53 protein-coding genes are annotated in these 40,844 nt (G+C 27.8%); 46 read left to right on the forward strand and 7 right to left on the reverse strand.

Translation table 11 applies throughout. From position 1 onward, the window contains the following. Window positions 1-1,242 precede the first annotated feature (1,242 nt). Window positions 1,243-1,650, reverse strand: coding sequence for a tyrosine-type recombinase/integrase (locus NNC19_RS18590; protein ID WP_310940186.1), 408 nt, complete (start codon window positions 1,648-1,650; stop codon window positions 1,243-1,245). Between the two features lie 1,450 nt (window positions 1,651-3,100). On the opposite strand from NNC19_RS18590, the gene NNC19_RS18595 reads away from it, so the two are divergent. The 16 genes from NNC19_RS18595 to NNC19_RS23540 all read left to right on the forward strand — a co-directional run bounded on the left by NNC19_RS18595 (window position 3,101) and on the right by NNC19_RS23540 (window position 12,462). Then, window positions 3,101-3,406: a hypothetical protein gene (locus NNC19_RS18595; RefSeq protein ID WP_310940187.1), complete on the forward strand. Its 306-nt coding sequence runs from the start codon at window positions 3,101-3,103 to the stop codon at window positions 3,404-3,406. Window positions 3,407-3,418: 12 nt separating this feature from the next. After that, window positions 3,419-3,631 (forward strand): hypothetical protein, encoded by a 213-nt coding sequence (locus tag NNC19_RS18600; protein WP_310940188.1) that lies wholly within the window; start codon window positions 3,419-3,421, stop codon window positions 3,629-3,631. A gap of 12 nt (window positions 3,632-3,643) precedes the next feature. Continuing rightward, entirely contained in the window at window positions 3,644-5,758 is a 2,115-nt protein-coding gene (locus tag NNC19_RS18605; RefSeq protein ID WP_310940189.1) for a polymorphic toxin-type HINT domain-containing protein, read from the forward strand. A gap of 60 nt (window positions 5,759-5,818) precedes the next feature. Continuing rightward, window positions 5,819-6,394: a barstar family protein gene (locus tag NNC19_RS18610; RefSeq protein WP_310940190.1), complete on the forward strand. Its 576-nt coding sequence runs from the start codon at window positions 5,819-5,821 to the stop codon at window positions 6,392-6,394. 32 nt (window positions 6,395-6,426) lie between these two features. Next, window positions 6,427-6,978 carry a pentapeptide repeat-containing protein gene (locus NNC19_RS18615; RefSeq protein ID WP_310940191.1) on the forward strand — a complete coding sequence of 184 codons (552 nt, stop codon included), beginning with the start codon at window positions 6,427-6,429 and terminating at the stop codon, window positions 6,976-6,978. 111 nt (window positions 6,979-7,089) lie between these two features. After that, entirely contained in the window at window positions 7,090-7,227 is a 138-nt protein-coding gene (locus NNC19_RS18620; protein ID WP_310940192.1) for a hypothetical protein, read from the forward strand. A gap of 25 nt (window positions 7,228-7,252) precedes the next feature. Beyond that, entirely contained in the window at window positions 7,253-8,188 is a 936-nt protein-coding gene (locus NNC19_RS18625) for a WG repeat-containing protein (protein WP_310940193.1), read from the forward strand. Continuing rightward, the gene (locus NNC19_RS18630) at window positions 8,182-8,718 is read left to right on the forward strand and encodes an SMI1/KNR4 family protein (protein WP_310940194.1); all 537 of its coding nucleotides are present in this window, start codon (window positions 8,182-8,184) and stop codon (window positions 8,716-8,718) included. The genes NNC19_RS18625 and NNC19_RS18630 overlap by 7 nt, the downstream gene beginning before the upstream one ends. A 24-nt stretch (window positions 8,719-8,742) precedes the next feature. Then, window positions 8,743-9,285, forward strand: coding sequence for an imm11 family protein (locus NNC19_RS18635; RefSeq protein WP_310940195.1), 543 nt, complete (start codon window positions 8,743-8,745; stop codon window positions 9,283-9,285). Between the two features lie 146 nt (window positions 9,286-9,431). Then, window positions 9,432-9,620 (forward strand): hypothetical protein, encoded by a 189-nt coding sequence (locus NNC19_RS18640; protein WP_310940196.1) that lies wholly within the window; start codon window positions 9,432-9,434, stop codon window positions 9,618-9,620. 134 nt (window positions 9,621-9,754) lie between these two features. Beyond that, on the forward strand, window positions 9,755-10,120 hold the full coding sequence (locus tag NNC19_RS18645; RefSeq protein ID WP_310940197.1) for a hypothetical protein: 366 nt from the start codon (window positions 9,755-9,757) through the stop codon (window positions 10,118-10,120). A gap of 15 nt (window positions 10,121-10,135) precedes the next feature. After that, window positions 10,136-10,744, forward strand: a complete 609-nt coding sequence (locus tag NNC19_RS18650) for a hypothetical protein (protein ID WP_310940198.1) — start codon at window positions 10,136-10,138, stop codon at window positions 10,742-10,744. 190 nt (window positions 10,745-10,934) lie between these two features. Next, the gene (locus tag NNC19_RS18655; RefSeq protein WP_310940199.1) at window positions 10,935-11,342 is read left to right on the forward strand and encodes a hypothetical protein; all 408 of its coding nucleotides are present in this window, start codon (window positions 10,935-10,937) and stop codon (window positions 11,340-11,342) included. A gap of 618 nt (window positions 11,343-11,960) precedes the next feature. Beyond that, window positions 11,961-12,095: a hypothetical protein gene (locus NNC19_RS18660; protein WP_310940200.1), complete on the forward strand. Its 135-nt coding sequence runs from the start codon at window positions 11,961-11,963 to the stop codon at window positions 12,093-12,095. Between the two features lie 6 nt (window positions 12,096-12,101). Continuing rightward, on the forward strand, window positions 12,102-12,323 hold the full coding sequence (locus NNC19_RS18665; RefSeq protein WP_310940201.1) for a recombinase family protein: 222 nt from the start codon (window positions 12,102-12,104) through the stop codon (window positions 12,321-12,323). A gap of 49 nt (window positions 12,324-12,372) precedes the next feature. After that, complete coding sequence (locus NNC19_RS23540) at window positions 12,373-12,462, forward strand: hypothetical protein (protein WP_396136457.1); 90 nt, start codon at window positions 12,373-12,375, stop codon at window positions 12,460-12,462. Between the two features lie 144 nt (window positions 12,463-12,606). On the opposite strand, the gene NNC19_RS18670 is transcribed toward NNC19_RS23540, so the two are convergent. Further along, a complete protein-coding gene (locus NNC19_RS18670; protein ID WP_310940202.1) occupies window positions 12,607-12,903 on the reverse strand; it encodes a hypothetical protein in 297 nt (98 codons plus the stop codon). A 46-nt stretch (window positions 12,904-12,949) separates the two neighbouring features. Here NNC19_RS18670 and NNC19_RS18675 point away from each other — a divergent pair, with 46 nt between their 5' ends. The 10 genes from NNC19_RS18675 to NNC19_RS18720 all read left to right on the forward strand — a co-directional run bounded on the left by NNC19_RS18675 (window position 12,950) and on the right by NNC19_RS18720 (window position 16,260). Beyond that, entirely contained in the window at window positions 12,950-13,090 is a 141-nt protein-coding gene (locus NNC19_RS18675; protein ID WP_310940203.1) for a hypothetical protein, read from the forward strand. Next, complete coding sequence (locus tag NNC19_RS18680) at window positions 13,077-13,223, forward strand: hypothetical protein (RefSeq protein WP_310940204.1); 147 nt, start codon at window positions 13,077-13,079, stop codon at window positions 13,221-13,223. Before NNC19_RS18675 ends, NNC19_RS18680 begins: the two co-directional genes overlap by 14 nt. Then, on the forward strand, window positions 13,195-13,407 hold the full coding sequence (locus tag NNC19_RS18685) for a hypothetical protein (protein WP_310940205.1): 213 nt from the start codon (window positions 13,195-13,197) through the stop codon (window positions 13,405-13,407). The genes NNC19_RS18680 and NNC19_RS18685 overlap by 29 nt, the downstream gene beginning before the upstream one ends. Before the next feature lie 94 nt (window positions 13,408-13,501). After that, complete coding sequence (locus tag NNC19_RS18690; RefSeq protein ID WP_310940206.1) at window positions 13,502-13,720, forward strand: hypothetical protein; 219 nt, start codon at window positions 13,502-13,504, stop codon at window positions 13,718-13,720. Between the two features lie 18 nt (window positions 13,721-13,738). Beyond that, complete coding sequence (locus NNC19_RS18695) at window positions 13,739-14,392, forward strand: polymorphic toxin-type HINT domain-containing protein (RefSeq protein ID WP_310940237.1); 654 nt, start codon at window positions 13,739-13,741, stop codon at window positions 14,390-14,392. Window positions 14,393-14,541: 149 nt separating this feature from the next. Further along, entirely contained in the window at window positions 14,542-14,817 is a 276-nt protein-coding gene (locus NNC19_RS18700; RefSeq protein WP_310940207.1) for a hypothetical protein, read from the forward strand. A 408-nt stretch (window positions 14,818-15,225) separates the two neighbouring features. Beyond that, window positions 15,226-15,363, forward strand: coding sequence for a hypothetical protein (locus NNC19_RS18705; protein ID WP_310940208.1), 138 nt, complete (start codon window positions 15,226-15,228; stop codon window positions 15,361-15,363). Further along, window positions 15,338-15,508, forward strand: a complete 171-nt coding sequence (locus NNC19_RS18710) for a hypothetical protein (protein ID WP_310940209.1) — start codon at window positions 15,338-15,340, stop codon at window positions 15,506-15,508. The genes NNC19_RS18705 and NNC19_RS18710 overlap by 26 nt, the downstream gene beginning before the upstream one ends. Beyond that, the gene (locus NNC19_RS18715) at window positions 15,509-16,018 is read left to right on the forward strand and encodes a hypothetical protein (RefSeq protein ID WP_310940210.1); all 510 of its coding nucleotides are present in this window, start codon (window positions 15,509-15,511) and stop codon (window positions 16,016-16,018) included. Window positions 16,019-16,029: 11 nt separating this feature from the next. Next, entirely contained in the window at window positions 16,030-16,260 is a 231-nt protein-coding gene (locus tag NNC19_RS18720) for a hypothetical protein (protein ID WP_310940211.1), read from the forward strand. A 362-nt stretch (window positions 16,261-16,622) separates the two neighbouring features. On the opposite strand, the gene NNC19_RS18725 is transcribed toward NNC19_RS18720, so the two are convergent. Together NNC19_RS18725 and NNC19_RS18730 are read right to left on the reverse strand one after the other, a co-directional pair. Beyond that, window positions 16,623-17,291 (reverse strand): hypothetical protein, encoded by a 669-nt coding sequence (locus NNC19_RS18725; RefSeq protein WP_310940212.1) that lies wholly within the window; start codon window positions 17,289-17,291, stop codon window positions 16,623-16,625. 152 nt (window positions 17,292-17,443) lie between these two features. Then, window positions 17,444-18,115: a hypothetical protein gene (locus NNC19_RS18730; RefSeq protein WP_310940213.1), complete on the reverse strand. Its 672-nt coding sequence runs from the start codon at window positions 18,113-18,115 to the stop codon at window positions 17,444-17,446. A 553-nt stretch (window positions 18,116-18,668) separates the two neighbouring features. Here NNC19_RS18730 and NNC19_RS18735 point away from each other — a divergent pair. The 4 genes from NNC19_RS18735 (at window position 18,669) to NNC19_RS18750 (ending at window position 21,269) form a co-directional block, all read left to right on the forward strand. Next, entirely contained in the window at window positions 18,669-18,800 is a 132-nt protein-coding gene (locus NNC19_RS18735; protein ID WP_310940214.1) for a hypothetical protein, read from the forward strand. 81 nt (window positions 18,801-18,881) lie between these two features. Further along, window positions 18,882-19,733, forward strand: a complete 852-nt coding sequence (locus tag NNC19_RS18740; RefSeq protein WP_310940215.1) for a transporter substrate-binding domain-containing protein — start codon at window positions 18,882-18,884, stop codon at window positions 19,731-19,733. 357 nt (window positions 19,734-20,090) lie between these two features. After that, window positions 20,091-20,597 carry a hypothetical protein gene (locus NNC19_RS18745; protein WP_310940216.1) on the forward strand — a complete coding sequence of 169 codons (507 nt, stop codon included), beginning with the start codon at window positions 20,091-20,093 and terminating at the stop codon, window positions 20,595-20,597. A gap of 54 nt (window positions 20,598-20,651) precedes the next feature. Then, the gene (locus tag NNC19_RS18750; RefSeq protein ID WP_310940217.1) at window positions 20,652-21,269 is read left to right on the forward strand and encodes a hypothetical protein; all 618 of its coding nucleotides are present in this window, start codon (window positions 20,652-20,654) and stop codon (window positions 21,267-21,269) included. 55 nt (window positions 21,270-21,324) lie between these two features. On the opposite strand, the gene NNC19_RS18755 is transcribed toward NNC19_RS18750, so the two are convergent. Beyond that, the gene (locus tag NNC19_RS18755) at window positions 21,325-21,645 is read right to left on the reverse strand and encodes a hypothetical protein (RefSeq protein WP_310940218.1); all 321 of its coding nucleotides are present in this window, start codon (window positions 21,643-21,645) and stop codon (window positions 21,325-21,327) included. A gap of 545 nt (window positions 21,646-22,190) precedes the next feature. Here NNC19_RS18755 and NNC19_RS18760 point away from each other — a divergent pair. The 12 genes from NNC19_RS18760 to lacG all read left to right on the forward strand — a co-directional run bounded on the left by NNC19_RS18760 (window position 22,191) and on the right by lacG (window position 35,072). Then, window positions 22,191-22,850, forward strand: coding sequence for a hypothetical protein (locus NNC19_RS18760; protein ID WP_310940219.1), 660 nt, complete (start codon window positions 22,191-22,193; stop codon window positions 22,848-22,850). 183 nt (window positions 22,851-23,033) lie between these two features. After that, window positions 23,034-23,237, forward strand: a complete 204-nt coding sequence (locus tag NNC19_RS18765; RefSeq protein ID WP_310940220.1) for a hypothetical protein — start codon at window positions 23,034-23,036, stop codon at window positions 23,235-23,237. Between the two features lie 97 nt (window positions 23,238-23,334). Beyond that, the gene (locus NNC19_RS18770) at window positions 23,335-24,327 is read left to right on the forward strand and encodes a metallophosphoesterase (protein ID WP_310940221.1); all 993 of its coding nucleotides are present in this window, start codon (window positions 23,335-23,337) and stop codon (window positions 24,325-24,327) included. A gap of 260 nt (window positions 24,328-24,587) precedes the next feature. Next, window positions 24,588-26,117: a family 43 glycosylhydrolase gene (locus NNC19_RS18775; RefSeq protein ID WP_310940222.1), complete on the forward strand. Its 1,530-nt coding sequence runs from the start codon at window positions 24,588-24,590 to the stop codon at window positions 26,115-26,117. A gap of 258 nt (window positions 26,118-26,375) precedes the next feature. Continuing rightward, on the forward strand, window positions 26,376-26,594 hold the full coding sequence (locus NNC19_RS18780; RefSeq protein ID WP_310940223.1) for a hypothetical protein: 219 nt from the start codon (window positions 26,376-26,378) through the stop codon (window positions 26,592-26,594). Between the two features lies 1 nt (window position 26,595). Further along, window positions 26,596-26,898, forward strand: a complete 303-nt coding sequence (locus NNC19_RS18785) for a spore coat protein (RefSeq protein ID WP_310940224.1) — start codon at window positions 26,596-26,598, stop codon at window positions 26,896-26,898. A 238-nt stretch (window positions 26,899-27,136) separates the two neighbouring features. After that, the gene (locus NNC19_RS18790) at window positions 27,137-27,811 is read left to right on the forward strand and encodes a GntR family transcriptional regulator (RefSeq protein WP_310940225.1); all 675 of its coding nucleotides are present in this window, start codon (window positions 27,137-27,139) and stop codon (window positions 27,809-27,811) included. A gap of 115 nt (window positions 27,812-27,926) precedes the next feature. After that, the gene (uxuA, locus tag NNC19_RS18795; RefSeq protein WP_310940226.1) at window positions 27,927-28,988 is read left to right on the forward strand and encodes a mannonate dehydratase; all 1,062 of its coding nucleotides are present in this window, start codon (window positions 27,927-27,929) and stop codon (window positions 28,986-28,988) included. 24 nt (window positions 28,989-29,012) lie between these two features. Beyond that, the gene (locus NNC19_RS18800; RefSeq protein WP_310940227.1) at window positions 29,013-30,614 is read left to right on the forward strand and encodes a mannitol dehydrogenase family protein; all 1,602 of its coding nucleotides are present in this window, start codon (window positions 29,013-29,015) and stop codon (window positions 30,612-30,614) included. Between the two features lie 328 nt (window positions 30,615-30,942). Continuing rightward, window positions 30,943-32,451 carry an MFS transporter gene (locus NNC19_RS18805; protein ID WP_310940228.1) on the forward strand — a complete coding sequence of 503 codons (1,509 nt, stop codon included), beginning with the start codon at window positions 30,943-30,945 and terminating at the stop codon, window positions 32,449-32,451. Window positions 32,452-32,687: 236 nt separating this feature from the next. Continuing rightward, window positions 32,688-33,365, forward strand: a complete 678-nt coding sequence (locus NNC19_RS18810) for an alpha/beta fold hydrolase (RefSeq protein WP_310940229.1) — start codon at window positions 32,688-32,690, stop codon at window positions 33,363-33,365. A gap of 306 nt (window positions 33,366-33,671) precedes the next feature. After that, a complete protein-coding gene (gene lacG / locus NNC19_RS18815; RefSeq protein ID WP_310940230.1) occupies window positions 33,672-35,072 on the forward strand; it encodes a 6-phospho-beta-galactosidase in 1,401 nt (466 codons plus the stop codon). A 401-nt stretch (window positions 35,073-35,473) separates the two neighbouring features. Here the strand turns inward: lacG and NNC19_RS18820 are convergent, their stop codons facing one another. Both NNC19_RS18820 and NNC19_RS18825 read right to left on the reverse strand, forming a co-directional pair. Beyond that, on the reverse strand, window positions 35,474-35,746 hold the full coding sequence (locus NNC19_RS18820) for a hypothetical protein (RefSeq protein ID WP_310940231.1): 273 nt from the start codon (window positions 35,744-35,746) through the stop codon (window positions 35,474-35,476). A 289-nt stretch (window positions 35,747-36,035) separates the two neighbouring features. Next, complete coding sequence (locus tag NNC19_RS18825) at window positions 36,036-36,467, reverse strand: CBS domain-containing protein (RefSeq protein ID WP_310940232.1); 432 nt, start codon at window positions 36,465-36,467, stop codon at window positions 36,036-36,038. Window positions 36,468-36,880: 413 nt separating this feature from the next. On the opposite strand from NNC19_RS18825, the gene NNC19_RS18830 reads away from it, so the two are divergent. From NNC19_RS18830 to NNC19_RS18845, 4 genes are read left to right on the forward strand one after another with little or no spacing between them, the layout of a single operon-like run. Continuing rightward, window positions 36,881-37,744, forward strand: coding sequence for a carbohydrate ABC transporter permease (locus tag NNC19_RS18830; protein ID WP_396136458.1), 864 nt, complete (start codon window positions 36,881-36,883; stop codon window positions 37,742-37,744). After that, complete coding sequence (locus NNC19_RS18835; protein ID WP_310940234.1) at window positions 37,744-38,565, forward strand: carbohydrate ABC transporter permease; 822 nt, start codon at window positions 37,744-37,746, stop codon at window positions 38,563-38,565. Before NNC19_RS18830 ends, NNC19_RS18835 begins: the two co-directional genes overlap by 1 nt. Before the next feature lie 25 nt (window positions 38,566-38,590). Then, window positions 38,591-39,940 carry an ABC transporter substrate-binding protein gene (locus tag NNC19_RS18840; protein WP_310940235.1) on the forward strand — a complete coding sequence of 450 codons (1,350 nt, stop codon included), beginning with the start codon at window positions 38,591-38,593 and terminating at the stop codon, window positions 39,938-39,940. A 56-nt stretch (window positions 39,941-39,996) separates the two neighbouring features. Then, on the forward strand, window positions 39,997-40,719 hold the full coding sequence (locus NNC19_RS18845; RefSeq protein ID WP_310940236.1) for a glycerophosphodiester phosphodiesterase: 723 nt from the start codon (window positions 39,997-39,999) through the stop codon (window positions 40,717-40,719). Window positions 40,720-40,844: the final 125 nt, after the last annotated feature.

Consider the following 40,844-nt stretch of genomic DNA (forward strand, 5'->3'; position numbering starts at 1 on the left):
GGAAGGTGGTGTTAGGGTAGTGGTGGTGAGGGTTTGGATGGGGTTGGGGTGGTTCAGGACTTTGTTATAAAGGAACAATTTCAATGCTTTCTGTTGTTGTAAAACAAACTTCAGAACATAAAAACAAAGTTCTGAACCAAACACCAATACGGTTCAATTAATGGACAAGTATTGGGATAAAAGAAAAAGCCTTGTGCTTAGGTAAAAACCTAGGTACAGGGCATTTTTTTATACGATAAAAACCCAGTAAAACCAACGGTTGTAGGTAGGTAAGGTAGCTCCTTTTTGTAATACTAAATAAAAACCAAAAAAAGCACCGCAGGTACCAATAAAGGTAGCAGCAAAGCTGCTTAAGGTAGTAATATCTGTATATTAACGAAAAACATCCCTAGATATTATTCAAAATTCCCAAGCAAAAAATCAAATGAAATTTCCAATTATAAAGCATTAAAAAGTTGTAGGATTTATGCCTGTATCTATTCATGCTTTTATTTTTGTCCCTCTTCAATATTAGATTAAAGAGCCTGAGCCTTGAAAGGAAAAACCGAAGCGAAGCCTTGAAATAAATAGGTTTTAAGATGGTGAGATGATGGAACTTATAATGGAAAAGAGAAGGTGAAAGATAGAATCAGCAGGAGAAATAATGCAATAAATTGGACGGCTGGTTATGCATCAGAACCATATTTTTGAGCTGAAATTGGAAAAAGAAAAGAGGGTAGGATGGAGAGTTGATGGAAGAGGTTGGATGGTTTGTGGGAAGTTTTTTATTAGAAAAAAGTGGGTAAGGTAGTAGCTCTTAAGGAGCTCCTTTTTCTATAGCAAAATAAAAACCAAAAAAAGCACCGCAGGTACCAAAAAGGGTAGCAGCAAAGCTGCTTAAGGTAGTAGTATCAAGGGTTTTGTAAGGTTAAACCCAAAAGAAATTCCATTCAGGACTTTATTATGATTTTTAGTAGAAAAAGCTGTGGATAAGTGGCTAAAAATAGGCTAAAAAACGTTCAGAACTTTTTTATCAGTTAAGAAATGGAAGGTGGTGTTAGGGTAGTGGTGGTGAGGGTTTGGATGGGTTTGGGTTGGTTCAGTACTTTGTTATAAAGGAACACTTTCAGAGATTTATATTGATTTTAAATTAATATAAATTATACACAAAAAAGTATAGAAAAACATCAAATGTCAACGATTTGTCAACGGTATTTTATATGCGTTGACAACTCATGTTGACAGATAACAAAGAGTGACTTTTTAGTTGCTCTTTTTGTTTAATATTTCTAGAGCTTCTTTCCTCATGTCTTCTGTAACATGTGTATATATTTGAAGTGTGATATCTGCTTTTTTATGTCCTAATCTCTCTTGGACTGCTTTAATATTAGCTCCAGCATTTAATAGCATAGTAGCATGTGTGTGTCTTAAACTATGATAATCAAAATGTTTATAGTTTAACTTATAATGTATAATGTATGAACAATGTTGCAATACTCTTGGTTGTATATAAGAACCATTTTCCCTGGTATTAATCAAATTAATATCATCACCTTCATCAATATTAATTTGATCCTTTAAATTAACTTTTAATTGAATATAGTTTTCTTCATAAAATTTTTTAGATTTATCTTGTGTCGTTGTAAAACAAACATCTGAACGAAATAACAAAGTTCTGAACAAAACCCCAAATACGCCTCTTCAAGTGGACAAGTATTGGGATAAAAGAAATAGCCTTGTGCTTAGGTGAAAACCTAGGTACAGGGCATTTTTTTATACGGTAAAAACCCAGTAAAATCAACGGTTGTAGGTAGGTAAGGTAGCTCTTAATATTAACGAAAAACATTCCCAAGCAAAAAATCAAATGAAATTTCCAATTATAAAGCATGAAAAAGTTGCAGGATTTATGCCTGTATCTATTTATGCTTTTATTTTTGTCCCTCTTCAATATTAGATTAAAGAGCCTGAGACTTGAAAGGGAAAATCGGAGCGAAGCCTTGAAATGAAAAGGTTTAAAGGTGGTGAGATGATGGAACTTATAATGGAAAAGAGAAGGTAAAAGATAGAATCGGAAGGAGAAATAACGCAATAAATTGGACGGATGGTTATGCATCAGAACCATATTTTTTTAGATGAAATTGGAAAAAGAAAAAAGGGTAGGATGGAAAGGTGATAGAAGATATTGGATGGTTTTGGGAAGTTTTTTATTAGGGAAAAGTGGGTAAGGTAGCAGCTCTTAAGGAGCTCCTTTTTCTAAACCAAAATAAAACCGAAAAAAAGCACCGCAGGTACCAAAAAGGGTAGCAGCAAAGCTGCTTAAGGTAGTAGTATCAAGGGTTTTGTAAGGTTAAACCCAAAATAGAAGTCATTCAGGACTTTGTTATTATTTTTAGTAGAAAAAGCTGTGGATAAGTGGCTAAAAATAGGCTAAAAAACCTTCAGAACTTTTTTATAAGTTAAGAAATGGAAGGTGGTGTTAGGGTAGTGGTGGTGAGGGTTTGGAGGGGGTTGGGTTGGTTCAGGACTTTGTTATAAAGGAACATAGATAATAAGAATATAAGAGCTATTAGTTTTAATCTTGTTTTCAAGTTTATTACTTTGATTGAATTAATACCACCATTATAAATAAGTAAGCCTGAGATTATTAATATTGGAAAAGTGAAAGTACCTGATAGGTTATAAGTAAAAGCTAAGTATACATATATAATATTAATTAATGTAGTTATTGTTACTGCTTGCCAAATCTTTAAATTCATTAATATCAACTCCTCTTTCGTTTATAAAATTATATCATGTTTCTGTTTTTAAGAACTTAATAAAAGTTTGATTTGATAATAATATTAGTTATAAAACCCATTTTTAAGGGGGCTTTTTGTCATTTACAAGTTAAAATAATCAATGTACAATTATATGTGTGGAAACAATAAATACATTAAGCAAACGATAGAAAAAATTTTATATTAAATGGAGATATAAGATGGATGGATTGCTTAATGTAAAAAATGGACAAATAAGAGAAAATTTAATTAATGAAGTAATTAGGGTAACTTTTTTAGGTTGCTCTTATTGTGCTACTTAAAATTAGAAAATTTAAAAATGGAGGGTGAACAAAAGATAAAATATGGAAGATGAAATACAAGTAAAAGTAAAAAAATTAAGAACTGACTTAAAGATGTTAGATATAGCAATAACCCAATTTGAACCATACTCCAAGGATTTTACCCAAAAAGCATTAGAGAAACTAGAGGGCGGACAAAATGCTGATTTTATAGAAAATATGAAATATATATTATGCAATATGACAGATACAAAAGCACCAGAGCTATTAAAAGAAATTAAAGAGTTTCATGATGATGCAATAAAGTTAGTGGATACCTTTGAGACAACAGATAATAATCTAGCAAAGCAACAAACTTTAGGAAAGTAGGTAAATTGAATTATGACAAGAAAGATAAAAAAGGAAGATGCAGAAACATTAATTTCTGGATGGATAAGAGATATAGAAGAACAAAAAGAAAAGATATTAAAACATTTTGAGGACATGGATTTAAAAAATGCAGATATTAGGGAGGTGTATGAAGAAAGAATTGAAGCAATTACAACAAATTGTGATGATTTAATAGCTGAAATGAGGTCATATAACTTTAACTAAGGAGGATTATATTTGAAAAGGGACATTAGAATAAATTACTCGTTGATATATGAAATAACTAATCAGATATATCAATATAAAGCAGCTATAGGAATTATGGAAAATTCTTTAAATGGTATTAAAGTTATTTTAGAAAATGAAAATAAAGGAGAATCTATAACTGCATTAATAGGGAGATATGAAAGTTTACAAAAGAAAATCAATTCCTGCAAAGAGGAGTTAGAGGATTTATACAACCTTTTTGGAGGGTATTATAATGACATGAAAACTCTTATAAGACCAATTAAGGAAACAGATTTAGTACAAGTTGATGGAGATGATATTTGGTGGAATCTTCAAGATATAAAAGATGTGATTGATGAGATAGATAGTAAGAGGAGAGAATCTTCTACTATAAATGTTTATACAGAAAGCTACATAACTCCATACACAGACATGAAAGTTCAATATCAATGGGGAGGAACAAGTGGGTCAAGCACACATAGCAAAGAAGATGAACAGAATCAGCAAGAAAATGTTAGAAAGATAGATGATATAAAGGATGTAATAGGACAATATACAAAATCAATGAGGACTCAAATTGAGTTTATGGAACAGGATTTTAATAAATATATAGCTCCATTTAGAAATCTTGATGATGATTACGCTAGTAGAACTAATCCAATATACAATAAGTATACAAGTAAGGAAGAGTCTAAACAAAATGAAAGGAACTTTGAAAAGAAAGAATCTAAGATGTTGGCTGAAGCTCTTTTTAATAGGGGTAAAGGATTAGGTGAATTTATTGGAGGAGCTTTTAATTATGGAGTAGGAGGATTCGCATTAGCTATATCAGAACTTAATGGAACTAAACTATCAGAAGAAGACAAGGCATATATAAACTCATTTATGCAAGGTAATCAAACTATTAAAGAGTTAATTAAGGACCCATATTTGATAGTTGAAGGAATAGCACAGCAGACATCTGATGATTTAGATGAAAAAGGGATATCATATGTTGTTGGTGGTGCTATTGGGGATTACTTCCTTTTTAAGATTGGTAAAGGTATTAAGGTAAAGGTATCGAATATTACCAATCTTGAGAAGGCACTTGAGCAAGCTTCAGGTATTATAAATAAATTAAAAACAAAATATGATGATATATTTAGTATAGTTGAAGAAACAGTTGATGAAGGAGATTCCATACGCTTTATAAATAAAGGCTCTGAAACAACAATAACAAAAGAAACCCTTGAAGCTAATGGAGTATCAAAATCTGCAATACAATATTGTAAAGATGGTTGTTTTGTAGGAGAAACCCTTGTATTAACAGAAAGTGGATTAAGAAGAATTGATGAAATTGAAGTAGGAGATTTTGTTTATGCAACTGATGTAAAAACAGGTAATAAGAAATATAAAGAAGTTTTACAAGTTCATATAAGAAATACTAATCAATTTGTTAAGCTTAATGTTGAAGGAGAAGAAATAACAACAACTCCAGGACATTTATTTTATACATATGAAGGTATGTGGATAATAGCAGGAGAGCTAAAATCAGGAGATGAGATATTATCTTCTGATGGACAAGCTAAAAAAGTTATTTCTGTAAAAGAAGTGTTGCTAGAACAAACAGAAAGAATATATAATTTAAGTGTTGAGGGTTATAGTACATATTATGTTTCAGCGATGGGACTTTTAGTACATAATGATGGATGCCCTCCTATTGAAGGGATAGATAACCCTAAAATACTTGATGAAACACATAATGTAGTTAATTATGCAAAACTTAAAGAGCAATATAGAGTAATGGAATTAGGTAAAGATGTGATTGAAAAACTAAAAACAACTGGCAAATTACCTAGTGAATATATAACTGAGCAAGAAGCACTGAATGCAGGGTGGAAAAGAGGTAAGGCATTAAATAATTATGCACCTGGGAAAAAATATGGAGGGGATATTTTTAAAAACGATACTAATATATTACCAAATGAACAAGGTAGAGTTTGGTATGAGGCTGATGTGGGAATTGATTATACTAGGGGAAGAAATAATAATCCTGGATATAGAATCTTATATTCAAGTGATGGATTAATATATGGAACATATGACCATTATCAAACAGTGTTTAAAATTGGCACATATAGATAGAAAAATTCAATGTAGAGATTTATTCTGTTACATTATGTTAAATATTTAGGAGGTAATACTATGACAGTAATAGATATTTTAAGTTTATATGCAAAAGATTATTTAACCAACAATATATTTGAACAATGGGTATATCAAAATGAACAGGAAGTAAGTGAATCATTTGATGATAGTTTATATTATGAAATTATATCAACTGATTATAATAATAAGAGCGAAGTAATTAATTTAAAAACTAAATTAGAAAAGTATTTAGAGTGTAATTATGCCAATGAATTTAATAATATTAATGATTGTTATATTGAAAAAATTATTGATGACAATGAAATAAAAAATCCAATTATAAAATTATTAAAAGAAAGATATGGTAGAAAAAAGCAAGTTGAATTTAAATGTATTAACATAAGTTCTTTAAAAGAGTTGCATGAAAAAATAAAAGATAAATTTGAATTTTCACAATATTATGGAATGAATTGGAATGCATTAAGAGATTTTCTAAGAGAAACTGAATTACCTGAAAAAATAATTTTTGATGGATGGAGTCATCTAGTTAAAATAATGCCTGAGGATTCAAATATTCTCAAAAATATATTAGAGGAATACAGTACTAATGATACTCACATAATATATAAGTAATTATTTTCAAGGAAAGATTCTTAAGAATACAAGTGAGGAGAAGAAATAATAACTACTCCAGGACATTTGTTTTAATTAATTTTACAGAATATGATTTAAATAATAGTACTTTTGTAGGAGTTATATTCAAACAATGCGATTTCACTAGAGTATATCTAAGTGGTTCATTTTTTGGAGGAAGTATTTTTGAAAAATGCATATTAGAAGAGAATATATTACGTAAAGCTCACTGGGATAATTGTAGATTTGAACAATGTAATATTAGAAAAATAGATGCTTTCCGTACAACATTTTTAGAGGCTGAATTTGTGGATGTCAATATCATAGGTGGGAAATTAATCAAGTGTGAGATAATGGCAGCAGAATTAAACAATGTGAAATTTATAAACTGTGATTTAAGTGATACAAGTTTTAGCGAAGCAAAAATGGAAAATGTTATATTTGAAAATTGTATATTTAATAATAATACAGATTTCTCAGAAGTATCATTAGATAAAAATGTAACTTTTAATAATACAACAGTTATTAAGGATGATGATAAAAAGTTTTATACAGGAAATGATGTTATACAAGTGATAATTTAAATTAAACTAGCTATGGGAAACCATAGCTAGTCTTACGTTAGAAGGGCCTAAATTAGAAAAAGTAATGCAAGTTGAATTAGGTGATACTGAAAAGGAATGGATTAGGCAACTTTGGTCAATGGTTATGTTAGAGTTATGATTCCTAGAAAAAACATTGATGTAACATACAATCCATTATCAACTAATACTAAACGTTGGCCAAGCGATTGGTATATTTCTGAAAACCATCCTGGTAAGGTTTGGAATTAATTTATTAGAAGAAAGGTGATAATAAATGGAAAAAGAGTTATATAGGTTAAAGGTAGGAGAATTTTATGGGTATATAGATTGTACTGGAGAAATAGTGATTGAACCAATATATGAAGATGCTTATGATTTTAGTGATGATGTCGCTCTAGTTACAACAATAGATGGGAAAAAGAAATTTATAAATGAAAAAAATGAAGAATTGTTTACAGTTGATTTTGAAGGAATTTCAAGTTTCAATAATGGTTATGCTTTTTTTAGGAAGGATGGAAAAACTGGATTTATAAATAAAAATGGGGAAGTAGAAATTCAACCAGAAATTGATTGGGTTATAAAAAACTTTGATGATAATGGTTTATCAATTGTTGAAGTGAAAGAAAAATGGGGAGTAATTGATAAGTGTGGTAATTTTGTAATTGAGCCTATTTATGATGGTATAGGTGATTTTTCAGAAGGATTAGCAGATGTACGATTAGGTGATAAAGAAGGATTTATTGATATAAATGGAAATGTAAAAATTGATTTTAAGTTTAATAGTGTTGGTACTTTTTCAGAAGGGCTAGCTATAGCATCAATGGATGGAGATAAATATGGTTATATTGATAAATCAGGAGAATTTGTTATAGAGCCACAATATTGTAATGCATTTATGTTTACGGATGGACTTGCAGCAATTACTTTAAAGCTTGGGGGTAGATGGGGATTCATAAATAAAAAAGGAGAAGCTGTTACTAAAATTAAATATATAAGAGTAGATAATTTTAGTGAGGGGTTAGCAGCAACAGAATATGGAAAGGGATTGGGGTACATTAATACAAATGGGAAAGTTGTATTAAAACATGTTTTTCATACAGCAGGTAATTTTAAAAATGGACTTGGTTTGGTAACATATAATGGTGAATGGGGTTATGTTAATAAAGAAGGCGAGTTTGTGTATAAGCCAAAGAGTTTTGATTTATGGTAAGAGAAATTAAATGGCGTATTGGTGATAAAATAGAGGAAAAAGTGATAATAGAAATAGAATCACAATGGAGTATAAAATTTCCAAAGGAATATGTAGATATTGTAATGGCAAATGATAGTAGCAGACCTAAAGTAAAAGATGTAAATGAAGAATGGCAAACTGGTCTTATTGATATTCCAGGCTGGGAAACAATATCGTTTATATTTATAAGTTTTATGGAAGGTGAAAAAACAAAAGAGCCTATGATTAAATTTATGTATGATATCTACAAAGATTGTTTTCCAGAACCAGATAAAATATTTCCGTTTGCTGAAGATGGGGGAGGAAATTTATTGCTTTTAGATTATAGAAAAGATGAAAAAGAACCAGCAATTTTATTTTTAGACCATGGGGATGCTTATACCGAAGAAGATTTTGCAGAGGAAGATTTAAAGAAAAGGTCTTTGTATGAATTGTTAGATGAAAATTTCTATCGTGTCGCTGATTCTTTTGAAGAATTTTTGGATATGATTTATCCTGATAAAGAGTAATTTTATAATATGAAGATATGGAAAATGAACAAAAATGTAAATGATTTTCTTACTTTCTTTTTGAAAGATGAGGACAAAGAAAATTTTATAGAAGAAAAATTATCAAGAGGTAACTTAATTAATGAATGGGAGGGATTAGAGTTAATAAAGAATGATGCAGATAAACCTATAGGTGATTGTTCACATAGTTGGACAAATGGAAGTAATTTTTTATTTAGTGAAAGAGCTAAAGAAATTATTAATGAAAATTTCGGAGAATATATTCAATTATTACCTATGATATATGAGGATAAAAATTTTTATATAGATAATATATTAAACACAGTTGATTGTGTGGATTTAGATAAATCTGATTTAAAAATTATAATGGGAAAGTATATTGTTGATGTTTATAAATACGTTTTAAAAGAAAATGCTAAAGAGTTTCCAATATTTAAAATATATTTAGATGGGGTGAAGGTAACTGTAGATACTTTTGTTAATGATGAATTTAAAAAAGTCATAGAAGATAATAATTTAGAAGGATTTAAATTTACAGAAGTATTCGATTTTGAATCAGTAGAGTAAAATAAAAGAATAAAATATAAATTAAAAGAGAGATTAATGTGTGACATTAGTCTTTTTTTATTGCTAAAAATATTAAAATACTTGATTACTAAAAGGTATCTGGAATATATAAAATCATAATTTAAAGATAAAAGAAGGAGATATTTATGAATTTAAAAGAAACATTACAATCAATAGGAGTAAGTATAGTAGTAGGAATTATTTGTGTAGTAGTATTATCAATAATTAGAAGTAAAACTAACATTGAATTTTCTAGTGGATGGTTAGCTTTTATTTTAGGAAGTATCATAGGAATAGTCTCTAATATAATAAATAAAAGGTTTCCAAAAAAGTAATTAAGTAGTTAGTTAAAGTCCATTTGGACTTTTCCTTTTTTTCTTTAAGAAATTATACAAAAATACTTGATTTTTAATACAAACATTAACTATATACAAGTATAAAAACTTAAAGATAAAAAGGAGAGGGTATTTTGGGTACAATTTTTAATAAAGATACTATAAGATTTATGGAGGCATTTGGTTTTGATAAGATAGCTTTAAGAAGTTTTCCAGATATTAAAAGTGATTTAAAAAGCGTTGAAAAAAGGGGGAATAAAGTAAGATGTAATATTTGTGGTAAGTTTCATGAAGAAACAGATATGTTACTATATCTAAAAGATAGACCAATATGTAAAAGATGTTCCTTTGTAAAACTTGAAGTAACTTTAAATGATATGGAAAAATGGGGAAGATTACTATGGTTTAAAAATAAATATTGTAGACATGGTGTTCATTTAGCTATTAATGGAGCTCATAAGGATTCAGATGTAGAAAAGGTTCATGCACATTTCTTTTAAATAGATGATAAATCTATGGAAGAACAATGGGCTTTGATTCAAAAACTACCTCTAGAACCTAGTATTATAGCTAAAACTAGAAAGAGCTATCATGTTTATTTTTTAATTAAAGATGGGGAAGTAAAGAAGTTTAGAGAAATACAACAAAGATTAGCTTATACTTTTGGTGGAGATATGCAAAAGAAAAATGAGTCAACCTGTATGAGATTACCTGGGTTTTATCATAACAAGAAAGAACCTATACAAGTTAAACTAATTAAATGTAATCCAGAACTTGTTTATACTCAGCCTCAACTAATAACTGGACTTAAGCTTTTAAGACTACCCCCACAAGAAAAGAAAATAGGTAAGTTTTTTGATTTAACTAACTGCAAAGATGAATTAGAAAGTATGGTATATAACCATATAAGCCATTTAGTTGTTGCAGATACAGGAAGTAAGTTATTAATGAGTTGTTTAAATAGCTCACATAAGGATACTAATCCTTCTGCTGTATTCTTTAAGGATTCATTATATTTCTATTGTAGTGGTTGTGGTTACAGTAAAGGGTTATATGAAACTGCATTGGAGCAAGGTTGGACGGATATAATTAATTACATAGAAAACAGAAGAAAAACAGCTTAAAGATAACGAATGATAAGTATAAGGAGGGGATTCCCTCTTTTGGTATTTTTGGACAAAATATGAAGTTTATATAGAAAGAAAGTCCTAAATAATACAAATGAATATAAAACTATTTTATACATTTATTGTATGAGAGCTTAATCTATTGTAAAATATTTATGTTATTTAATAATAATTTCGAGGTGATTTAATGAATAGAGATGAAAATTATGAATTATTAAAATACCAGATAAAATTACTTCAGATAATGATTTGTAGTGTAACAGATGATGATAAATACATGTTTTACAATTTTGTAATAGACCATAATATTTCAGAGCGAAAAACTAATGTAATCTTGAAAAGTTTAGGTGTATTGAAAGATAGAATTTTAGAAAATGAAGTATCAAGTGAAATAAAAGAACTTTGTGAGGGCATTGAGCCTTTAAATGATTTATTTATTAATAAAGAGCCATCTTTTAATGAGTATAATGATTTTATAAGAAAATATATATCAAAAGAATTTGAAGCAAGATATTTATTATTGGCTTTAAAGAGGCAAGGAATTTACATTGAGGTTTGCAATTATTTACTTAAGGATATGGAAAGTAATATATAAATAATATTAATCCATTAACAAGATAAATATTTATAACTATGTAGTAACTAAATAAATCTATTCAAATATAAATAAACCTCTTCTTTTTGAAAAAAGGTTCTGCAGGAAATAACGAAAAAGAAACCAAAATAGAACTAAAATAAATCTAATGATATAGGGTAGGAGCTCCAGAAAGAGCTCCTTTTTCAGCGCCCAAAGAACTCCTAAAAGAAAATCAAAAAGACTCCAAACCAAAGCCCCCTAGGGGCTTACAACCGGTAGTAGCTTTGCTGCTTGAGGTACCCATAAATGGGTTATCAGATGGTATTTCTAATAGAAATTCTATAAAGAAACCAATAGATTTCTGCACGACTGTTTTTTAAATTTGAAAAAACCTTTGCCTCGTAAAGGTTATTTATTACTGTGTTTTTATGGGGATTTTTCTGAAAGACTTTTTTTAAAATAGATGGGGGAATTGCAAGACTTTTTTTATACTAGACAAAAATAGTCAAATATTCTTCAGAATATATATGGGAATATTCTTTACCATATATATGGTAATATTCTTATATTCTCAGAATATGCTGGTAAAATGAGGGCTTGGAGCGTTTTGTTAGGAAAACACATGGTTTTATAGGTTTGAAAAAAGAAAATATAAATATATTATCAGGGGACAGTGAGTTGATGCTTACTGTCCTTGCTTCTTTTGCACAAGAAGAAAGTAAAAATGCAAGTGACAATCTTAAATGGAGAGTTAAAAAGAAGTTTGAATAAGGTGAATTGATAATTAACACAACAAGGTTTTTAGGATATGACAAGAATGAATTCGGAGATTTAGTTATAAATCTTGAAGCAGCTAAGATTGTAAAAAGAATTTCTGAAGAATACCTAAGTAGCAAAGGAACTTTTATCATTGCAAAAGGACTTAATGAAGAAGGTATTCCTACAGTTGCAGGAGCAAGGTGGCATGATTCTACAATTCTTGGAGTTTTAAAAAAATGAGAAATACAAAGGAGATGCTATATTTCACAAGTATTATACATCAGATCATTTGAAAAAATCATTCAAAAGAAATAAAAGGAAACTTGATAGTTATTATATAGAAGATAATCATGCAGCTATTATAACAAGAGAGATGTGATGAAGAGTTATTTAGAGAGTAACAGTATTTTTTATATTTGAGGTGAAATTTCAGTTTAAGTCTGGATTGAATGATATAGGGCAAATAATAGAATGATGTTAAAATTTGAAGTGTAATAAATATAGACAATCTAGGAGAAGGGCATTATTTACTTTTGAATGATACATGATAATTTGTATAGTTAGGAAATAAATGTGAATAAGGAAGAAGAAATTCTAATGAAAACTTACCAATATTAGAAATACTAGATAAATCTATTTCTGCGCTAGGTATTAAATCAATTATTTCAGGAACTGAATATGTATCTAAAGGAAGAGAACATATTTTTAATACACGTATAGGACATTTTGATAATCGTTTAAATCCTAATAAGTATGGAATACCAATTACAATTAGTAATGGGGATATACATAGTTTTATATAGGAAATGATGTTATACAAGTTATAATTTAAATTAAACTAGCTATGGGAAACCATAGCTAGTCTTGTGTTAAAAAGTCCTAAATTAGAAAAAGCAAAACATAATGGGGGACAACCTGATGTTATGAATGAAGATAGTAAGTGGGTACAAGGAGTTATAGATATTCCTAAATGGGGTGGTAGAAAGTACATCCATGGCGTTTCTTGAGTATACAGATGAGGATTATGTAGAAGAAACAGATATTTTTACAACATATGATTGTTTTGAGGAATGTTTACCTGAATCAAATAAAATTTTTCCTTTTGCAACAAATGGAGGAGGAGATATATTCTTTTTTTGATTATAGAAAAAATGAAAATGAGCCATCAATTTCATTTTTAGACCATGAGGAGGCTTATACTGAAGATATTGCAGAGGAAGACTTAGAGAAAAGGTCTTTGTATGAATTGTTAGATGAAAATTTCTATCGTGTTGCTGATTCTTTTGAAGAGTTTTTAAATATGATTTATCCTGAAGAGGATTAATTTTATAAACTAAAAGAATAAAATATAAACTAAAAGAGAGATTAATGTATAAACGCATTAGTCTTTTTGCTTATTGAAATAGTAAAATACTTGATTGATTATAGTTAGCAAATTAAAAACAAAATATGATGATATATTTAATATAGTTGAAGAAACAGTTGATGAAGGGGATTCCATACGCTTTATAAATAAAGGCTCTGAAACAACAATAACAAAAGAAACACTTGAAGCTAATGGAGTATCAAAATCTGCAATACAATATTGTAAAGATGGTTGTTTTGTAGGAGAAACTCTTGTATTAACAGAAAAATGATTAAGAAGGATTGATGAAATTCAAGTAGGAGATTTTGTTTATGCAACTGATGTAAAAACAGGAAATAAGAAGTATAAGGAAGTTTTACAAGTTCATATAAGAAATACTAATGAATTTGTTAAGCTTAATGTTGAAGGAAAAGAAATAATAACTACTCCAGGACATTTATTCTATACATCTGAAAGTATATGGATAATAGCTAGAGAGTTAAAACCAGGAGATGAAATAATATCTTCTGATGGACAAGTTAGAAAAGTTATTTCTATAAAAGAAGCGTTGCTAGAAGAAACAGAAAGAATATATAATTTAAGTGTTGAAGGATATAATACATATTATGTTTCAGAGATAGGACTTTTAGTTCATAATGATGGATGTCCTGTTAAGATAGTAATTAATCCTAAGACAATACATAATGTAGGTGATGATGTTCTTGATATAATGGAAAGTAAAGGTGGTCATACATTAGAGAGATATGTGTCTAAATCTAATGAAGATTTAATAAAAAGAGCTATAAAGGAAGATGTTGAGGCTGCAACTTGTTATACAAATAAAATCAATGCAATAAAAGCAGTACAAGAAAATTTAAGAAAGAATGCAGATAAAATTTCAAAATGGTTAAATGAAGAAAGTGGGGGGAAAAAAATTTTGATGTTGAACATGACTATAGCATAGGAAAAGGTGTATTGGAAGATAAGAAACAAGTTATGTATAATTTAAATAAATCAAGAGTAGTTTTAATAAGAGACAACTCATCAGAATTAGGATTTAGGGTATTAACATCATTTTCTTTGCCATAAAATAAGATAAGATGGAGGATTAAAATGATTGATGAAAAACAATTAAATAAGTTTAGATATTTTCTTGAATGTTATCTCAATGTAAGTGCTGATTATTCAGAATTAGATACTCTTATTAAGGAATATAAGGAAATTGAAAATGAAGAATATATTAAAGAGTTAAAAGAAGAAATTAAATTACTGTTATCTGTAAACAATATAGAATTTGTTAGATGTTTTATAAGGAAGTATGGTATGAGAAATATAAAAAATGATGATAAAATTATATGGATTTTAAGTTATATAAGAGACAATCTTTAAATTCATACAGTAAATAAATCTTATATTAAAACTTCAATGGATGTTGGTATCTGTTGGAGTTTTAATTTTACATAGAAAAAATACCTGATATAATAAACAAATTAAAAGCAATATTAGAAAATATAGATAGATTAAATAATGAGAATAGTGAAGATTTATTAAGTGAATTTATAAAACTTCATTTAGCCATAGGAGATATAGAATGGCAGTATGACCAATTACATGAAGTAGTTCGAAAGGCTATAGAGAATATGGAGTATAAGGTTGATAATAAATAGTGTTAATAAATTTAAGATAAAAGAATTATTAAAGGACAAAGATGTTATTAATGCTATAAATAGAGGAGTGAAATTCTTAGGTTGAGAAACATCATCGAAAGTAAATGCATTTGGACAACAGGTTAAAAATATGATTACTAACAAAACTGCAGGAGATATTGATATTGGAACTAGTGAATATATTATAGAGGTAAAAAAATCTACTAAGGCTATTCATATGGAGCAAATTGATAAATACACAAATGTTAATAATTCTAAATTATCTTAACTATGATGGGAAAAAAATTATATTATATATAGATGAAAAGATAGATATGAGTAATAAATATACTGCTAAAATGATAGATGAGATAAAAGAAACAGGGATAACAATAGTTAACAGTTTAGAAGAGTTAAAAGGAGTGTTAGAATAGATGGCAACATCAGGATGTATATTAAAGAAAAAAGATGAATATATAGTTGAAAATATGGTGAATGATATCAAGGAAGCTATCTCTAAAGCCAAACTCCATATACGTGGGGAGAGTAGATTTAATCATCAAAATGGTAGTTTTAATTATTTAAATTTAGGGATTTTTGATGATATTGCATTTAATCTTGATTCTGATGATTTTGGAAATGAAGAAGTAGAACAAGGGCAATGTTTAAATTTTTACATAAGTTCTATAGATAAAGAATATATAGATTATGAGGAATTTGATTGGGTAGCAAAAGGAAATAAATTGTGTAAAGTGGCATTTATCGAAAATGTAATAGATAATGAGAAAATTGTATTTAAGTTTGTATATGAGTATTTGAAGTTAAATCCACAAGATTTTTTTTGGGTTGAAGATGATTGGGTATATACATTAAAGGATATGGAGCAATTAAGTAAACTACCTTTTAATGAGAATTGGTGCTACAAAAACCCCAGCATTAAGTAAAGAATATTAATTTGAAAAATAATAATACTGAAAAACTAGAATCAATAGAAACTAAAGATAACATATATTATAGTAAATATTACTGGTATATAAAATATAAGGAAAGATACTTTCAAGTGTTTGGATATGGTGCAGGTATAGACCAAGAAGAATTTAAATTAATAGAAGAAATTGAGAATGAGTTAGAAGGTGGAGTGGATTGGGATATAATACAAGTAATTGAAGAGAGCAATGAGTTATAAAATATGAAGATATGGAAGATGAACAAAAATGTAAATGATTTTCTTACTTTCTTTTTGAAAAATGAGGACAAAGAAAGTAAGAAAATTTATCAGGGGGAAAATTAATTAATGAATGGGAGGCATTTTCTGATGAATAATTAAGAGTATCAGAAGCACTTAAACATAATGCACCTTTAGAAATAGAAGGTGATTGTAATATAAAAGTTAGAGAAAAAAGTGGATATGATGATATTTAATACAAGTGATTCTCCTTAAATTTAAGGGGTGGAACTGTAATATTTTATATTGTATCTAATTTATCTGCTGATCAAAATTAGAATTATCCCTATAAAAGTCCAATAATATATAAAACTCTATTTTTTCTAATCTGAAAAATAACTATTTATATCACTCTTTATATCAGTAAACACATTGATTAAACATTTATTAGTTATTATGGTGCTCTGAAAAATTGGACTATTATTTAATCCACTCATAGCTATAGAAGTAAGCATATCTTTACTTTTTTCAATTACATTATTACATATATCAAGATAAGATTGCGGGTCCTTAGTGTCTTTATCTCTTAATCCCCTTCCAAGTGCCTTTACAGAACGAAACCAAACAATCCCATTTTCCTTTTTTAATTTATTCAAAGTGTCGCTTAGTTTTTTTCTAATTTTAGGAGGAGCATCATATGGGACTGCACTTCCTTTCTTATCTTTTTCCAGCCATTCAAAGAATTCCTTACTGTTAAATTTTATCCCTTTTTCTGATAATTCCTCACTATCATATATATTTTTATTCATTTCATAGGTAATTTCTTCATCTGTTTGTTCAACTGTAGATTTAAAATTATTATTTTCTAATGTTGCATTATTATAAATCGTTTGATAAGGTTCTAAATTTTCAGCACTTCTATTATAGTAATTATTAGTAGTGTGTTCTTTAATAGTTTCTTTAATTGAATTATTTTGAATTTCATCTAGTACCTCTTTTGTTTTTTGAGGAGAATGAACATTTAAATATGATAATGTATTTCCTATTCTCATAACTAAAAATCCTTTCTTATATTTGAATTTTACTATTCTAGATTAATATTAATCGGATTTTATACCTAAGTCTGATTTATCTATCACTCAAAATCAGTATTGTCTCTTATAGAAGTCCAACAATATATAAAATTATTTGTATTTATCATTTACTAAACATTATCTGATGTTTTTAGCTTTTTAATTTTACTTCTAAATTGCGTTACTATATCTATAATTTGTGTGTGATTTTTTATAGCATCTTTAACTTCTTTAGAGGTTGAATCACCTATTTTTAAGGCAGTAATATAATCTTTATTATCCTGAATTATATTGTTACTTAATTTTTCATAAGAATCAATATCCTTGGGGTCAATGTTTTTCACACCTCGCCCAAATGCCTTTGCTGTTTTAAATTTAACCATAGTATTATCTGCAGAATTTATTGTATCTGTTAATGCTTTTCTAACTTTTGCAGGAGCATCAATTGGAATTATAAAACTTTTTTTGTTTTTTTCTAACCATTTTTTGAATTCTTTACTATCAAATTCTATTCCTTGTTTTTCTAATCCATTTTTATTATATATTTCTTTATCTAAAGCTAAATTTATTTCTTTGTCTTCTAAATTATCATTTGAACTATTTAATGATGTCCCTTTATTCTGTTGCAAAGTAGCCTTATTATAGACAGTTTCATATGATATTATATTTTTATTTGTAATATTTACATTTCTGTTTATAATTAACCTTTCTTTGGTGGGTTTATCTTTAATTTCATTCGCAATATCTTTTTTGTTTTGAGGAGAATAAACATTTGAATATGATAATGTACTTCCTATTCTCATAACTTAATTTCCTTTCTCATACATTTCAATTATTATTTATAAAAATATAAGATAATTGAATTATTACAATTATCTTATATTTTAACTTCTTAATTAGTTTACATTAGAACTAATTGAATCAGACATAGTATTGCCACCTATTCCAATGCAAATTATTTTTATTTGATGTTTACCATTGTATAAGTTACGTGGATTAACGGAAAAAAGAGTATTCCATCCAACAACTATATTTCCTGATGTTATTGGTTCTTTTTTATAATCAAATTCAGAACTACTTAAAGGTGTCCCATCTAACCAAACAGAATAACTACTGCCATTATTTTTGAAACTAAATTTTTAGAAAGAGTGTTTATGTAAACTCTTCCTAATCCCCCTATCATATTTTTCTATTTTGATAAACTAGCTAATCTTACCATGTAATACTATATCACTTTTTACATATTGTTTCAACTTTTTGCATATTATTTAATAAGTTCACTTAATTTACATTTTTTGTGATTTGTTTTTGGTATAAAATGCTCAAATTAATGTTTCGGCTGCTCAAACCTTTGTTGTGCTTTCAGCAGAAAAAGAATTTGCTGGATATCAAGAATTAATATATACCAATGGGTTAAAAGTATTTGATTTTAAAGATGATTTAAAGGTGTTGAAAAAAGGCAATAAAATACTACTTTTTGTTTTATAAAAATATTTTTAGTGTATTTTAAGAATATAGATGAAGAATAATATTATTAATTAAAAAAATTTTAAACAAGGAGAAATTTAATTGAAGAAATATTTTAAATTTATAGTTACTTTAGTTATTACATTAAATCTTACAATTAATATAGCACATGCTTCAGTACAAGTACCCAGTGAAAATAAGATAAAAACACAAGAAGTAGATAGATTACAAAAAATAAAAGAGAAAGGGGTATTAACAGTATTATCAAGTAATTTTGAACCTTTTTCTTATCGAGATCCTATAACTAATACATTTAGAGGGACTGATGCAGAGATTATACAAGAGGTAGCTAAGCGTTTAGGAATTAAAGAAGTGAAAGTGAAATATGTTTTATTTGATGGTTTATTAGAAAGTTTAATTAGTAATCCAGAAGTTGATCTAATAGCACAGGGAATGTTTATATTAGATGAGCGTAAACCATTGGTAAACTTTACTATTCCAATTTATTTTGACGAAGATGGAATAGTTACTAAAAAAGATTCAAATATAAATAGTAAAGAAGATCTAAAGAATGCGATTATTGGTGTAGTTGGAGGTACAAAATTTACATCTATAGCTGAAGAATGGAAAAAACAAGGGATAGTAAAAGATTATAGAGTTTTTAATGATGTTAATTCTTTACAAAAAGCCTTCGAAAATAAAATAGTTCAAGCTATGTTGATTGGTATTATATCACAACAAAATTACCTTTTAAAAAGTTCTAAATTAGACCTGAAGTTATTATCGCCATTTCAATATAAACCAGAGATTAAAGGTGAATTGGCGTATGTTTTAAAAAAAGAAGATACAACTTTGTTAAAAGCAATTAATGAGAAATTGCAAGAGATGAAGAATGATGGAACAATATATCAGATAATCATTAAGTATGGTTTTAGATATAATTATATTCCATAATGTAATTTAATTTTAATTTATAATTTTGATAATTGCAGATACAGGAAGTAAATTATTAATGAGTTAGTTAAAATAACTGATATATAACAAAAAGTGGATAAGATAGTTGAGAAGTTAGAGTAAATATATAAGGATAATGAAGAGAAATCTTTGTTGTCCTTTTTGCTTTTTAGATAAATTTGTGTGACAAAAGATGAAATTTACATAGTTCCTGAAATAAGTAAAATAAGGAATGAGTACTATATATTGCAGTAAAACATTTAATCCAAGTATTAAATATAGGGTCTTATGCATATTGTATTGAATAAAAAATACATTTGTGTAAAAATAAGTATAAAAATTAGAAGAGGTGATCTTATGTTAAAAAAAGTAGCATCTATTTTACTGGTATTATATCTGCTAATAGGAGTTAATTTACCAGTAAAAGCGTCTGTTGTATCAAATAATATTAAATCTGAACCTATAACTTCAACTTATTCTCTATTAGCCCAACCTTTCTATGTAGCTTTATATAGTGATGCTTTAAATACTGATATATATTCTAGGAATCAAGTTGGGACTATATCTCAGGATTATTTTCCTTTAACAATAGAGACATACCAAAAAGGAATAGGAAGTATCAATGAAGTTAAAGTTGATGGAAGTGATATAACTCAAGTTTATAGTGAATCTGATTTTTATTCCATTGGAGAAAATAAAGCTGTATTTTTTATAGCAGGAACAGAAGCAGCTGATTCAAATAGCTCATCATGGTATAATTATGTTGCTGTTTCAACTTTAAGTAAAGGGGCACATACTATTCAACTTTATTGTACAGTTAATGGGACTAAATATTTTGATTCTATCAGAGTAATTGTTGCTTAGTTCATTTAAACATTAATTGTAATATAAAATGTGTACAAGGAGGATATGAACATTATGAAAAGAAAAATAATAATAAAATCTCTATCATGTTTATTGATTGGTGTAATAATAGGTATAACTTCTGTTTCTAGGGTATCAGCATTAGGTTCATTTGATACTATATCCAGAGCAGCTCAAGCTATGAAAACAGCACAAATGAGAATGAATAAAATTTTGGATGATATAAATTTTAAAACACAATATTATCCAAGCCCTAGCAGTGGGAAGGTAACTATTCCATTACCTGGAGAAATTACTACTCCAGCAATTAGGAATGATTTAAAAACATTTGCTATTGATTCATATATTGAACATGGTTCAGTTCATAAGATAAGTAATGAAATAGTTCACAAAAGTAATCTTCCAATAACTATATTAACTTGGATGAGTGGTTATGGAAATGTATCAGGGGTCACTATAGATGGTGTTCAGATAGAAAATGCTTTAGTTGCTAAAGCTTCATATGATAATGTAGATATGAATAAAAGATGTATGGAATTTATAACTTTGGATGAGTCAATAATTAATTCATTAGCTAATGGTAATCATAGAATTGTAGTGAGTTGTATAGGAGCTTACAATTCAAATTATATTACTTATACAGATGACTTTACATTTAATCTAGTAGATTAAATTATCTTGGAAGGCAGTGGTTAGGAGTAAAATCTTAGTTACTGCTTTTTTTGTATTATGAAAAATATACTTCTCCATTACCAACTATTACTACTTTGTAACTAGATTTTAATGGGGTTACATCATATTTTATAGACTGTGGGGTTAGTATTATAGATTGAAGTGTCTTTAAGTTATCATCAAAAATAATTACATAAGCGTTTTTATCTGTAGATACATTCTGAACTTTATAAATTTTATCTTTAAGAATGGCTTCAAAATCACTTAAGTTGTAAATTCCTTCTTTAAATACATTTGATGTAATAGGATTAGTTGCTCCCATTATGTTAAATGATAAGATTAGTAAAATTAAAAATGCAAAAAAAGATTTTTTCATAAATAAGACCACCTTTCATATATATTGTGTAATAAATATAATATTATTCCATACTTTATTTCTAATTATACTTAAGATAGTTATGATTTTTATGTTTCATTAAATTGGTATGTACTTAGGTTAAATAACAGAGGAATGCTTAGTATAAATCATTAGAAATGTAACATAATATATATGAGCTTAACATTAGTATGGTTCCTTTTAGTTTCAAGGTAGTAAGTAGTGTAAAATCTATTTGCTACCTTGTTTTTAATTTTTTTATTGAAAGGGTAGATAAGATATTATAAAAAAATTTATTGAATTAAAACTAAAAAAGAAAGACACTATAATAAAAATATCCATTTCTGTTTTTTAAGGAATAAAACAGTATTAATGTCTAGATATACAGTATATCAGCACATGGACAAACATATGAAACAGTATCAATTATGAATATTAAAATTTTAACTAATGTATTGTTAAAACATAGAGATGTTTATGAAGTTATAATGCTTGTTTATTTCCTTTTACTGGTATAAAATTATTAGTGAAGGTAGGGGATATTTATGAGTATAGAAAGAATAGTAAAGGATGAATTAAATTTAGAAAATGACTTTGATTATCAAAAGTTATATAACGATAACAGAGGAGCAATTCACAAAGATGACTATAAAGCATTATTGAAATATTGTATAGAAGAAAAGATAATAGATGTAAAAAAATACTTAATAGAAGAGAATATTAAAGCAGATGTTTTGCATGATATTGTTGACAGAAGTGGGGAAGGACAGCATAGATTAAAAGAAGCATTAAAAGAGTATCATCAAGAAAGTTATTATCTCATCGCACCATTTATATATTTATTAGAAATGATAGAGCCTAAGTATAAATTGAATGAGGATAGAAATAAATATAAAGATTCTGTTTTAGAATTCCCTAAAAATATTTTAGTGGGGCATAAGTTTGAAAAAAGTAATGCATTTATAAAATTATATTTTAAAGATAGAAAGATTGCTATAAATTCATCTAATGATAATATTGACAATCTTATTGATACATTAGAAATAGATGAATTAACAGTATATGTACTTGATATTGAAAAAATATTAAATAGAGAACAGAATATTGTTATTTATAAACTAACTAAAAAAGGAAATTTTAATGAATTAAAAGAAAAAGCTGAGCATAGATTTCTTGAGGAACTTAGTAAATATAAACTTAGATAATGTTAATATATTAAGAGGACTTAGTACAAGTTATACTAGGTTCTTTTTTAATTTGTGAACATGAATATAAAAGATATAAAAAGAAAAATGTTCATTATCTTCATAATAATTTTTACTTTTAAACCTATAATATATAGTAAACATTAAATTTAGACTATAATGAATTGAGAGGAAGTAATTTATATGGAAAGAGAATGTATAAGATGCAATATTGTAATGAACAAGGCTAAGTTTAGTGCAGGTGAGTATGCTCAAGTAGAGGAATTAAATAAAGGATTGAATGCTAAAGTTTGTCTTGTTGATACCTATGTTTGTCCTAAATGTGGGTATATAGAATTAGTTGCAGAAAAACCAGAAATGTTTAATTATCAAAGACGAAGTTTATGAAAATTTTGAACGTTATTGAATATTATGTTAATATATATATGTTCTAGGATGAAATAATTTGAAAACAGTACTGCTTTAACAATAATGGGGGATAAAAATGAAAAAAAATAAAATTTTATCAAAACTTTTAATTACAACTACTACAATTATAGGATTAATGATTGGAGTATCAATTTCAGCATCTGCTAAAACTAGATTATATACTTTTGATGTTATTTCTGATACCCACGTAAAATCTGGCGATACTAATGCCAATACAAGAACAGCTACTGCATTAAAATGTATAAAGAATAATTTTGATGATAAATGTATAGTAATAAATGGAGATGTAGTTGATGATTACTATCAGTATGATACTTTACAAAGTATTATAAGTAATGCAAACTCTGGTTCAGAAAAATTACCATATATTTATTTTAATTTTGGTAATCATGAATTCAGACCAAGTGCTAGTCACTCTTCTGAGGTAGAGTGGTATGATTGGAGTGTTAATGAATTTTCAAAAAAAACAAATGCAATTCAGTCATTTTTATCTCATGATAGTGATGTAACAGCTAATAGTCGTAGTGGGTCATATGATTGGCAGTATGTAAAAAATAATATCTTTTTCTTCTTAGGAACCGACAAATTAGAATATGATGAACAAAATGATTGTGCTGATCTTAATCGTGATTATCAATTAAGTCATTTGGATGATAAATTAAATAATAGTGGATGGAAATTTGTTTTCTGCCATCAACCACCACATGGAACAATTCATGGTGCTGATTGGCAAAATTGTATATGTGAACGTGCTTATAATGATTACAATGGTGATTACTTTGAAGGACTATTAAGTAAACACACTAATACTATAATGTTTACTAGCCATATGCATAATAATTTTAATACTTATAATTTCTATGATAATAGTGACAGTAATTTTCATCAATTAGGTGGAACCTCAATATTTGGAACTTCTTCAATTATGGAAGCATCTCAAGGATTGCATGTTAAGGTATATGATAGTGAGGTAGTTGTTCAAGGAGTACAATATACTTCTGATAATGACTATAATGTAATTGCAGAAAAGACTATTAAATTGAGTTAAGAATAATTGTTATGATAAATAAAAATGTTTTTACTATATAAAAAAAAGTATTACATTTATTAGGTATAAAATTTACAAAGAGATAATTAAAAGGATTGGATAATAGAAAAATATCTAATCCTTTTAATATTAAACTTAAATATAAAAAATAATGGCTATTAGTATAAAGTTTAAATATAGTGAATAGTATTAATGAGTAAAGGTTACTTAAAAATAATAATGTTAAGAAAAAATATAATTAATAAGAGGTGGGGGGAAATATGATAAAACAATTATTGGGGGGAAAGAGTGTTTTTAAGATGATGGCATTAACTTTTGCCTTATTTACATGCTTTTCTAGTACTGAAGCATTTGCGTCCAATAAATTAATTAAAAATGATACTTTTTGGAAAGATACAGATGGTAATACCATTTATTCACAAGGAGGAGGAATACTTAAAGTAGATGATACTTATTATTGGTATGGTGTAAAGTACAATGGTGCTGTAAGCTATGCTGAATCACCTATAAGTAAAAATAGTAACTCTTCTTTTTATTCTGTAACTTGTTACTCATCTAAAGATTTAGTTAACTGGAAATTTGAAAACGATATAATAACTAAGGGAGATTTGAATAATACTGGACATGTACCTACATGGATAGGGCGCTTGGGAGTATTTTACAATAAAAGTACCAATAAGTATGTACTTGTTTCACAATATGAAGATGGGAAAACAACTGGAGAACTTTTTGCTACATCTGATACTCCTAATGGAAGGTTTACATTTAACAATATACAATCTCCAGTTCCTGGAATAGCTAATAACCATGCAGGAGACCAAACTGTTTTTACTGATGATGATGGGAAATCATATCTTATTTGTTGTAGTGCCAATGGAAGACAATATTTATATGTAGCACCATTTAGTGAAGATGGACTGGCTGTAGAACCTGCTACGCAAATTTATAAGAGTAATAATGGTGGGAGAGAAGGAAATTGTATGTTTAAATACAATGGAGTATACTATTTCTGCTCATCTGATTTACATGGTTGGAATTCATCACACTGTTACTATATGAAATCAAAAAATATATTTGGACCTTATGAAGAAGAAAAAGTAATGCAAGGAACAGAAAAAGATTTTAGTCATGTTTCGCAAACTGGATTTTTTACTAATGTAACAGGAAGTAAAGGAACTACAATTCTATTTTGTGGTGACCGTTGGAGTGATTTTGCAGGAAATGGCGTAGGGTATAATCAGTGGTGTCCATTATCATTTGATGGAGAAACTCCCGTTTTTAATTCTGTGTCTGAATTTAAACTTAATGCTGAAAAAGGAATCTGGAGTGTGGGTCGTCACAATAATTATATTTTAAATCCATGTTTTGAAGCAGATCGTATTATTAGTACAAATTTAGCAGGATGGTCTTATTCATCTAATATTTCAGATTCAAACCATGCAATTAATGTTAAAAAATCATGTCCTTCAGGAAATTTTAGTATGCAGCATTTGTATAATCAAGATTATAAAGCTACTACGTATCAAAATATAGTTAATATTCCTAATGGAAAGTATAAATTAAAAGCTTGGGTAATGAGCAGTGGAGGTCAAAATACTTGTAATATTTTTGCTAAAGATTTTGGTGGAGAAGAAAAACAGTATTCTATAAATAGTAATATTGGTGCATGGAGTGAAATAACAATTCCTCATATAAATGTATCTAATGGGAAGTGTCAGGTGGGGATATATTCAGATGCAAGTGCTAATGAATGGTGTATGATAGATAATTTTTCATTTATAAAGGAATGAGAATAATGAACAAAATAGTGATTATGTTTATGGCATAATCACTATTTTGTCCATTACTAAAATTTTCTCTTTATGATTTTTAGTATCTATAGTAAATAGTAAGATTTATAAACCTATAAGCGACAAATATTACTAATTAAATATAGAGATGTAATGCTACTTTATTTATATATGAAAAATTTACATGACTATAAAAAATAAACAGACTAATAATAGATAATATAAAATTAAAATTTTATTTTATATGGAGGTACCAACATGAGAAAACTTTCAGAAGTAGAAGTCATATCATTAACAGGAGTGTTAAAGATGGAAAGTGATGGGTTGACAATGCAAAGAGCTGTAAACTCATTAATAACAGATAAGGATTTAAGAAGACAATCAGAAGCTAGTATATTAGCAACAGAAGGTAGAATAAAAGGAATTCAACAATTTATGAGTGAAAATGAAGTTGTAACTTCAGGAAGAGGTGAATAATATGGCAAATATGATTGGAAATGTTATTAAAGGTAGTATGAATATAAATGATGAAATTATATCGTCAAGTATGCTTTCTACTGCCAAAGAAGCTGCAGATATATATCTTAATGCAACATTAACAAGTAATACTCCTGAATTAAGGACACTTTATTCAGCATCATTAGGACAAATAGTTGAAGGGCATACTGCCTTAACAGAATTAAATGTTAGTAAAGGATGGATAAAACCATATGAGAATCCTATAAATCAGTTATCTGAGTCATATAATGAATCAACACAAGTAATCAATGAAAATAAATAGGATTTATATTTTATAGATGGTCACTAAATAAAGAGAATAAAGGTAATGAAGAAAAACATTAATAATTAACATAAAAAAGCACATAAAAAAGTCTAGCTTGTGGTTAGGCTTTTTTAGATTAAAGGTGTAATTTTATATTGTGCCTAAAGAATAATGTATTGACTGTGAAATCGATTATGATATAATATTCATAACTACCATACAAGTATGGTAGTATAAAATTTAAGGAGAATAGTAAATGGCTTTTGAAGTTAAAAAAAATACAACAAGTAAAACTATATATTACAAACTAAGGGAAGAAATTATCAACTTATATCTTGAGCCTGGCACTAGTATTTCTGAGAAAGAACTTTCAGAAAAATATAGTGTGAGTAGAACTCCTGTTAGAGAAGCACTTGTTAGATTAGCTCAAGAAGAGTTAGTTAACGTTTACCCTCAAAAAGGAACAGTTGTTTCATTAATTGATTTATCTGCCGTTGAAGAGGGGAGATTTTTACGAGAGCATTTAGAGAGAGCTGTAGTAAGAGAAGCTTGCAAAGAATTTATACCAGAAAATATATTAGCATTGGAAATGAATTTGAAACTTCAAAAAATGTATATTGAAAATCAAGATAATAAGAAGTTATTTGAAGCAGATGAGGAATTTCATAAATTAATTTTTGAGGGATGTAATAAAAAAAGAATATGGAATAGTATTAATGATGGTAGCACAGAGTTTCAAAGAATTCGATTACTAAGGTTAGCAAGTAATTCTAACTGGGATAATATCTATTCACAACATAAAAAAATTCTTGGAGCTATAAAAAATAAAGAAGCAGATATAGCTGAAAATTTCATGAAGGAACATCTAAATATGGTTATTTTTGACAAGAATCAAATAAAAGAAAGTTATCCTAATTATTTTAAAGAATAAATTAATCTATAATGTTATTAATCAAGGGAGGTGAGGCTTAGTAGAAAATATAAAGCTACATGTAAAAATTATATAGTAGATATAATGTTAATTAAAATGACAGGAGGATATTACTATGAAAATGGGGTTTAGATGGTATGGACAAGGTAATGATACCATCACACTTGAGCAAATTAAACAAATTCCAGGAGTAGAAGGAATTGTTTGGGCCCTTCATGATATGCCAGCAGGAGATGAATGGCCAATGGAGAAGATTCTTAATGTAAAAAAATTAGCAGATAAGTATGGATTTAACATAGATGTAGTTGAAAGTGTTAATGTTCATGAAGATATCAAATTAGGATTGCCAACTAGAGATAAATATATTGAAAATTATAAAAAGACAATTGAAAAGTTAGCTAAAGTTGGGGTAAAGGTAATATGTTATAATTTTATGCCTGTATTTGATTGGCTTAGAACAGATTTAGCTAAGAAGACAGAGGATGGTTCTACAGCTCTTTTTTATGAAAAAGCAAGGATTAAAGATATAGATCCAATGGAATTAGTAAATAAAATAGCATCTAATCCAGATCTTACAATGCCAGGTTGGGAGCCAGAAAGATTAAAGGATCTATCAAAGCTTTTTGATGCATATAAAGATGTAACAGAAGAAGATTTATGGAATAACTTAAAATATTTCTTAGAACAAATTATTCCTGTAGCCGAACTTAATGATATTAAGATGGCGGTTCATCCAGATGATCCACCTTGGCCAATATTTGGATTACCAAGAATAGTTAAGAATAGAGAGGATTTATCAAGATTACTAAAGGTTGTTGATAATCCATATAATTGTCTTACTCTTTGTAGTGGTGCTCTAGGCTCAGATCCTAATAATAATGTACCAGCGATGATAAGAGAATTTGGTAACAGAATTGCTTTTGCCCATATTAGAAATGTAAAGATTTATGAAAATGGTGATTTTATTGAAACATCTCATAGAACTTGTGATGGGTCATTAGATATATGTGATATAGTAAAAGCCTACCATGAAATAGAGTTTACTGGATATGTAAGGCCAGATCATGGAAGACATATTTGGAATGAACAATGTAGACCAGGGTATGGACTTTATGACAGAGCACTTGGAATTATGTACTTATGGGGAATATGGGACTCTCTTGAAAGAAATAAATAAAATAGTTTTGAAGAGGTGAAAAAAATGAGTAATGCCAAAATTGTGCTTAATAGAGAAAGTATTAAGAATAGTAGTTTGTGGAAAAAAGCTGGAGTTGAGATTCCAAAGTTTGATAGAGATAGGATGTTAAATTTAACTTTAGAAAATCCTACATGGATTCATTTTGGAGCAGGAAATATATTTAGAGGCTTTATAGCTGAATTGCAACAACAACTTTTAAATTCAGGAAAAGTGAATACTGGAATTATTGCTGTAGATGGACATGATTATGAAATGATGGACAAGATATATAAACCTTATGATAATTTAAGTTTGTTAGCAATTATGAATCCAGATGGCAGTTTAGAAAAAAAAGTTATAGGAAGTATAAGTGAAGGCTTAAGTGCATATTATTCAAGAGAAAAAGAATGGAATAGATTAAAAGATATATTTTCAAATCCATCATTGCAAATAGCAAGTTTTACAATAACAGAAAAAGGATATAGTTTGAAAAATATATCAGAAGATGATTTGCTAGATGGATTAAAACATCCAAAGAGTATAATGGCAAAGGTTGCATCATTAGCATATACAAGATATAAAAATGGAGAATTACCGATTGCTTTTGTTAGTATGGATAATTGCTCTCACAATGGTGAAATACTTCATAATTCAATTGAAACAATTATAAAAAGATGGATTGAAAATGAACTAGTAGAAGAAAATTTCCTTAAATATATTAATAATACTGAAAAAATATCATTTCCTTGGAGTATGATAGATAAAATTACACCAAGACCATCTAAAACTGTTAAAGAATCATTAGAAGAAGATTTTGAAGGTATGGATATTGTATGTACTAAAAATAATACTTATGCAGCACCTTTTGTTAATGCAGAAGGACCACAATATCTTGTGATAGAAGATAATTTTCCAAATGGGAGAATGTCATTAGAAGATGCAGGAGTATTTTTTACCAATAGAGAGACAGTTGAACGAGTTGAAACAATGAAAGTATGTACTTGTTTGAATCCATTACACACTTCTTTAGCTATTTTTGGATGTTTGCTTGGATTTAATTTAATAGCTGATGAGATGAAAGATCCAGAGTTGAAAAAACTTGTGGAGAAAATTGGATATAAAGAAGGAATGCCAGTTGTTACAAATCCAGGAATATTAAATCCTGAAGATTTTATAAAGGAAGTGGTTGAAGTAAGACTTCCAAATCCTTATATACCTGATACACCACAAAGAATTGTATCAGATACATCTCAAAAAGTTGGTATAAGATTTGGACAAACAATAAAGGCTTATGATAATAGAGCAGATTTGAATCCTAATGATCTAAAATATATTCCTCTTGTTATTGCAGGTTGGTGCAGATACTTAATGGGAATAGATGATAATGGAAATAAGATGGAATTAAGTCCAGATCCATTATTAGATGAGTTAAGAAAATATGTAGTTAACGTAAAACTAAATTCAATGGAATTAATTGAGGATAATTTAAAACCAATATTAGCAAATGAAGAAATTTTTGGAGTAAATCTTTATTCTGTAGGTTTAGGAGAAAAAATAGAAGGTTATTTTAAAGAAATGATTTCAGGAGTTGGTGCTGTCAGATCAACTTTGGAAAAATATTTATGATGTGAATAATTTGAGATTATATAAATCTTTAATTAAAAAAGTAAACATTTTTACCATTCTTCATTTATTATATTCTGCCAAATAATATAAATAAAGAATGATAATAATGTCTAAGAAAATTTTTATGAAGTAAAGTATAACATAAAATATTCTAATTAACAACTTTACCTAGGTTGGGACTAAATTATATTAGCGGTGATAGTATGCCTAGGTAAATGATGTTAAATAGATAAAGTTAAAAAATATTAAATAAGAAAATAGACTTAATATAAATAGAATCTAAAATGAAAACGTTGTTAAAAATTATTAGGAAATAAGGTGAGAATATATGTCTAATAAAAATAGAAAAATCACAATAGCTAGAGGTGTTGGATATGGATTAGTGGATTTAATGGGTGGTGGGGCATTTACAATTATTGGAGCATTTTTGCTATTCTTTTATACAACATTTGCAGGATTAACACCAATTCAAGGAGCTTCTATTATTGCCATTGCTCGTGTTGTGGATGCAGTAGCAAGTTTATTTATAGGTAGTATATCAGATAATTTTTATAAAACTAAGCTTGGAAGAATATTTGGAAGACGTCGTTTCTTCTTACTAATTGGAGCACCTTTAATGGCAGACTATATATTATTGTGGGTAACAGGGAGAAGTTATGCATTTTATTTAGTTACTTACTTATTGTTTGAAGTAATAGCTGCCATGGTATTGATTCCATGGGAAACGTTACCTGCTGAAATGACAAAAGATTTTAATGATAGAACTAAATTATCTGCATCAAGAATGTTTATTTCTGCAACAGGTACATTTTTAGCTACTTTTGTACCAGGAAGATTAATTAATTATTTTGGAGATAATAATGCTCAGGCATATTTTATTAATGGAGTATTTTTTGCAATTATATATGCAATATGCATATTTATATCTTATAGAGTGACATGGGAAAGAGATATTACAGTGGAAATGGAAGAAGAATTATTAAATCGTTCTAATGAAAGTAAAGGTTTTCTTGAACAAATTAAAACTATTATAAAAGTTGCTGGTGACTATGTTTCAACTTTGAAGATAAAAGCTTTTAGACAACACTTAGTAATTTATATATGTTCATTTACAGCTAAGGATTTATTTAATTCTATATTTGTATATTTTTGTGTATTTAATTTAGGGGTTTCTTCTACTACTGCTGCCAATATTCTTTCCCTTAGCATTATTGGGATACCTGTAACAATTTTAGGTGGATTATTAATGATAAAAATTGGGCCAGGTAATTTGTATAAGATGTCTTATTCGATTATGATTGTATGTTTATTAGCTTTTTATGGAGTTTATATAGGAAATTTAGGATCAAACATTGTATTATTATTTGTTATAGGAACTATTTATCAGGTTGGAAGAAGCTTATTAGAGTTTACTCCATGGAATGTGTTCCCTTTTATTCCTGATGTAGATGAGATGGTTACAAGACAAAGAAGAGAAGGACTTTTTGCAGCAGTTATGACTTTTACTAGAAAAAGTAGTGTTGCATTAGCTACATTTGTTATTGGTGTTGTATTAGAAAAAGGTGGATTTGTTAAAGGACAAGCCACTCAATCACCACAAGTAGTATCAATTATTGCAGGACTTTTAACTATTGGATGCATATCATTACTTGTAATGGCGTTAATTTGCTCATCAACTTTCAAACTTAATAAACAGACACATGGTATATTAGTGGATGAAGTTGAACGTTTAAAAAACAGTGGGTCAAAACTTGATGTTGACAACAATACAAGAGAAGTTGTTGAAAATCTTACTGGATATAAATATGAGAATGTTTGGAATGAAACTATTATGTGAAAGTATGTAATTATCTAATAAATAATTTAAAAAAGATGACTTAGGATTACATTTAATCAGGTGAGTCATCTTTTTATTATAGAATTGTATATATTAAAAAGATGAAAAAACAAAAATGAGATTGGGGATGAAGAAATAATGACTAAATATTTTGGCATATTAATAGAATTAAGGAATATATGAAATTTTCTATTATTATAATTTAAATAGAAAGAATTTTTAAGTGGGGAAATTATATGAATATAGAAAAAAGTATCATATATGCAAATGACATAAGTATTCCTTGTATTGTTCTAACACCGGCTAATATTATTGGCAATGCTTTAGTGATTCATGGGTATGGTGGTTGCAAAGAAGAGCAGCTTGGGTTAGCTTTTCGTGTAAGTGAACTGGGTCTTAGGACATTAGTTATAGATTTAAGAGGTCATGGAGAAAATGTTAGTTTACTTGATGATAATATATTAGTTGATGTTGAGAGTATAGTTGAGTATTGTCATAATTTTGGACAAAAAGTAGTAGCAATTGGACATTCTTTGGGGGCAAGATTGGCTTTGAGTAGTAGTGCAGATTATTCAATTGCCATATCACCAGCATTAGATAAAAAGTTTACAGATAAAACTCAAAAACTTCTAAAAGATATGAGAGGATATAGGGTTAAAGAATCATCTAAAGAAAATTTAACTGCTATTATTGAAAGGTTACCAGAACTAGGCAAAAGTAATAGTGAAAATAAAATGATAATCTATGGTTCAAGGGACATACCAGAGATTATAACTACATGTAATGAACTTGAAAAAGTTAATTTTTTAGTTAAGAAAATTGATAATGCTCTTCATAATGATATTTTTACACTAGAAAAAACATTTCATTATCTAACTGATCAATTGAGAATCTGGTTTGTATCTAAAGAATGATAAAATTTACTATTTTTCATTTTTTTAATAAATTAACAAGTGAATTTAAATAACTAGGAACAAAAGAGGATTCAGAAGGAAAAATTACATGTGAATTTTCTTACTTTATTAAATTGAAATAAATATAGGAGTTTTTTGGAAAAACTTTCTCAATAGTATACATAATAAAAAATCTATTTAATAAAATTATATATTAAATAGCAAGATTTATAAACTTTTAAGAAACATATATTAATGAAATACTTGACATACAGTAATAAAATATCATTAGAAAAGAGAAAATTTCTTAGAAAGGGAGAGAGGAAAATGGGTAAATTGCCAGAGAATTTCATATTTGGAGGAGCGACTGCTGCATATCAGGTTGAGGGGGCTACAAAAGAAGGAGGAAAAGGAGCAGTGGCTTGGGATGATTTTTTAGAGAAAGAAGGGAGATTTAGTCCAGACCCAGCAAGTGATTTCTATCACCAATATCCTAAAGATATAGCTTTATGCAAAAAGTTTGGTGTAAATGGATTAAGATTATCTATTGCTTGGAGTAGGATTTTTCCAACTGGAATAGGTGAAATAAATGAAGAAGGAGTAAATTATTATCATAATATTTTTAAAGAATGTAGAAAATCAAATATGAAGGTATTTGTTACATTACATCATTTTGATACTCCAAAAGTATTATTTGATAAAGAGGACTTTTTAAATAGAGGTAATGTTGAGGCTTTTATAAAATATGCAGAGTTTTGTTTTGAAGAATTCAAGGAAGTAGAATATTGGAGTACATTTAATGAAATATATCCAGTAGCTACAAATCAGTATCTTTTAGGCGTTTTTCCACCAGGAATAAAATATGATTTTACTAAAATTATTAAGTGTCTTCACAATATGATGTATGCACATGCAAGAGTTGTAAATTTATTTAAAGATAGAAAGTATTCAGGAGAAATAGGTGTTGTTCATTCATTAGAAACAAAATATCCAGCCTCTAATTTAGAAGAAGACAAGCATGCAGCATTTCTTGATGATGCTTTATCTATTCGGTTTTTATTAGATGCTACTTATTTAGGATATTATTCAAAAGAAACTATATCAGCTCTTGATGAAATATGTAAGGCAAATAATGCTAGTTATAATTTTTTAGAAGAAGATTTTGAAGAGATGAGAAAAGCATCTCATAGAAATGACTATTTAGGAGTTAATCATTATCATAGTCACTTTGTAAAAGCATATCATGGAGAAAATATGATTCATCATAATGGAACAGGAGATAAAGGAACTTCGTTTTATAAAGTAAAGGGAATTGGAGAAAGAATTTATAAAGAGGGAATTCCAAGAACTGATTGGGATTGGCTTATTTATCCACAAGGTATGTATGATTTATTGTTAAGAATACAAAAAGATTATCCACATTACAATAAAATATATATAACTGAAAATGGAATGGGGTATAAGGATGATTTTGAAGAAGGAGTCATAATGGATACTCCAAGAATAGATTATTTGAGAGTATATCTAGAATCTTTAAGTAAGTCAATTGAAGATGGTGTAAATGTAAAAGGATATTTTCTTTGGTCTTTAATGGATTTATTTTCTTGGACGAATGGATACAATAAACGATATGGGTTATTTTATGTGGATTTTGAAACTCAGAAGAGATATCCAAAGGCATCTGCATATTGGTATAAACTTGTCAGTGAAACAAAGACTATTATTTAATTGAAAAAGTATTAGTAGTAGATATTGATAGTCAAGAGGTTTGGAATTTTTATAGTAAAATAAATTATTCTCATAGTATAAAAATGGAATATATGTAAATAATATAGATGAAAAAGTTTATTTATAAGTTTCAAAATCACTAAAATAAGTTAAAAGTATATAGAGAGAATATTATTTAAAGTATTATTTCATTACATTCACCTTAAAAATAATATTCTCTTTATATGCTAAAATAATAAATTTCAAAAATATATGTTATATAGTAGTTTGTTTTATAACGAAATAATACTACCCAGTCTTCTGAGTAGCATTATCCCAAAACGATTATTTATATTTACATGTTTTAGGCAAAACATGCATATTTTTATTATACTATTGTTACATAATTTGTAAACCGCTTTTTAATTAAACAAGGAGTCTAAAAAATTTTTATATTCATCACTGTTTTCTCTGTTTATATTGAAATACTCATTAATTCCAAGATACTCACTTTCTTTACAACGTTCAGCCTCTTCTTTATAGCGAACCAATGCTCTTGTTGTACTTAAGTATACTTCTTGAACAAACTCATGATTTATTAATGATAATTCTCTTTCAAATTCTTTCAATGATAAATTTAATATTTCAGATGTTTTCATTTCTACCTCTTGAATAAAATTGTTAAAATATAACATAAATATTACTTCCTTATTGTCATTAGAGTGTAGATGAATAACGATTACATGCAACTTAGGAAGTAGGATAACTTTATGTAAAATTTCCTTACTTTGATATTATATCATATTTGGGTAATATATGTATATGATTATTGTTACAGATATTATTTCAACTAAAATTATTTTAAACAAAAGAAAAATGGACATGCTCATTAAAAAAGCAATCTTATGATTTTATTATCCTAAGATTGCTTTTTAGTTCTGTGTTAAGTGAATACTATTACTTTTTTTATTAATTTTATTATTTTTAATAACGGTTATTTGTTCCTTGTTCTGAAATATGTCTAAGTGCTTCCTCTGCATTGTCTTGAAGGGCTGGTTCAACTGAAATATCACCAAGTGAAACAATTCCAACAAGACTATTATTATCAATAATAGGTAGCCTTCTTATTTGTTCTTTGCTCATTATTTTTGCTGCATCATGGATATCCATATTAGGATTTCCTGTAACAGGATTTGAAGTCATAACTTCACTTATTTTTTGCTCAGTTGGGTTTTTACCAGCTGCTACGGAATTTATTGTAATATCCCTATCTGTAACTATTCCAACTAATTTTTGTTCACTACATACAGGTATTGAACCTACATCAAATTGTTTCATCATTTGAGCAGCTCTATCAATAGATTCGTTTGAACTTACACTTACTATATCCCTTGACATTATATCTTTTACTAACATGATAGTCACCTCCAAAAATATATTGCCCTAATAAATTTTTTTTATTTGTTTTCATAAGAATGAACTTATATAAACTAGAAATAAAATAAAAAAGAATGGCTAAATTAAGGGGGATAGCCATTCGTGAAATATTACATTATCTATTTTTAGGGGGAATAAATAATGTTTTAACTACTTTATGCTTTTTATTATACATACATAATGTGGCAATAATATGTCATGAGAAAAATAATTAAAAAGATACAAGGATTAACAAATTTACAACTTTAATTAACAAATATGGAATATTACTTTAATAATTAAAGGGTATATTTAACTTGTGAGAAATAAAATTCAAGCAAAGCCTGTGTTAACTTAAGAAAGTAGGTATGTATATGGTGAAGGTTAGTTTAAAAAGATTGAATAAGTTAAATATGAAAAAGATTGTAAAAAAAATAGAACCTTATCTTTATTTAATTCCCTGTCTCTTAGGATTTGGAATATTTATGTTTTATCCGTTTATTAAAACTGTTTTTCTAAGCTTTAATATAACAGATGCAAGTGGACAAGTAGCTGAATTTGTTGGATTTAATAATTACAAGGAATTATTTTCATCATCAGAATTTATTATTACTATTATAGTTACTTTTAAATTTGTAGTTATGACAGCTATACCATCAATAGTTATTGGACTTATGCTTGCCCTTCTTGCAATTAAAAAACTTAAAGGAAGTAGGGTATATGAAGTTATGTTTGCAATGCCAATGGCAGTGTCTTCAGCCACTGCATCTGTAATTTGGATGTTGATATTTCATCCATCAATTGGAATTTTAAATTATTTATTAAAAGCACAAATAGGTTGGTTAACAGATGAAAAATTTGCACTGTTTTCAGTAGCTTTGGTTACAGTATGGCTTAATATAGGAGTGAATTTTATATTTATTTTGACAGGTCTTAAGAATATTCCAGAGGAACTTAATGAAAGTGCCAAAATAGATGGGGCCAGGGGATTTAGAAAGTTTTTCAGATTAACTCTTCCTCTTATTTCTCCAACATTATTCTTTGTTGTTTTTATAAATATGATTAATTCATTTCAGTCCTTTGGACAAATAAAATTATTAACCTCAGGTGGTCCATCAAATTCTACAAATGTACTAGTACATGAAATTTATAGACAAGCCTTCTTCAATAACAGATTTGAAACTGCATGTGCAGAGTCGATAATATTGTTTCTAATTATATTTATCATAACAACTATTCAGTTAAAGTTTGAAAAGAAGGGAGTTTATTATTCATAATGGAAAGAAAATCAAAAAGGTATCTATTATATTTATTTAATCTTCTAATTGGAATTTTAATTATAGCACCAATACTATATGGATTAAGCTTAAGTTTTATGACTTCAGATGAGATATTTTCCTATCCTCCTAAGCTATTTCCATCAAGTATTAATTGGGAGAATTATAAACAAGCCTTAGATACTGTTCCTATTTTAAATTTTATATTCAATAGTTTTTTTGTTTCTATAACAGTTACTTTAGGACAGGTATTAACTTCTTGTTTAGCTGCATATGCTTTTTCTTATTTTAATTTTAGAGGTAAGAATTTACTGTTCATTTTAAGCTTATCTACCATGATGATTCCAAGTGAATCTACAATAATAGCAAATTATTTAACAGTAGCAAAACTTGGATGGACAGATAGTTATTTAGGATTAGTAGTGCCATTTTTAGTGTCTGCCATGGGAATTTTTTTAATAAGGCAATTTTATTTAACTGTACCTAAAGAGTTAAAGGAAGCTGCAACTATTGATGGATGTAGCAATTTTAGGTTTTTTATAAAAGTACTACTTCCTATATCAAAACCTGTAATATCATCTCTTGGAGTATATACTTTTTTAAATACATGGAATCAGTATTTATGGCCACTCCTTGTTACAAATGCTCCTGAAAGAAGAACTGTACAAATAGGAATTAGTATGCTTAAGTTTTCGGAAAGTCAAAATATAGGGCTAATTTTTGCAGGAGTTATTATGATTATTTTACCTTCCTTAGTGATTTTTATAATTGGTCAAAAGCAACTTATAAATGGAATTACTACAGGAGCTATAAAAGGTTAATAAATGAAGAATGGAGAGAGTTTTTATGAAAAAAAGAATTTTATCATTAGTGATTACAGCACTTGTGGGGGTTACATCCCTATCTGGATGTGGAGCTTTAAGTAATAAGAATGGGGAAAATACAAATGGAGAAAAGGAGATTGTTTTTTGGCACTCAATGGGTGGCGCTGGGGGAGAAGCTATTAATGAAATGGTAGATAAGTTTAATAAAGAAAATAAAAGTAATATTAAAGTTACAGCACAATATCAAGGTGAATATGATGATGCAATTAATAAAATAAAAAGTTCAAAGGATAAAAAAAGTTATCCAGATGTTATGCAGCTTTATGATATTGGAACTAGATGGATGATTGATTCTAAAATGGCAACTCCAATACAAAAGTTTATAGATGATGATAAATATGATACATCATCCTTAGAAAAAAATCTTTTAGCATATTATACTGTTGATGATAAGTTGAATTCAATGCCATTTAATTCATCAACACCAATTCTTTATTATAATAAAAATGCATTCAAGGAAGTAGGCTTAGATCCAGATAAAGCTCCAACAAATTTTGATGAAATTAAAACATATTCAGAAAAGTTAACTAAAAAGGATGGAAATAATATTACTCAATATGGATATTCTATGGCTATTTATGGATGGTTTTTTGAACAATTTTTAGCTGAGCAGTTAAAGTCTTTTGCAAACAATGGGAATGGAAGAGATTCTAAGGCAACAGCTGTAGATTTTAAGGATAATGGAGGGGGAGTAACTATATTAAAAACGTGGAAAGATCTTTATGATAAAGGCTTGCTTGGAAACTTTGGTAGAAAAACAGATGATACACAGCAAGCATTCATAGCAGGAAAAACAGCTATGTTTATTGATTCAACAGCAAGTCTTAATTCTGTATTAAAAGGGATAAATGGAAAATTTGAAGTGGGAACAGCATTTTTACCTAAAATAAGTAAAGAAGATAAAGGTGGAGTTTCAATTGGTGGGGGATCCCTTTGGATTTTGAATAAAGATGATGAAACAAAACAAAAAGCAGCTTTTGAATTTATTAAATTTATGGTATCACCAGAAGAACAGGTTTATTGGAATGAAAAAACAGGATATTTCCCTGTAACTACTAAGGCTTATGATTTACAAGAAATGAAAGACCATTTAGTAAAGACACCTCAATTTAAAACAGCAATAGATCAATTGCATGCATCACCTGTTGAATCAAGGGGAGCACTTCTTGGGGTATTCCCAGAAGCAAGGCAAAAAAATGAAACAAATATAGAAGCAGTTCTTCAAGGAAAGATATCTCCAGAGGAAGCAATTGAAGAGAGTGAGAAATCAATAAATTCAGCTATAGAAAAGTATAATAAAGCTAATAAATAATCCTATACTTATAAAAAAAATTAGTTAATAATATAAGTAAAGGAAGTGTATTAATTTTGAAGATTTTAAATATTGCTCATAGAGGTTATAGTGGGAAGTTTGATGAGAATACAATGCTAGCATTTGAGAAATCAATAGAGTATAATGCTGATGGAATTGAAACAGATGTTCAAATGTCTAAAGATGGATTTTTAGTTTTAATTCATGATGAAACGTTAGATAGAACGATTGATGGAAAAGGATATGTGAAAGATTATACTTTAGCTGAGCTAAAAAGATTTAAGACTAAAAATGGTGAGGAAATACCAACATTAAAAGAACTTTTAGAACTTGTATCAAAATCAAATTTGAAAGTGTTAAATTTAGAATTAAAGAACAGTATATTACCATATGAAGGGTTAGAAGAAAAAGTTTTAGATATGATTAAAGAATATAATTTAAAGGAAAGAATTATAATTTCAAGTTTTAATCATTTAAGTCTTTCAAAAATAAGAAAATTTGATAAGGAAATAAAACTTGGGGCATTAACTAGTTCAACTCTTGCAAATGTCCCTGAATATTTATGGCAGATTTCAGTAGAATGTTATCATCCATTCTTTCCTAGTATATTAAATGAAGAATATATAAAGGAGATAAAAAATGCAGGAATAATGGTAAATCCTTATACAGTAAATATGGAAGAGCATATGAAAATGGTTATTAAAGCAGGAGTAGATAGTATAATAACAAATGAGGTTGAAACTTTGAATAAAATATTATATGGGTATATAGAAATGTAATTTAGATAATAAAAAATAATGGCTTATCTCATAGGGGGAGATAAGCCATTTCAGACCGTTGACAAAAGAGATATTTTCATTCCTGAAAATATCTCTTTTGTCTTTACTTTATAAAAACATATAAA

Source organism: Clostridium sp. SHJSY1, from assembly GCF_031626875.1.
Classification (GTDB): domain Bacteria; phylum Bacillota; class Clostridia; order Clostridiales; family Clostridiaceae; genus Clostridium.

What these genes read in the sequence shown, in the direction of transcription:
- NNC19_RS18595 (WP_310940187.1), top strand. Translation starts at nt 3,101, where the DNA reads ATGGAAGATGAAATACAAGTAAAAGTAAAAAAATTAAGAACTGACTTA.
- NNC19_RS18600 (WP_310940188.1), top strand. Translation starts at nt 3,419, where the DNA reads ATGACAAGAAAGATAAAAAAGGAAGATGCAGAAACATTAATTTCTGGA.
- NNC19_RS18610 (WP_310940190.1), top strand. Translation starts at nt 5,819, where the DNA reads ATGACAGTAATAGATATTTTAAGTTTATATGCAAAAGATTATTTAACC.
- NNC19_RS18625 (WP_310940193.1), top strand. Translation starts at nt 7,253, where the DNA reads ATGGAAAAAGAGTTATATAGGTTAAAGGTAGGAGAATTTTATGGGTAT.
- NNC19_RS18630 (WP_310940194.1), top strand. Translation starts at nt 8,182, where the DNA reads ATGGTAAGAGAAATTAAATGGCGTATTGGTGATAAAATAGAGGAAAAA.
- NNC19_RS18635 (WP_310940195.1), top strand. Translation starts at nt 8,743, where the DNA reads ATGAACAAAAATGTAAATGATTTTCTTACTTTCTTTTTGAAAGATGAG.
- NNC19_RS18640 (WP_310940196.1), top strand. Translation starts at nt 9,432, where the DNA reads ATGAATTTAAAAGAAACATTACAATCAATAGGAGTAAGTATAGTAGTA.
- NNC19_RS18650 (WP_310940198.1), top strand. Translation starts at nt 10,136, where the DNA reads ATGGAAGAACAATGGGCTTTGATTCAAAAACTACCTCTAGAACCTAGT.
- NNC19_RS18655 (WP_310940199.1), top strand. Translation starts at nt 10,935, where the DNA reads ATGAATAGAGATGAAAATTATGAATTATTAAAATACCAGATAAAATTA.
- NNC19_RS18680 (WP_310940204.1), top strand. Translation starts at nt 13,077, where the DNA reads ATGGCGTTTCTTGAGTATACAGATGAGGATTATGTAGAAGAAACAGAT.
- NNC19_RS18685 (WP_310940205.1), top strand. Translation starts at nt 13,195, where the DNA reads ATGGAGGAGGAGATATATTCTTTTTTTGATTATAGAAAAAATGAAAAT.
- NNC19_RS18700 (WP_310940207.1), top strand. Translation starts at nt 14,542, where the DNA reads ATGATTGATGAAAAACAATTAAATAAGTTTAGATATTTTCTTGAATGT.
- NNC19_RS18705 (WP_310940208.1), top strand. Translation starts at nt 15,226, where the DNA reads ATGATTACTAACAAAACTGCAGGAGATATTGATATTGGAACTAGTGAA.
- NNC19_RS18710 (WP_310940209.1), top strand. Translation starts at nt 15,338, where the DNA reads ATGTTAATAATTCTAAATTATCTTAACTATGATGGGAAAAAAATTATA.
- NNC19_RS18715 (WP_310940210.1), top strand. Translation starts at nt 15,509, where the DNA reads ATGGCAACATCAGGATGTATATTAAAGAAAAAAGATGAATATATAGTT.
- NNC19_RS18725 (WP_310940212.1), bottom strand. Translation starts at nt 17,291, where the DNA reads ATGAGAATAGGAAATACATTATCATATTTAAATGTTCATTCTCCTCAA.
- NNC19_RS18730 (WP_310940213.1), bottom strand. Translation starts at nt 18,115, where the DNA reads ATGAGAATAGGAAGTACATTATCATATTCAAATGTTTATTCTCCTCAA.
- NNC19_RS18745 (WP_310940216.1), top strand. Translation starts at nt 20,091, where the DNA reads ATGTTAAAAAAAGTAGCATCTATTTTACTGGTATTATATCTGCTAATA.
- NNC19_RS18750 (WP_310940217.1), top strand. Translation starts at nt 20,652, where the DNA reads ATGAAAAGAAAAATAATAATAAAATCTCTATCATGTTTATTGATTGGT.
- NNC19_RS18755 (WP_310940218.1), bottom strand. Translation starts at nt 21,645, where the DNA reads ATGAAAAAATCTTTTTTTGCATTTTTAATTTTACTAATCTTATCATTT.
- NNC19_RS18760 (WP_310940219.1), top strand. Translation starts at nt 22,191, where the DNA reads ATGAGTATAGAAAGAATAGTAAAGGATGAATTAAATTTAGAAAATGAC.
- NNC19_RS18765 (WP_310940220.1), top strand. Translation starts at nt 23,034, where the DNA reads ATGGAAAGAGAATGTATAAGATGCAATATTGTAATGAACAAGGCTAAG.
- NNC19_RS18770 (WP_310940221.1), top strand. Translation starts at nt 23,335, where the DNA reads ATGAAAAAAAATAAAATTTTATCAAAACTTTTAATTACAACTACTACA.
- NNC19_RS18775 (WP_310940222.1), top strand. Translation starts at nt 24,588, where the DNA reads ATGATAAAACAATTATTGGGGGGAAAGAGTGTTTTTAAGATGATGGCA.
- NNC19_RS18780 (WP_310940223.1), top strand. Translation starts at nt 26,376, where the DNA reads ATGAGAAAACTTTCAGAAGTAGAAGTCATATCATTAACAGGAGTGTTA.
- NNC19_RS18785 (WP_310940224.1), top strand. Translation starts at nt 26,596, where the DNA reads ATGGCAAATATGATTGGAAATGTTATTAAAGGTAGTATGAATATAAAT.
- NNC19_RS18790 (WP_310940225.1), top strand. Translation starts at nt 27,137, where the DNA reads ATGGCTTTTGAAGTTAAAAAAAATACAACAAGTAAAACTATATATTAC.
- uxuA (WP_310940226.1), top strand. Translation starts at nt 27,927, where the DNA reads ATGAAAATGGGGTTTAGATGGTATGGACAAGGTAATGATACCATCACA.
- NNC19_RS18800 (WP_310940227.1), top strand. Translation starts at nt 29,013, where the DNA reads ATGAGTAATGCCAAAATTGTGCTTAATAGAGAAAGTATTAAGAATAGT.
- NNC19_RS18805 (WP_310940228.1), top strand. Translation starts at nt 30,943, where the DNA reads ATGTCTAATAAAAATAGAAAAATCACAATAGCTAGAGGTGTTGGATAT.
- NNC19_RS18810 (WP_310940229.1), top strand. Translation starts at nt 32,688, where the DNA reads ATGAATATAGAAAAAAGTATCATATATGCAAATGACATAAGTATTCCT.
- lacG (WP_310940230.1), top strand. Translation starts at nt 33,672, where the DNA reads ATGGGTAAATTGCCAGAGAATTTCATATTTGGAGGAGCGACTGCTGCA.
- NNC19_RS18820 (WP_310940231.1), bottom strand. Translation starts at nt 35,746, where the DNA reads ATGTTATATTTTAACAATTTTATTCAAGAGGTAGAAATGAAAACATCT.
- NNC19_RS18825 (WP_310940232.1), bottom strand. Translation starts at nt 36,467, where the DNA reads ATGTTAGTAAAAGATATAATGTCAAGGGATATAGTAAGTGTAAGTTCA.
- NNC19_RS18830 (WP_396136458.1), top strand. Translation starts at nt 36,881, where the DNA reads ATGAAAAAGATTGTAAAAAAAATAGAACCTTATCTTTATTTAATTCCC.
- NNC19_RS18835 (WP_310940234.1), top strand. Translation starts at nt 37,744, where the DNA reads ATGGAAAGAAAATCAAAAAGGTATCTATTATATTTATTTAATCTTCTA.
- NNC19_RS18840 (WP_310940235.1), top strand. Translation starts at nt 38,591, where the DNA reads ATGAAAAAAAGAATTTTATCATTAGTGATTACAGCACTTGTGGGGGTT.